51 protein-coding genes, 1 tRNA gene and 1 pseudogene (1 of these 53 only partly in view) are annotated in these 56,774 nt (G+C 71.4%); 27 read left to right on the forward strand and 26 right to left on the reverse strand.

Going from position 1 to position 56,774, the window contains the following annotated elements; genetic code table 11:
* Positions 1-230, forward strand: partial view of a transglycosylase domain-containing protein gene (locus ACZ6JY_RS04540; protein WP_469192181.1) — the 3' end only. It extends 2,065 nt beyond the left edge of the window; only the last 230 of its 2,295 coding nucleotides appear in the window; its start codon lies off the left edge, out of view; it ends in the stop codon at positions 228-230.
* A gap of 150 nt (positions 231-380) precedes the next feature.
* On the opposite strand, the gene ACZ6JY_RS04545 is transcribed toward ACZ6JY_RS04540, so the two are convergent.
* Complete coding sequence (locus tag ACZ6JY_RS04545) at positions 381-845, reverse strand: GatB/YqeY domain-containing protein (protein WP_447038268.1); 465 nt, start codon at positions 843-845, stop codon at positions 381-383.
* Positions 846-1,186: 341 nt separating this feature from the next.
* Here ACZ6JY_RS04545 and ACZ6JY_RS04550 point away from each other — a divergent pair, with 341 nt between their 5' ends.
* A complete protein-coding gene (locus ACZ6JY_RS04550; RefSeq protein WP_469192183.1) occupies positions 1,187-2,113 on the forward strand; it encodes a metallophosphoesterase in 927 nt (308 codons plus the stop codon).
* 208 nt (positions 2,114-2,321) lie between these two features.
* Positions 2,322-2,395: transfer RNA gene (locus ACZ6JY_RS04555), tRNA-Pro, on the forward strand.
* Positions 2,396-2,501: 106 nt separating this feature from the next.
* Here the strand turns inward: ACZ6JY_RS04555 and ACZ6JY_RS04560 are convergent.
* Entirely contained in the window at positions 2,502-3,215 is a 714-nt protein-coding gene (locus tag ACZ6JY_RS04560; protein ID WP_469192185.1) for a hypothetical protein, read from the reverse strand.
* Positions 3,216-3,832: 617 nt separating this feature from the next.
* Positions 3,833-4,408: pseudogene (locus tag ACZ6JY_RS04565) on the reverse strand (helix-turn-helix domain-containing protein); the annotation flags it as partial.
* 103 nt (positions 4,409-4,511) lie between these two features.
* Between ACZ6JY_RS04565 and ACZ6JY_RS04570 the strand changes: the two are divergent.
* Complete coding sequence (locus ACZ6JY_RS04570) at positions 4,512-5,141, forward strand: class I SAM-dependent methyltransferase (RefSeq protein WP_469192187.1); 630 nt, start codon at positions 4,512-4,514, stop codon at positions 5,139-5,141.
* Positions 5,142-5,260: 119 nt separating this feature from the next.
* Here ACZ6JY_RS04570 and ACZ6JY_RS04575 read toward each other — a convergent pair whose 3' ends face one another.
* Positions 5,261-6,856, reverse strand: a complete 1,596-nt coding sequence (locus ACZ6JY_RS04575) for a tyrosine-type recombinase/integrase (protein ID WP_469192189.1) — start codon at positions 6,854-6,856, stop codon at positions 5,261-5,263.
* A gap of 639 nt (positions 6,857-7,495) precedes the next feature.
* On the opposite strand from ACZ6JY_RS04575, the gene ACZ6JY_RS04580 reads away from it, so the two are divergent.
* The 5 genes from ACZ6JY_RS04580 to ACZ6JY_RS04600 all read left to right on the forward strand — a co-directional run bounded on the left by ACZ6JY_RS04580 (position 7,496) and on the right by ACZ6JY_RS04600 (position 16,507).
* Entirely contained in the window at positions 7,496-8,506 is a 1,011-nt protein-coding gene (locus ACZ6JY_RS04580; RefSeq protein ID WP_469192191.1) for a hypothetical protein, read from the forward strand.
* A 1,001-nt stretch (positions 8,507-9,507) separates the two neighbouring features.
* The gene (locus tag ACZ6JY_RS04585; RefSeq protein WP_469192193.1) at positions 9,508-13,512 is read left to right on the forward strand and encodes an nSTAND1 domain-containing NTPase; all 4,005 of its coding nucleotides are present in this window, start codon (positions 9,508-9,510) and stop codon (positions 13,510-13,512) included.
* Positions 13,513-13,954: 442 nt separating this feature from the next.
* On the forward strand, positions 13,955-14,743 hold the full coding sequence (locus tag ACZ6JY_RS04590; protein ID WP_469192195.1) for a GntR family transcriptional regulator: 789 nt from the start codon (positions 13,955-13,957) through the stop codon (positions 14,741-14,743).
* 3 nt (positions 14,744-14,746) lie between these two features.
* Positions 14,747-15,508, forward strand: a complete 762-nt coding sequence (locus ACZ6JY_RS04595; RefSeq protein WP_469192197.1) for a glycosyltransferase family 2 protein — start codon at positions 14,747-14,749, stop codon at positions 15,506-15,508.
* Between the two features lie 66 nt (positions 15,509-15,574).
* Complete coding sequence (locus tag ACZ6JY_RS04600; protein WP_469192199.1) at positions 15,575-16,507, forward strand: FkbM family methyltransferase; 933 nt, start codon at positions 15,575-15,577, stop codon at positions 16,505-16,507.
* A gap of 23 nt (positions 16,508-16,530) precedes the next feature.
* Here ACZ6JY_RS04600 and ACZ6JY_RS04605 read toward each other — a convergent pair whose 3' ends face one another.
* Entirely contained in the window at positions 16,531-17,751 is a 1,221-nt protein-coding gene (locus ACZ6JY_RS04605; RefSeq protein ID WP_469192201.1) for an amidohydrolase family protein, read from the reverse strand.
* A gap of 173 nt (positions 17,752-17,924) precedes the next feature.
* On the opposite strand from ACZ6JY_RS04605, the gene ACZ6JY_RS04610 reads away from it, so the two are divergent.
* Positions 17,925-18,497, forward strand: a complete 573-nt coding sequence (locus ACZ6JY_RS04610) for a hypothetical protein (RefSeq protein ID WP_469192203.1) — start codon at positions 17,925-17,927, stop codon at positions 18,495-18,497.
* A gap of 70 nt (positions 18,498-18,567) precedes the next feature.
* Positions 18,568-18,690 carry a hypothetical protein gene (locus tag ACZ6JY_RS04615; protein WP_469192204.1) on the forward strand — a complete coding sequence of 41 codons (123 nt, stop codon included), beginning with the start codon at positions 18,568-18,570 and terminating at the stop codon, positions 18,688-18,690.
* 40 nt (positions 18,691-18,730) lie between these two features.
* On the opposite strand, the gene ACZ6JY_RS04620 is transcribed toward ACZ6JY_RS04615, so the two are convergent.
* Both ACZ6JY_RS04620 and ACZ6JY_RS04625 read right to left on the reverse strand, forming a co-directional pair.
* Entirely contained in the window at positions 18,731-19,630 is a 900-nt protein-coding gene (locus ACZ6JY_RS04620) for a DUF2382 domain-containing protein (protein WP_469192206.1), read from the reverse strand.
* 248 nt (positions 19,631-19,878) lie between these two features.
* Entirely contained in the window at positions 19,879-21,093 is a 1,215-nt protein-coding gene (locus ACZ6JY_RS04625) for an FAD-dependent monooxygenase (protein WP_469192208.1), read from the reverse strand.
* Positions 21,094-21,290: 197 nt separating this feature from the next.
* On the opposite strand from ACZ6JY_RS04625, the gene ACZ6JY_RS04630 reads away from it, so the two are divergent.
* Positions 21,291-21,506, forward strand: a complete 216-nt coding sequence (locus ACZ6JY_RS04630; protein ID WP_469192210.1) for a hypothetical protein — start codon at positions 21,291-21,293, stop codon at positions 21,504-21,506.
* A 107-nt stretch (positions 21,507-21,613) separates the two neighbouring features.
* Positions 21,614-21,880: a chaplin gene (locus ACZ6JY_RS04635; RefSeq protein WP_469192212.1), complete on the forward strand. Its 267-nt coding sequence runs from the start codon at positions 21,614-21,616 to the stop codon at positions 21,878-21,880.
* 108 nt (positions 21,881-21,988) lie between these two features.
* On the opposite strand, the gene ACZ6JY_RS04640 is transcribed toward ACZ6JY_RS04635, so the two are convergent.
* The 4 genes from ACZ6JY_RS04640 to ACZ6JY_RS04655 all read right to left on the reverse strand — a co-directional run bounded on the left by ACZ6JY_RS04640 (position 21,989) and on the right by ACZ6JY_RS04655 (position 24,429).
* Positions 21,989-22,711: a vitamin K epoxide reductase family protein gene (locus tag ACZ6JY_RS04640; protein ID WP_469192214.1), complete on the reverse strand. Its 723-nt coding sequence runs from the start codon at positions 22,709-22,711 to the stop codon at positions 21,989-21,991.
* Between the two features lie 144 nt (positions 22,712-22,855).
* Positions 22,856-23,134 (reverse strand): hypothetical protein, encoded by a 279-nt coding sequence (locus ACZ6JY_RS04645; RefSeq protein ID WP_469192216.1) that lies wholly within the window; start codon positions 23,132-23,134, stop codon positions 22,856-22,858.
* A gap of 145 nt (positions 23,135-23,279) precedes the next feature.
* A complete protein-coding gene (locus ACZ6JY_RS04650; protein ID WP_469192218.1) occupies positions 23,280-23,870 on the reverse strand; it encodes a hypothetical protein in 591 nt (196 codons plus the stop codon).
* Positions 23,871-24,189: 319 nt separating this feature from the next.
* On the reverse strand, positions 24,190-24,429 hold the full coding sequence (locus tag ACZ6JY_RS04655; protein ID WP_469192220.1) for a chaplin: 240 nt from the start codon (positions 24,427-24,429) through the stop codon (positions 24,190-24,192).
* Positions 24,430-24,815: 386 nt separating this feature from the next.
* Between ACZ6JY_RS04655 and ACZ6JY_RS04660 the strand changes: the two genes are divergently transcribed.
* From ACZ6JY_RS04660 to ACZ6JY_RS04695, 8 genes are read left to right on the forward strand one after another with little or no spacing between them, the layout of a single operon-like run.
* A complete protein-coding gene (locus tag ACZ6JY_RS04660) occupies positions 24,816-25,973 on the forward strand; it encodes a glycosyltransferase (RefSeq protein WP_469192222.1) in 1,158 nt (385 codons plus the stop codon).
* Entirely contained in the window at positions 25,970-27,466 is a 1,497-nt protein-coding gene (locus tag ACZ6JY_RS04665) for an exopolysaccharide biosynthesis polyprenyl glycosylphosphotransferase (protein ID WP_469192223.1), read from the forward strand. The genes ACZ6JY_RS04660 and ACZ6JY_RS04665 overlap by 4 nt, the downstream gene beginning before the upstream one ends.
* A 5-nt stretch (positions 27,467-27,471) precedes the next feature.
* The gene (locus tag ACZ6JY_RS04670; protein WP_469192225.1) at positions 27,472-28,842 is read left to right on the forward strand and encodes an O-antigen ligase family protein; all 1,371 of its coding nucleotides are present in this window, start codon (positions 27,472-27,474) and stop codon (positions 28,840-28,842) included.
* Entirely contained in the window at positions 28,839-30,593 is a 1,755-nt protein-coding gene (murJ, locus tag ACZ6JY_RS04675) for a murein biosynthesis integral membrane protein MurJ (protein WP_469192227.1), read from the forward strand. Before ACZ6JY_RS04670 ends, murJ begins: the two co-directional genes overlap by 4 nt.
* Positions 30,583-31,371 carry a polysaccharide deacetylase family protein gene (locus tag ACZ6JY_RS04680; RefSeq protein ID WP_469192229.1) on the forward strand — a complete coding sequence of 263 codons (789 nt, stop codon included), beginning with the start codon at positions 30,583-30,585 and terminating at the stop codon, positions 31,369-31,371. Before murJ ends, ACZ6JY_RS04680 begins: the two co-directional genes overlap by 11 nt.
* Entirely contained in the window at positions 31,368-32,513 is a 1,146-nt protein-coding gene (locus tag ACZ6JY_RS04685) for a glycosyltransferase (RefSeq protein ID WP_469192231.1), read from the forward strand. The genes ACZ6JY_RS04680 and ACZ6JY_RS04685 overlap by 4 nt, the downstream gene beginning before the upstream one ends.
* Complete coding sequence (locus tag ACZ6JY_RS04690; protein WP_469192233.1) at positions 32,510-33,181, forward strand: YveK family protein; 672 nt, start codon at positions 32,510-32,512, stop codon at positions 33,179-33,181. Before ACZ6JY_RS04685 ends, ACZ6JY_RS04690 begins: the two co-directional genes overlap by 4 nt.
* Positions 33,178-34,281, forward strand: coding sequence for a GNAT family N-acetyltransferase (locus ACZ6JY_RS04695; RefSeq protein WP_469192235.1), 1,104 nt, complete (start codon positions 33,178-33,180; stop codon positions 34,279-34,281). The genes ACZ6JY_RS04690 and ACZ6JY_RS04695 overlap by 4 nt, the downstream gene beginning before the upstream one ends.
* On the opposite strand, the gene ACZ6JY_RS04700 is transcribed toward ACZ6JY_RS04695, so the two are convergent.
* Entirely contained in the window at positions 34,275-35,552 is a 1,278-nt protein-coding gene (locus tag ACZ6JY_RS04700; protein WP_469192237.1) for a glycoside hydrolase family 26 protein, read from the reverse strand. The two genes, ACZ6JY_RS04695 and ACZ6JY_RS04700, sit on opposite strands and share 7 nt — an antisense overlap.
* A gap of 129 nt (positions 35,553-35,681) precedes the next feature.
* Here ACZ6JY_RS04700 and ACZ6JY_RS04705 point away from each other — a divergent pair, with 129 nt between their 5' ends.
* Together ACZ6JY_RS04705 and ACZ6JY_RS04710 are read left to right on the forward strand one after the other, a co-directional pair.
* Complete coding sequence (locus ACZ6JY_RS04705; protein ID WP_469192238.1) at positions 35,682-37,043, forward strand: carboxylate--amine ligase; 1,362 nt, start codon at positions 35,682-35,684, stop codon at positions 37,041-37,043.
* A gap of 1 nt (position 37,044) precedes the next feature.
* A complete protein-coding gene (locus ACZ6JY_RS04710) occupies positions 37,045-38,307 on the forward strand; it encodes an FAD-dependent oxidoreductase (RefSeq protein WP_469192993.1) in 1,263 nt (420 codons plus the stop codon).
* 188 nt (positions 38,308-38,495) lie between these two features.
* On the opposite strand, the gene ACZ6JY_RS04715 is transcribed toward ACZ6JY_RS04710, so the two are convergent.
* From ACZ6JY_RS04715 to ACZ6JY_RS04725, 3 genes are all read right to left on the reverse strand, one after another.
* On the reverse strand, positions 38,496-39,329 hold the full coding sequence (locus ACZ6JY_RS04715) for a chaplin (RefSeq protein WP_469192240.1): 834 nt from the start codon (positions 39,327-39,329) through the stop codon (positions 38,496-38,498).
* A 475-nt stretch (positions 39,330-39,804) separates the two neighbouring features.
* Positions 39,805-40,095: a hypothetical protein gene (locus tag ACZ6JY_RS04720; RefSeq protein ID WP_469192242.1), complete on the reverse strand. Its 291-nt coding sequence runs from the start codon at positions 40,093-40,095 to the stop codon at positions 39,805-39,807.
* A 213-nt stretch (positions 40,096-40,308) separates the two neighbouring features.
* Complete coding sequence (locus tag ACZ6JY_RS04725; protein ID WP_469192244.1) at positions 40,309-40,551, reverse strand: hypothetical protein; 243 nt, start codon at positions 40,549-40,551, stop codon at positions 40,309-40,311.
* A 583-nt stretch (positions 40,552-41,134) separates the two neighbouring features.
* On the opposite strand from ACZ6JY_RS04725, the gene ACZ6JY_RS04730 reads away from it, so the two are divergent.
* Positions 41,135-41,668 carry a GNAT family N-acetyltransferase gene (locus ACZ6JY_RS04730; protein WP_469192246.1) on the forward strand — a complete coding sequence of 178 codons (534 nt, stop codon included), beginning with the start codon at positions 41,135-41,137 and terminating at the stop codon, positions 41,666-41,668.
* A gap of 38 nt (positions 41,669-41,706) precedes the next feature.
* Here the strand turns inward: ACZ6JY_RS04730 and ACZ6JY_RS04735 are convergent, their stop codons facing one another.
* Complete coding sequence (locus tag ACZ6JY_RS04735; RefSeq protein ID WP_469192248.1) at positions 41,707-42,531, reverse strand: class I SAM-dependent methyltransferase; 825 nt, start codon at positions 42,529-42,531, stop codon at positions 41,707-41,709.
* Positions 42,532-42,601: 70 nt separating this feature from the next.
* Between ACZ6JY_RS04735 and ACZ6JY_RS04740 the strand changes: the two genes are divergently transcribed.
* Positions 42,602-44,434, forward strand: coding sequence for a S9 family peptidase (locus ACZ6JY_RS04740; RefSeq protein ID WP_469192250.1), 1,833 nt, complete (start codon positions 42,602-42,604; stop codon positions 44,432-44,434).
* A gap of 71 nt (positions 44,435-44,505) precedes the next feature.
* Positions 44,506-45,282 carry an SURF1 family protein gene (locus tag ACZ6JY_RS04745; protein ID WP_469192252.1) on the forward strand — a complete coding sequence of 259 codons (777 nt, stop codon included), beginning with the start codon at positions 44,506-44,508 and terminating at the stop codon, positions 45,280-45,282.
* A gap of 43 nt (positions 45,283-45,325) precedes the next feature.
* Here ACZ6JY_RS04745 and ACZ6JY_RS04750 read toward each other — a convergent pair whose 3' ends face one another.
* From ACZ6JY_RS04750 to ACZ6JY_RS04780, 7 genes are all read right to left on the reverse strand, one after another.
* Complete coding sequence (locus ACZ6JY_RS04750) at positions 45,326-46,546, reverse strand: hypothetical protein (RefSeq protein ID WP_469192254.1); 1,221 nt, start codon at positions 46,544-46,546, stop codon at positions 45,326-45,328.
* Positions 46,543-47,118, reverse strand: coding sequence for a SigE family RNA polymerase sigma factor (locus tag ACZ6JY_RS04755; RefSeq protein ID WP_469192256.1), 576 nt, complete (start codon positions 47,116-47,118; stop codon positions 46,543-46,545). The genes ACZ6JY_RS04750 and ACZ6JY_RS04755 overlap by 4 nt, the downstream gene beginning before the upstream one ends.
* A gap of 388 nt (positions 47,119-47,506) precedes the next feature.
* The gene (locus tag ACZ6JY_RS04760) at positions 47,507-48,565 is read right to left on the reverse strand and encodes an aspartate-semialdehyde dehydrogenase (RefSeq protein ID WP_469192258.1); all 1,059 of its coding nucleotides are present in this window, start codon (positions 48,563-48,565) and stop codon (positions 47,507-47,509) included.
* The gene (locus ACZ6JY_RS04765) at positions 48,562-49,833 is read right to left on the reverse strand and encodes an aspartate kinase (protein WP_469192259.1); all 1,272 of its coding nucleotides are present in this window, start codon (positions 49,831-49,833) and stop codon (positions 48,562-48,564) included. Before ACZ6JY_RS04765 ends, ACZ6JY_RS04760 begins: the two co-directional genes overlap by 4 nt.
* A gap of 215 nt (positions 49,834-50,048) precedes the next feature.
* Positions 50,049-50,708, reverse strand: a complete 660-nt coding sequence (locus ACZ6JY_RS04770) for a DUF5063 domain-containing protein (protein WP_469192261.1) — start codon at positions 50,706-50,708, stop codon at positions 50,049-50,051.
* Positions 50,701-51,300 carry a recombination mediator RecR gene (gene recR / locus ACZ6JY_RS04775; RefSeq protein ID WP_125514107.1) on the reverse strand — a complete coding sequence of 200 codons (600 nt, stop codon included), beginning with the start codon at positions 51,298-51,300 and terminating at the stop codon, positions 50,701-50,703. Before recR ends, ACZ6JY_RS04770 begins: the two co-directional genes overlap by 8 nt.
* 77 nt (positions 51,301-51,377) lie before the next feature.
* Positions 51,378-51,719, reverse strand: coding sequence for a YbaB/EbfC family nucleoid-associated protein (locus tag ACZ6JY_RS04780; protein ID WP_469192995.1), 342 nt, complete (start codon positions 51,717-51,719; stop codon positions 51,378-51,380).
* 287 nt (positions 51,720-52,006) lie between these two features.
* On the opposite strand from ACZ6JY_RS04780, the gene ACZ6JY_RS04785 reads away from it, so the two are divergent.
* The gene (locus ACZ6JY_RS04785) at positions 52,007-52,768 is read left to right on the forward strand and encodes an SLATT domain-containing protein (protein ID WP_469192262.1); all 762 of its coding nucleotides are present in this window, start codon (positions 52,007-52,009) and stop codon (positions 52,766-52,768) included.
* A gap of 37 nt (positions 52,769-52,805) precedes the next feature.
* Here ACZ6JY_RS04785 and ACZ6JY_RS04790 read toward each other — a convergent pair whose 3' ends face one another.
* The 3 genes from ACZ6JY_RS04790 to ACZ6JY_RS04800 form a co-directional block, all read right to left on the reverse strand.
* Entirely contained in the window at positions 52,806-53,456 is a 651-nt protein-coding gene (locus tag ACZ6JY_RS04790; RefSeq protein WP_469192264.1) for a hypothetical protein, read from the reverse strand.
* Positions 53,457-53,580: 124 nt separating this feature from the next.
* Entirely contained in the window at positions 53,581-55,986 is a 2,406-nt protein-coding gene (locus ACZ6JY_RS04795; RefSeq protein ID WP_469192265.1) for a dolichyl-phosphate beta-glucosyltransferase, read from the reverse strand.
* The gene (locus ACZ6JY_RS04800) at positions 55,983-56,681 is read right to left on the reverse strand and encodes a GntR family transcriptional regulator (RefSeq protein WP_469192267.1); all 699 of its coding nucleotides are present in this window, start codon (positions 56,679-56,681) and stop codon (positions 55,983-55,985) included. The genes ACZ6JY_RS04795 and ACZ6JY_RS04800 overlap by 4 nt, the downstream gene beginning before the upstream one ends.
* Between the last annotated feature and the right edge of the window lie 93 nt (positions 56,682-56,774).

The raw sequence follows: 56,774 nt of genomic DNA on the forward strand, positions 1-56,774 counted from the left end.
GCAAGGGTCGCGACCGCGATCGTGGCCGTGACCGTGACAGGGACCGCGATCAGGGCGGCGACGACGCCAAGCCGGGCGACGATGACGACGGTGACCACGGCGGCGACGGCGGCCTCGGGGACGACTGGCCGGACGTCACCATTCCGCCGGACGCCATCGGCGGCCTGGGCAACGGGGGCGGGAACGGCAATAGCAACGGTGGCGGAGGCGGGGGCGGCTGGCGGCGGTAGCCCCGCTGCGGCCACGCGAACGCCTCTTGTACGTGACTGAGGGCGCCCCCTGGTTTTGGGGGCGCCCTCAGCGCTGTGCGTACTGTCCGTGGTTGTGTGGTGGTGTGTGACGGTTTGTGGCGGTGTGTTGTGCCCGGGTGCGCCGCCCCGTCAGCCCGCGAGGAGCTTCTTGACCGCGGCGGCGACGCGGCCGCCCTCGGCGAGGCCCGCGACCTTCGGGTTCACGATCTTCATGACCTGGCCCATGGCGCGCGGGCCCTCGGCACCGGCGGCCTTGGCCTCTTCCACGGCCTGGGCGACGATCGCGTGCAGCTCGTCGTCGGTGAGCGGCTTCGGGAGGTACTCGGCGAGGATCTCGCCCTCCGCCTGCTCGCGCGCCGCCTGCTCGGCACGGCCGCCCTGCCCGAACGCCTCGGCGGCCTCGCGGCGCTTCTTGGCCTCGCGGGCGATCACCTTCTGCACCTCGTCGTCGGAGAGCTCGCGCGCGGTCTTGCCGGAGACCTCCTCCTTGGTGATGGCGGAGAGGGTCAGCCGGAGCGTCGAGGAGCGCAGCTCGTCACGCCCCCGGATCGCGGCGGTGAGGTCTTCCTGCAGCTTCGACTTGAGCGTGGTCATGGGTCGATTGTGGCAGGTGCGGAAGGTTCCCGGCCCCTCGATTTCGCCGGGGGCGCCTTGGCGGGGGCAGGGGTTGGGGGTGGATGCGCTCGCCCCGGGGGCGGGAGTTGGGGTCTGATGCGGTCGCCCCGCGGGGCGGGGGTTCGGTCGGGATGCCTGCCCCGCGGGAGCGGAGGTCTGGGGTCTGGGGTCGAGGGTCTGGGGTCGCGGGTCTGGGGTCGGGGCTGGATGTCCTCGCCTTGGGGGCGGTGGCTGGGGGTGGAATGTCTGCCCGGCGGGACGGCCGTTGGGGGTGGATGCCCTCGGCGTCGTGGGCCTGCGGGGTCTGACACGATGGAGGGATGCGCGCGCGATACGCAGTACCCCTGGGCATCACGGCGACGGCTGCGGCCGGTCTCGCCTACTCGGTGGGCTTCGAGGCCCGTTCCTTCCGGCTGAGGCGGGTCACGGTGCCCGTACTGCCGTCGGGGATGCGGCCTCTGCGGGTCCTCCAGGTCTCCGACATCCACATGGTGTCCGGGCAGCGCAAGAAGCAGCGGTGGCTCCGCTCACTGGCGGGGCTGCGCCCCGACTTCGTGATCAACACGGGCGACAACCTCTCCGACCCCGAGGGCGTACCGGAGACGCTGGACGCGCTCGGCCCGCTGATGGGGTTCCCCGGGGCGTACGTCTTCGGCTCGAACGACTACTACGGGCCGAAGCCCCGTAACCCCGCCCGCTACCTCCTCGAGAAGGTCCAGGGCAAGCACGGCCTGAACGGGAACGCGCCCGCGGTCGGCGTCATCCACAACCCGTGGGAGGGCCTGCGCGACGGTTTCGACGCCGCGGGCTGGGTGAACCTCACGAACACGCGGGGCTCGCTGAAGATCGACGGCTACGAGATCGCCTTCACGGGCCTGGACGACCCGCACATCAAAAGGGACCGCTACGCGCGCGTGGCGGGCGGTCCGGAGGCCGGCGCCGACTTCTCGATGGGCATCGTGCACGCCCCGTACCTGCGCTCCCTGGACGCCTTCACGGCGGACGGCTATCCGCTGATCCTGGCCGGCCACACCCATGGCGGACAGGTCTGCATCCCCTTCTACGGGGCCCTGGTCACCAACTGTGACCTGGACACGGACCGGGTGAAGGGCCTCTCGACGCACGAGGCCGAGGGCCACACGTCCTATCTCCACGTCTCGGCAGGCTGCGGAGCCAACCGCTACACCCCCATGCGCTTCGCCTGCCCCCCGGAGGCGACTTTGCTCACGCTGGTACCGCGGGGCTGAGCGCCGGCTCGGGGGGGCCGTGAGTTCTGGGCTCTGGGCTCTGGACAGCCTGGCCGGTCGCCTCTCTGCCTCCCCCGGGGCCCAGGCAGAGCCGAAGAGCCACCTCTCCCCTGGCCCGCGAAAACCGGATTTCGTCTCCGGCCGCTGGTCCGCTAGAGTTGTCGATGTCGCCGCGGCCGCAGCAGTGCGGACAGTGGAGCAACGACATCGGGGTGTAGCGCAGCTTGGCAGCGCGCTTCGTTCGGGACGAAGAGGTCGTGGGTTCAAATCCCGCCACCCCGACAGTGAAGTACCAGGTCAGGGGTCTGATCCGCTTAGCGGGTCGGGCCCCTTCTGGGTTTCTGGGGCACTCGGTGGAGCCATTTGGGAGCCGGACCCAAAAGAGGGATCAGTCCCCCTGCACAGCTCCACCGAGGGAACCGCCGTCACGTGTCACTGCTCGGCTCCTGCGCCTAGGCGTCGTCATCCCAGCACCAGCAATCCTTCGGATCGCCAAGCGCATGCGGAACATCGACGCCCCCCAAGGCACGGCGTGATCACGAAGGAAGTCCTCGGCCGCACTCATGGCTATCCACCGGACGGTATACACCTCCTCCGCCTCCCGGTGTGTTCCATCGTCGCCGTGAGCAGTCCAGCCCCAAGCACACCGGTCTGGAAGGTATGTAATCTCGGTAACCCCGCCGTACCTTTCCACCGTGATCTTCTCTGGTTGCCCCGAGCCGTCGTCGACCGCGCCGGGCCACTTCTTACGCGCTGCCTGCTTGGAGATCCCCCAGGCAGACCCCAGATGGCCATAGGAAGCGCCCATTCCCCCGCCCATCAGCGCAGCCTCTGCGGCAAGCGCCTCAGCGGCTTCATGCACCCACCGCAGGGCATGCAGGTAGGCGAGCTGCCAGTCTGCGAACAACTCCGCCATAGCAGAGGGTTCGTGTCCGTTGACCAGGCATTCCTGACCACGCGCCGAGATCCGACCCGCGATCTTGCAGGCAAGCTCCCTCAACTGGTCCTGCATCCAGGCTGCTTCGGCAGCATGAGGCGGACGCCACGGATCCGCCATGGCGTCCGAATCGAACCAGAACTCGTCATCGCTCACTGAACGCATGGGGACAACCGTAGTTGTCACAGCATGCCCGGTGAGGACAACCGTGATTGTCGCAAAGGGCCCGTCGCAGAGCGGACTTCGAAAGTTTGATGTGCTCGGCTACTCGACTCGAAGCCACAGAGAGGAGAACAGAACTGCAGGTCACGCCCGCATGACCTGGCCTAGAGAAAGTGACCAGCCATGACAGCAAGGCCGGAAAGCGGGCGGATTGACTTGCGGTGCTAAGTAGCAGCTGCTCGAAGGTGGGCGCGCTCGAATCACCGGGCAACCCACTTGCTTACGGTCGATATGCGCCGTAGGCCCGAAGAATCGGAGAGGCCATGGCCAAGCACCTCAACTCTCACGTGGTTCCTGACGCTCAAGCGGTCTACCAGTCAGAGCCGCCCTCACGCACGCCGGCCTTCGAGCTTCGTTGCGGCCCCTTGCACGTGACACTTGATCGCGCACCGCTCAAGTTGCTGGCACTCGGGAGCACAATGACGGCCGTTGCCATGGGAGCAGCGAACTGGTTGCGCTGAAAGCCGGTCAGGGAGTGCTTCGCTTACGGAGCACTCCCTGACCGGGTTCTCGTCGCTCGGGGCAATTGAGAGTCCCGAGCGACGAGCCCTCGTTTCCTACTAGCGTGCGCGCAGTAGATCATCCAGCACACGCACCGGTGACGTCGGGCGCCTCGCGAGGCGAGCGTCGAGTGCCATCTCCCACTGCTCGGTGAGACCGAGCATGAGGCGCTTGCGCATGCCCAGTGTGACGTGGGCATAGCGCGCCGAGACCGAGCCGTCGATGTGGCCCATGCGCTCGTCCATGAGGACCTTCTCAGTGCCGAGGTCCTCCATCATCGTGCGGTGAGTGTGGCGTAGGCCGTGGGGTGTGAGGCCCTTGGCGATCGGGAGCCAGCAGGCGTCTGCCCACTGACTCGCGCCGCGCCCGCGTGCCGGGATACCGGGCCACGGCTCACCGAGGATCGGCACCGGTCGGGCCTCCTGCGGTGCCTTCTTCGGGTACCAGCCGGAGACCGCCGGGGTGAACAGCCAGGTGCCGAAGCCGTTCCTGCGCCAGTGGGCCGCGTGCTCAGTGGTCGTGCCGCCCCGCACGAAACCGAGGTCGGCGATCGCCTGCTCGACGCGGACGCGGGTGTCCTCCCGCACGCAGTCGGGGTGGTTGAGGACGTTGGACACCGTCCCCGTGGACACTTCTCCGAACTACCGGGGCGTCCCGTGATCCGGCGACGGGACGATCAGTCCCGAGAGGAAGGGCCGGAGAACGGCTGCGAACGGCGCGGGTGTTAGTTTCCTGCCCGTGTTAAAACACCAGGATGAGACCAGGGCGGCCTACGACGGGGTCGTCGAGCTCTATGCGTCGATGTTCACTAGTCGGTTGGAGACGCAGCCGTTCGCGCGGAACATGATCGGCACCTTCGCCGAGCTCGTGCGCGATTCGGGGAACCTGCGGGTAGCCGACGTCGGGTGCGGACCCGGTCATCTGACAGCCATGCTGCACGACTTGGGGCTGGACGCCTTCGGGCTCGACCTCTCCCCGGCCATGGTCGACCACGCTCGGCGGGCCGAGCCGGCGCTGCGGTTCGACGAAGCGCGCATGGAGGCCTTGCCGGTCGAGGACGGCGCGCTCGGCGGGGTGCTGGCCCACTACTCGATGATCCATACCCCACCTGGAGAATTGCCCGCACTGCTCGCTGAGCAGGCGCGTGTCCTGGCACCAGGGGGTCTGCTCCTGGTGTCCTTCTTCGGGACGGAGGGGCCGGAACCGGTCCGCTTCGACCACAAGGTGGCGCCCGCTTATAGCTGGCCGGCGGAGCAGTTTGCCGAGTTGCTGGCCGGTGCCGGCCTTGTCACGGTGGCTCGGTTGCTCCACGACCCAGCGTCCGAGCGTGGCTTCCTCGACACCCACTTTCTGGCCCGCCGCCCGTAGAGCGTGCCCGTGGCCTGGGTCGGGGTGGTGTAGATCATCCGCGTGGATGAAGCTCGTCCGCGCCGCCGCGTTCTGTGCCGACGTCCACTGAGCATCGCCAGAGGTGACGACCGTCCTGGTCACGAAGGCTCCGGCGGTGTGGCCACGGTAGTGGTGTGAGCAACGATCTCCCGGAAGGTGGGAATTCCCAGGTCAACGGACTCCTGCTGCTGGGAGACCTGTACGTCGAGCTGGCTGGGTTTCTCCTCGGCGCCAGCCAGGCTGATCTGGAGACCTTCGACCTCGCCGAGCCAGCCTTCCGTCTCGGCTTCGGTGACTCGGGCGATCAAGTTGTCGCGGATCTCGGCAAGCCGTGCCCGTTGGGCCGGGTCAGGTCGGAGGAGTGAGCATCTGACACAAGCGTGTTCATGAATGCATGGGGTCCCGAAGGCGCGTGCGCAGGTACCGATGGACACCTTCCGTTTCTCGAAGTGGGCGAGGAAGGCGTCCCACTCCTCGTTCGTCGGGGTCCGGTATTCCTCGCTGGGACGAAGTGATCGACGGCGGGCGATGAACGCGCGGTGGGCTTCGATGGCGTCCGCCGGGTAGATGGCGTTGTAGCCCATCATGGTGTTGATGTCGGAGTGACCTGCGAGGACCTGCGCGATGTGGGGCGGCAGGCCGCTGCGGATTGCGTCGGTGATGAAGATTCTTCGGAAGTCGTGCGGAGCGAAGTCGAGGGGCTGGCCCACGGAGTCGGTGAGCCCGGTCCGTTTCAGGACCTCGTTGAGACCGTCGCGGATCATTTGTCGGGACACTGGCGTGCGCTGGCCTCCGTATGTCCACTGGAACAGCAGCGGCATCGGCGGGTTCCAGATCTTCTCCGCGACGTCGTAGTTGGGCAGCATCGGGATCGCGCCTGTTCGAGGGTCACGGACGCGGGCGATGATCGTGCTGAGGACGTCGGCCAATTCCGGGCTGACGAGGAGAAGCCGTTCTTCGTCTGTTTTCGAGGGAGCGACCTGGAGCAGAGGCACTATGTCACCGCTGGTGGGCAGCTTGTACTGGATCAAGGCGTGATGGCTGGCCTCCAGCATCTCCTCGATCCGGACGCCGGTGTGCTGCAGGAATTCGATCGTGGCCCAGGCCCAGAAGGCCCGTTCCTCGAGCAGTCCCAGATGGATGCGTCGGCCGGACTCGTCGTAGGCCCGGAACGGAGTCGACGAGTCCTTCTTCTGGCGCGTGTAGGTTCTGCCTCTGAACGTGAACTGGCCGCCGAGTGGGGCGGCCTGCAGGGCGTCCATCCCCTCACGGGCCTCTGTCCAGTTCGCCTTAGCGGCGCGGACGACGGTGGACAGCGCGGGCAGTCGTTCGCGGGTGCGCTGGTCCATCTTGGCCTTGCGGCGTTTCTCGTGCTTGGAGGTGCTGGCGTCGGCGGCGCTGACCGGGCAGGGAGCAACCCACGGGCCCCAGCGTTCTGGTTCTTCGACGGCCCAGTGGGCCAGGTCGAGGTAGAGGGCTCGAACTCCGATCATGAGGTTGCCGTAGTTGGCCCGCTCCGTCACCGCCTCATGGACTGTGCCATCCGGCAGCCGACGGCGTGTGACCTTCGTCCGGCTGACCTGCTTCCATGCGCTCACGACTTCAGGCGGCAGCCGGAGTGTGTCGATGCCGGGCTGGATGCGCTCAATCTGCAGCCAGAAGTTCCTCACAAGCGTCCGGGACGCGTCCTCCAAGGACGTGCACCGCGCAAGACCATCGGGGCCACGCTTCTGACCAGGGCAAACGTCATCGGCGCTGGCTAGATCAGTAACCGACCCTCATTCGGGACGAAGAGGTCGTGGGTTCAAATCCCGCCACCCCGACAGCTGAAATAGCAGGTCAAGGGCCTGATCCGCATTGCGGGTCAGGCCCTTTCTGTGTCTGCGGTGATCGTTTGGGAGGAATTCGGGAGACGGCCTTGGTCGAGATCTCCCAGGAGATACTCGTCCAGCAGGAACAACACACGTCTCGGCTGCGCTGACCCGCATCTGCGCGTTCGCGAACGGCCAATCGCAAGTCGATCACAGAGGGCGTTCCGGGACGCAGCCCCGAGCGGCCGATCGCAGCAGTGGATGGGCCCAGGCGGGGCGCACGAACGGATGCCGTCATGCCCCAGGCCGCCCGAGAGTGAAAGCCTGCGTTCGCATCCCGTCCGGCGCTATGCTTCCACCAGGCGACCACGCTCGCTGTTACGTCGGACCTGGGTTCCTCCCGCAAGTCACCCGGGGTTGAGGGCGCAAAGTGCCATCGGGCACGCGTGATGCAGAACTGTTCGTTCCTCCTATGGGGCGCAGTGGGCGGGAGCACTGGCACGTGCCCATCAGGAGCCGGACATGACGCTCGACAAGAACATCACCAAACTCGCCCACCGGATCCGGCGCGGGACCGAAATCCCCTTCCAGCAGGCATGGTTGACCGCCGCAGGTCAGTTCGGCGCACTCCCCGTCCACACCATGGCTCCCCAGGAGCGGATCCCGCTCCGTGCCGAATACACCGGGGAAAGTGACGCCGCCGCCCGATCCGCGATCGCCCATGACACCCATGGATTGGGCCTGGACCACTGCTCGGACGATCAGCGTGCCTTCAGGGCTCTACTGGCGCTCGCGCTCTTCAATGGCAACGTGTACACGGGGCCGACGGCCAGATGGAACTACGCGGTAGTCGCCGCGTACGACCCCGTGATGTCGCCCCGCCGCGACCAGTTGGTGATGGTGGCGGAACGTGCCCCTGAGAACGTGGCCACGCGGCTGTTGCCTCTCAAGGTCGATGGCTCACGTGGCATTCCGGGGCTACGACACGAAGTGAGCTACACGTGCCACGGGCAGCAGTCTTTCTGCCTGCGCCATCTGCCCACCGGTGCAATGCTGACGATCACCGGTGATCCGAACGCATGCCGACGTGGCAGCAAGCGCAGCTTCGTTCCCCGACACCGCTACCCCACGATCGACCACGAAGTCACCGCGCACGAGCGCCGCGCACTGGCCGCGGTCCCCCCGATGTCGCACGACGCCACGACCCTGCTGGCTGGCCTCGTCCCGCGCTACAACCTGGTTGACCGGCGAGGAGGTTGGGCGACCAGTCTGTCCTGGGACCCTCTGGAGCGGCCCGGCTCCGAGCACAGGAGGGAACCTGATGTGAGGATGGACGGCGCCGTGCGCCGGCTCTGGGGCTCCGGGGATTCGTGGGCCCTCCGCTGGAATGGATTTCCGGAGCCCCACGACCTGGCTATCGCTCTGATCCATCGGGAAGTCGGGATCAAGGGCGCCAGGTTGACTCTCCATGGCGACGCCTTCCGCGTCACATTGGGCACCGCCTCGCTTGAGCTGTCCGACGAGAAGGGCTGATTCGTGCCATTTCTCGCCGAACACCCAGAGTCCGTGACCGTGGTGGTGACCGCTGTCGTCCTCGGAGTGCTCCGCCTCACGTTCCCGAGGGACTCGCGGCATCGCCTGGAGCTGTGGAAGGCGATCCTCGAGCATCGGCGCCAGCGATGGCAGGTGACAGAGAGCCGCCGTGCGACCGCAAAGCGTAGAGAACCCGCTCAACCGGAACAGGCAGTAGACGCACCAGAACTCGGCACCACGCCGACAGCAGATTCCTGATCGGTCCGTTGATCACCAAGCGCGCAGAGCCGTCCTCACCTCCGAGACGCTCGTCCTCGCCGGTGGCGCTGGAGCTCTCGGGGCAGCGGCGTCGTGTGCAGGACCGTGAGCGTCTGGGTGCTGCGCGTGAGCGCGACGTACGGCTGGTCCCGTCGTCGGTGCCGACGAGCCGAGCCGCACGGGCCGCGGCCTCTGCCAGCAGGCCCCGCGGGTTCGTCGGAACGAGTCGAACCGCGTCGCTCGACCGCCCCGGACACCACGCACGCGCCGCGTCGTATCGGTACCGGTCCCTCCCCTGTGGGGACCGGTACCGAACGACGCGGACGGTGTCGATCCGCGTCGCGTCGGCGTATCGGCGCGGATCGAAGTAGGGTCAGATCTGCGGCCAATGCGGCATTTATCCGTCTGTGACCGGCTATGGCTGACTATTGCTAGTGATGGCTAGTGATGGCTAGTTATCGCTGGCTATACAGATCTGAAAGTTCATGCGGCGAGTTCGTCGCCGCCCGGTGGCGACTCCGGCGGAAATCAGCCGAGAATCCGCAGCGTCACGATGCACCTTTCCGAGCGCCAAGCCGGTGGCCTGCCCTGACGCTGCGCGGTTGGTCCGCTACTGCGACACGATCCTGCCACTCACGGCTGCCCGCGGGCAGGTTCCGGTGTTGTCCGGACCACTTATCCGCAGGTCAGCCGTATAAAGTGAGTTTTCCGGTCCGGATGGGCGCACGCAGCGGAAGTAAGGGGTGGAGGCTTTGAGTCCCGACTCAGGGGCACGCACAGCCTTCGCGGAACGCCTTGCTCTGCTGTACAGGGAAGCCGGCAACCCTCCCCTCCAGCGCGTGGCCGAGGCGGTCGTCCGGCTGCAGAGGGTCGACGAACGCGGGCGGCCCGTACGGGTGTCGGCGCAGCGGATCAGCGACTGGCGGCGGGCCAAGAACGTGCCCGCCCAGTTCGCCGCCCTCGCGGCGGTGCTCCAGGTCCTGGTCCCCGAGGCCCGGCGCGAGCGGCCCACGCCGGTATCCGCCGGCCTGTACGACATGGCCCAGTGGCAGCGCCTGTGGGAGCGCGCGGTGGCCGACCCGGTGAGTGGCCGCGCCGCGGCGTCCGCGGAAGAGGAGAAGCAGCCTCCGGCCGAGGCCGCCGACGCCCCCGCCGTGTGCCCGTACCGAGGGCTCGCCTCGTACCGTCCGCAGGACGCCCGGTGGTTCTTCGGCCGGCGGCGGAGCACGGACGCCCTCATCGACCAGCTCCACACGGCGGAGAAGACCGGCGGCCTGGTCATGCTCGTGGGCGCCTCCGGGGCCGGGAAGTCGTCCCTCCTCAACGCCGGGCTCGTGCCCGAGCTGCGGAACGGAGCGCTCGGCGACGAGGAGACCCGGGCGGGCCTGGTGCTTCAGCTCGTACCCGGGGCCGATCCCCTCGCGGAGCTGACCCGCCACGTTCCCGAGCTGGCGCAGGTCGCCTCCGCCGCGGAGGGACCGGCGGTGGAGCCCGACTCCCCGGCCTTCGCGCCCGCGGTGCGGGAGTCCGTCGCGGCGTGGGCGCTGCGGGAGACGGCGTCGGCGGCCCGTCCCGTCGTCATCGTGGACCAGTTCGAGGAGGTGTTCACCCTCTGCTCCGACGAGGCGGAGAAGCGCACCTTCATCCAGCTCCTGCACGCCGCGTGCTCGCCCCCGGCCGACGGTGAACCCGCTCCCGCGCTCGTGGTCCTCGGCATACGCGCCGACTTCTACGAGGAGTGCCTGCGCTACCCCGAACTGGCCGACGCGCTCCAGCACCGGCACATGGTGCTGGGTCCGCTGACCGCCACGGAGCTGCGCGACGCGGTGACAGGACCGGCCAAGGCCGTCGGGCTCGAACTCGAACCGGGCCTTGCCGAGCTGATCGTCCGGGAAGTGAGTACGGACAGCCCCCGCGGCGCCCACGACGCGGGAGTGCTGCCGCTCCTCTCCCACGCCCTGCTGGCCACCTGGCAGCGGCGGAAGACGGGGCGGCTCACGCTGGCCGGCTACCGCGCGGCGGGCGGCATCCAGGGCGCGGTGGCGGCGACCGCCGAGCGCGCCTGGTCCCGGCTCGACCCGGCGGCCCGCACGGCCGCGAGGCTGCTGCTGCTCAGGCTGGTACGCCTCGGCGAGGACACCCAGGCCACGCGCAGAAGAGGGACGCGGCGCCAACTGGCGGAGGAGTCGACGGACCCCGACAAGACGGAGGAGTCCCTCGAAGCGCTGGTCCGCGCCCGCCTGGTGACGCTCGACGCGGAGACCGTGGAGATCACGCACGAAGCGCTGCTCCACGCCTGGCCGCGGCTGCGCGACTGGATCGACGAGGACAGAAGCGATCACCTGCTGCGGCAGCGCCTTGAGGAGGACGGCAAGGCCTGGGAGGAGTCCGACCGCGATACGGCACTGCTCTACCGGGGTTCCCGTCTGGAGCAGGCCCGCGTCTGGGCGAAGTCCGCCGGTGACTCCTTCCTGACCCGGTGCGCCGTGGAGTTCCTGGCCGCCTCGGCCAAGCTGCGCCGGCGTACGGTCTGGATCGCCCGCGGCGCGGTGGCGGCCCTGGTCGTCCTGGCGATGGTGGCCGTCATCTCGGCGGCGGTCGCCTGGCGGCAGCGGGACGACGCCGTGTTCCAGCAGGTGGTCGCCGAGGCCGACCGCGCCCAGAACACGGACCCGTCGCTGTCCGCCCAGCTCGACCTCGTGGCCCACGAGATGCGGCCGGACGACGAGGCCACGCGGAACCGGCTGATCTCGATCGTGAACGCACCGCTGGCCACGCCGCTGCTCGGCCACTCGGGAGCCGTCTACCTCACCTCTTTCAGCCCGAACGGGCGGGTCCTGGCCACGGCCAGCTACGACCGCACCGTCCGGCTGTGGGACGTGCGCGACCCCTCGCGCCCCAAACCGCTGGGCAAACCGCTCACCGGCCCCAAGAGCTGGGTCAGCAGCTCGGTCTTCAGCCCGGACGGCAAGACCCTCGCCAGCGCTTCGGACGACGGCACGATCCGGCTGTGGGACGTACGCGATCCCCGCCATCCGCGGCTGCTGGGCAAACCCCTGTCCGGCCGCGGCGGCGCCATCTACCTGGTCGCCTTCAGCCCGGACGGGAAAACCCTGGCCACGGCCAACGACGACCACACCGTCCGGCTGTGGAACGTGAAGGACCCGGGCCGGCCGAAGGCGCTCGCCACGCTGACCGGCCACACCGCCGCCGTGCGGTCCGTGGCCATCAGCCCCGACGGGCGGACACTGGCCGCCGGTGGTGACGACGGCGGGATCAGGCTGTGGAAGATGACCGACCCGCGCCGTCCGGAGCCACTCGGCAAGGCGCTGACCGGCCACAGCAGTACGGTGCACTCCGTGGCGTTCAGCCCTGACGGCCGCACGCTCGCCAGCGGCGGCTCGGACGACACCATCCGGCTCTGGAACATGGCCGACCCGCGCCGCCCGAAGCCGCTCGGCGCGCCGCTCACCGGGCACGCGGGACCGATCTGGTCCGTGGCGTTCAACCCCGACGGTGCCATGCTCGCGGCCGCCAGCGCGGACAGCACGGCGAGCCTGTGGAACGTCAGCGATCCGGCACACCCGTCCCAGGTCGGCGAGAACCTCTCGGGCAGCAGCGGAGAGATGTACGCCCTCGGTTTCAGCCCCGACGGGCGCACGCTCGCCACCGGGACCGGCGACAGCAAGGCCCGGCTGTGGTCGATTCCGACGTCGGACATGATCGGCCGCACCGGGACGTTCCGCCCCGACGGGCACGTGCTCGCCACCGCCGCGCGCGACGACAAGGTGCGGCTGTGGAACGTGCGGCGGCCTGGCCGGCCCACGGCCCTGGGCGAGCCGTTCGAGCCCGGGGAGGGGGAGGTACGCGCGATGACGTTCTCCCCCGACGGCAACACGCTCGCGGTCCTGACGGGGAACAACACGGTGCGGCTGTGGAACGTCACCGACCCGGCCCGCCCCGTCGCCCACGGGGCGCCCATCGCCCTGCGCACGCGCTTCGCGGCAGCGCTGGCCTTCAGCCCGGACGGGCGCACGCTGGCGACTCCGCAGACCGACCGCACCATCCAGCTGTGGAACGTCGGCGCCCCCTCTCGTCCCCGCCCCCTCGGCAAGCCGCTCACCGGCCACAAGGGCTACGTCAACTCCCTCGCCTTCGGGAGGGACGGGCGCGACCTCGTCAGCGGCAGCTCGGACGGCACCATCCGGCTGTGGAACGTGACCGTCCCGCGTCATGCCACCGCGCTCGGCGCACCTCTCACGGGCCATCTGGGCCCCGTCAACACGCTCGCCTACAGCCCGGACGGCCGCACCCTGGCCAGCGGCAGCGACGACGGCACGGTCCGGTTCTGGAACCTGACCGACCCGCACAAGGCGATCCGGCTGGGGCCCACCCTCACCGGCCACACCGACGCGGTCGTGTCGCTGACGTTCAGCCGGGACGGCGACACCCTGGCCAGTGGCGGCAACGACAACACGGTGCGGCTCTGGGACGTCGCCGACCCGGCCGAGGCCGCGGCCATCGGGCAGTCGATGAGCCCCAACGCCAAGACCGGCAGCTTCCTGTCGTTCAGTCCGCGGAGCGACATGCTCGGAGTGTCGAGCGGGACCGACACGGTCCGGTTGTGGAACCTGGACACGGACGACGCCATTCGCCGCGTCTGCTCGACCACCCAGGGCGTTCTGACACCCGAGAAATGGCGTGAGTATCTCCCCCGCCTCTCGTACGACCCTCCGTGCGACGACTAGCCGAGTAACAGGGCCGCGGCTCGGCCAATGCGATGTTCTTGAACATCCGACGAGAAGCCGCGGCACGTGATCCCGATCACAACGCGGCATTTTGGATGGGCAGTTGACTCCCGCCGCGCGAGCGGCCTTGTTACTGTTGGCATAGCCCGATCGCTGGTGCATCCCCCGTCGCCAGCGGTCGGGCATTTTCGTGATCTCGCACGTCCGGACGGTTCCTCGAACCTCCGAATTGAGGTGATCCGAATACCTCTGGCCATCTGGTTGGTAGGGCCATGCTCCACGGGGATAGATCTCGGTAACGCGAATCGGAAACTCAGCGCATTACGGCTGTGGGCACCTGTTCTCCACCCGGCCGAACGAGTGGCGGAACGCTCTTCCAGTCGTCAGGACCTCTTGAGGAGTCATATCCTCAAAGCGCGGACTGCGACGGGACGGTGCACGGATGGCGAAGGCCTACGAGGAGATCGCGGACGAGCTCCGCGCGCGGATTCGCGCGGGCCGGCTGAAGCCGGGTGACCGCCTGCCGTCGGAGGCGGACCTCGTCCGCAGCTCCGGGCGCAGCGGACCGACCGTCCAGCAGGCCCTTCGCATGCTCCAGGCGGAAGGGCTGATCGAGAAGCAGCACGGCCGCGGGACGTTCGTACGCCGACCACGCGTGATGGTGCGGCGCACGAACACGCGGTACCAGTGGGAGAAGGACCGTGCCCGCGCGCCCGAGCGGCAGCGTCTGGAGACGGGCGCGACCGAGCACGACACCGGCCTGGAGGCCGACGACCTCGTCTTTCACGCGGCGTACCGGGAGATCGCGGCGCCCGAGGGGATCGCGTCGGCCATGGGCGTCGCCGAAGGAACCGTGCTCGTCGAGCGGACCTACCGGACCCGGTACAGCGCCGAGCGCAATCCGTTCAACCTCGTCACCTCGTACCTGGTCCGCGACCTCGTCGAGAAGAACCCCGACCTCCTGGACGAGACGAACGAACCCTGGCCCGGCGGGACATGGAACCAGTTGTTCACGGTGGGCATCGAGATCGACCGCCTGGTGGAGCGGGTGACGGCCCGGCCCCCGACGGTGGAGGAGGCGGCGGAGCTCGGCCTGGCGCCCGGCACGTCGGTCCTGGTCCTGCGCAAGACCACGTACGACACGGACGACCGCGTCGTCGAGCTGTCCGACATCACGGTGCCCGGCGACCGCACGGAGCTGCTCTTCACGACCCGCCTGGAGAGGTGGTGAGCCGTGCGCCGGCGCATCACCGTCGTCACGGCCGTCCACGCGCCGTCGGCGCGCTTCCTGGCCGACGCGCATGAGTCCCTGTGCGGGCAGGAACTGCCCGACGGGTGGGAGTGGCACTGGCTGATCCAGGAGGACGGGACGACCGACCAGGTCGCGCCGCACGTCCCCGACGACGACCGGATCGCGTTCCGGCAGGGCCGCCCGGGAGGACCCGGGGTCGCGCGGACCATCGCCATGGCCCGCGCGGACGGCGCGTACGTCAAGGTCCTGGACGCCGACGACCAGCTCGCGCCCGGCGCGCTCGCCCGTGATCTCGCGGCCCTGGAAGCCGATCCCACCATCGGCTGGGCGACGTCACGGGCGCTCGACCTGCTGCCCGACGGCTCCACCGTCGGCTTCCCCGGTGACCCCGGGCACGGGCCGATCGAGCGCGGTGCGGTGCTGGACCACTGGGCGTCCCACGGCTACCTCGCCCAGGTCCATCCGGCGACGCTCTTCGTCCGCCGCGACCTGCTCGTGGCCCTGGGCGGCTGGATGGCCCTCCCGGCCTCCGAGGACACGGGCCTCCTGCTCGCCCTGAACTCGACGGCCCGCGGCTGGTTCTCCTCCGAGGTCGGCCTGCTGTACCGCAAGTGGGAAGGCCAGGTCACCGGCCAGGCCGCGCACGTCGACACCGCCGAGCGCGAGGCCCGCATGGCCGTGGTCGAGGCCAGGGCGCGAGCGCTGGCCCGCTTCCAGTGGCGCTACCCCCTCGGCACCGACTGACCGGGCCTCGGGGTCGGCCCCGTCGGATCTTGCCGCGGCCGTGGCGGGGCTCGTACGGTCACGGCTATGCCTCCCGCTTCGCTCCGCCGCACGTCAGAGCTTCTGGCCACCCTCGGCCGTGGATATGTACGCAACGCGCCCGGGTCACTGCTCAAGGGGCCGCTCGCGGCCCGGTGGCTCAACACGTACCTGCGCGACCATCCCCGCCGGCGGGTGGTCGAAGCCCGCTTCGGCGCCCGCTTCGCCTGCGACTCACGCGATCTCATCCAGCGGTTCATCAGCCTCTACGGCGTGTGGGAGCCGCACATGACGCGGTGGCTCCAGAGCCGGCTCGGGCCCGGGGACACGTTCATCGACGTGGGCGCCAACATCGGCTATTTCGCGGTCCTGGGCTCCCGCCTCGTCGGCGGCACGGGGCACGTCGTGGCCATCGAGGCCTCCCCCGACTTCCACGGCCGCCTGCTGCGGCACGTCGAACTCAACGGCTGCGACAACGTCCGGGCGGTCAACGCGGCGGTCTCCGACACCGACAAGACGCTGACGTTCGTGCTCGCCAGCTCGAACAACATGGGGGCGAACTCGATCGTCCCGTACGACGGTCCTGCCGAGTCGAGATTCGACATGGCGGCCCGGCCGCTGCCCGACATCCTGGACGAGGAAGAACTCACCCGGGCGCGCGTCATCAAGATCGACGTCGAGGGCGCCGAGGGCGGTGTCATCAGGGGCCTCGCTCCTGCCCTGGGGCGGCTCCGGCCGGACGTGGAGATCGCCGTGGAGGTGACCCCGGAGCGGATGGCCGCCCTCGGCGACTCGATCGACGAGCTGCTTTCGACCATGGCCGAGCAGGGCTTTCACACCTACCGCCTGCCCACCGACTACCGGCCGGAGAACTACCCCCATGCCCTGCGCCGGCCGGAGCCGCCGGTGCGGTGGCGCGGCCCGGTCGTCGGCGAGAGCGAACTGGTCTTCTCCCGCGTCGACGCAGAGACCCTGCGCTGACGGCCGCCGCGACCGGCGGCGGCCTACGGGTTCCGGTCGAACGGAAGGTCCAGCATCCGGATCGCGTTCCCGCGCAGCAGCTTGTACGCCACCTCCGCGGGGAGGTGGCCCACGTGGTCCTCGGCCACGGCCTTCGTGTGCGGCCAGGTGGAGTCGACGTGCGGATAGTCGGTCTCGAAGGTGGCGTTGTCGACGCCGACGGTCTCGATGGAGGCGATGCCGTGCTTGTCCCGGAAGAAGCAGCAGAAGATCTGCCGGTAGTAGTACGTCGACGGGGGCTCCGGGATCAGGTCCTTGACCCCGCCCCAGGCCCGGTGCTCCTCCCATACGTCGTCGGCGCGCTCCAGGGCGTACGGGATCCACCCCATCTGGCCCTCGCTGTAGGCGAGTTTGAGGCGGGGGAACTTGACCAGGACCCCGGAGAAGAGGAAGTCCATCATCGACGCCATCGCGTTGTTGAAGCTCAGGGAGGCCTGAACGGCCGGGGGCGCGTCGGGTGAGGCGGCCGGCATCTGCGAGGAGGAGCCGATGTGCATGTTCACGACCGTGCCGGTCTCCTCGCACGCCGCGAAGAACGGGTCCCAGTAGCCGGAGTGGATCGACGGCAGTCCGAGGTGCGTGGGGATCTCGCTGAAGGTCACGGCCCGCACGCCGCGAGCGGCGTTGCGCCTGATCTCGGCGACGGCTAGGCCGATGTCCCACAGCGGGATGAGGCAGAGCGGGATCAGCCTTCCGCCGCTGTCGCCGCACCACTCCTCCACCATCCAGTCGTTGTACGCCCGGACGCAGGCGAGTCCGACCTCCTTGTCCTTGGCCTCGGAGAACGTCTGCCCGCAGAAGCGCGGGAACGTCGGGAAGCAGAGCGAGGCCTCGACGTGGTTGATGTCCATGTCCGCCAGGCGGGCCTTCGGGTCCCAGCAGCCGCGGCGCATCTGCTCGCGCGTGATGCCGTCGAGCGTCATCTCGTCCCGCGAGAAGCCGACGGCGGCGATGATGCGCTTGTACGGGAAGATCTCGCCCTCGTACTCCCACCAGTCGGTGACCTGGCCCTGCGGGTCGGTCGTGAACTTGTACTTGCCGCCGATGTACTCCAGCTCTCCGATGCCCGCGGTGAACGGCTTCGGCCCCCGGTCGCGGTACTTGCCCGGGAGCCACTTCTCGAAGAGGTGCGCGGGCTCGATCACGTGGTCGTCCACGCTGATGACGCGAGGGAGTTCCTTGGCCACGACCTCGGTGTTCTCCACTGCTGTGCCCCCTACTGCCCGCCGGTTTCCCGTTCCCGTACCTGACGACCCATCAGATTCAGATTATGGGCTCACCCTGGTGACGGCAACAGCGCACGCGTGTCTGGTCTGTTGCGCCCCGGCGTGCCACCCTGCCCGGCACGTCCGTTCCCCACCGAACAGCGGAGAGGCCCATGAGTGAGAGGTCCATCAGCGAACGCGACCGTGGGGCGCGCGAGCCGGCGGCGGCCGTCCTCAGGCGAGGCCACGCCGCACGGGCCGAGAGCGCGGCGGCCCGGGCGGCGGCCATCAGCCACTCCATCGAGCGCGGCGGCGGAGAGCGGCGAGGCGGCGCACCCGCCGACGAGAACACCGCCTGGAAGGCCGCTCACGCCGCACGGGTGGCGGCCCAGGCGCTCGCCGTGCTCTCCGAGGCCCCGCCCGACCCGGCCGCGGATGCCCGCTGCGCGAGAAACGCCGCCGCCTCCGCCGCGCAGGCCTCCCAGATGGCGCAGCTCGCCGACGGCGACGCCGAGCCGTCCCACGCCGCGTGCCGGGCCGCGCTCCGAGCCTCCGCGGCGGCAGCGGCGGCAGCCGGAGCCAGGGCCCTCGGGGCGGACCAGGAGCTGAACTCCCTGGCGGACGCGGCGGAGAAGGCCGCCGTCGCGGCGGCCGAGCGGGCCGGATGGATCAAGCCCGGCGCCGATGTCCCCTCCGTACCGGCAGGCGTACGGAGCCCCGAGTTGATGTCGATGCTGCACTTCTGAGCCGAGCCGTCAGTGGTGGTGCCGCCCCTCGGGAGCCGCCACGTCGACGAGTACCTCCGCCCACACCGTCTTGCCCAAGCTCACCGACGACCAGGGCGAGCACGACGCGATGGGCGGTTCTCTGACGCTGCTGACGCTGCCGGACGGCTGCGTACGGACCTATGGTGCGACAGGGGCCCCCACCGGGTGGTGAGGGCCCTTGGGCGTCGCGGCGGGGGGCCGCTGGAGCGGGGTCAGTGGCTCGGGCCCTGCTTGCGGTCGCGCCAGTCGTCGGTGCCCTTCGCGCCCCGGCGGTCGCCCTTCATGCCGCGGCGGCCGCCCTTCGTGTCGTCGTCGAACTCGATCTGCTCCTTGCGGACGGTGCCGGAGACCTCCTGCGTCTCCGTCACCCGCTCGGTCTCCAGATGCACGCGCTCGACCGGCACGGACTCCTTGCTCACCACCGCGTGCTCGGCGTGGAGGGTCACTTCCGTCTCCGCCTCGCCGATGTTGGCGCGCGAGCGGTCGCCCTCGCGGATCGGCTCGCGTACGACACGGACCTCCTCGTGGGAGAGCGGCACGGACGTCGTGACGTCCTCGTTGACCACCGTCTTGCGGAGGTGGGCGTGGCCGACCTCTTCCTCCTCGGTGCCCACCCGCAGCCGCTCCTCGGAGCGGATCATGTCCTGGTCCTTGGTGTCGTCACGCTCCGTGCCACGCATCGCGTACTCGCGGCCGCCGGCGGCTCCCGCCATCGGGCGCCCGCCCGTCGACATGCCGGCGGCCGTGCCCGTGCCCATGCCCGTGCCCGTGCCGGTGGTGGCCCTGCCGGGCCGGGTCAGGCCGTAGTGGGCGTACAGCTCGTGCTCCTGGCCGGGGTCGAGGTGCTCGTCGGCCTCGACCCGCGGCGCCTCCTTCACCGCCTCCTTGGTGCAGGAGACATGCAGGGCGTCCTGCTGAAGGCGCGCCCCGGACAGCGGCACGAAGCTCTCCTTCATGCCGAAGAGGCCCGTCTTGACGGTCACCCACTCGGGGCGGCCGCTGCGGTCGTCGAGGTAGACCCGTTCGACGCTGCCCACCTTCTCGCCGGTCCGGTCATAAGCTGTCAGGCCCTTGAGTGCGTCAGGGTTGGTGAAGGCCTCGCCCTGCGTCATGGGTGATCACTCCCTTGGAGCATGCGACGGGCGAAAACCAATCCGCCACGGGACGACGCACGCCTCAGGTCCATCGCGCGCCCCCGGAGCCCGCCCCGCAAGGCGAGGAGTCACGGAGCGTACGGGGAGCACCCCGTCAGGCCGCGCCACCCCGGCAACCGGGCCGATCGGACCGGTCACATCCGCCCCGGCCCGAGGGGGCCATTCGGGTGAACGCATGGCATTTGCACTCAACGGACCCCGGGGAGTCAGGACTGCGGCCTGCGGCCCTGAAGAGCGCGCGCCACGCGCGGGCCGAGCCGCTGCTTCAGCCAGCGCAGGGAGTTGAGGCGGCCGACCGTCTGGTCCAGGTGGTAGTAGATCTGAGGCGGCACATAGGGCAGCAGCGGCGAGTGGCGCTGGCCGAGGAGCGCGAACATCTGCTCCGGCCGCATGCCGATGTAGCGGGGCAGGTTCTCGTACCACTGGGCGCTGTGCCGGGCCGCGCTCTGCACCGCGAGCAGGGAGTGCCTGCGTCGGCGCTCGTAGCGCGCGAGGGCCTCGGGTAGCTCCCGCGGGCCCACGCCCCTGAGCTCCCCCGCCAGGCACACGGCGTCGCGGAGCGCCAGCGTGGTGCCTGCGCCGATGGAGTAGTGCGTGGTGTGGGCGGCGTCGCCGATCAGGGTGAGGTTGCCGTGGGACCAGGTGGCGTTGGTGACCGTCGGGAAGGCCTGCCACTGCGCGTGGCCCTCGATGTCGTCGCGCCCGAGCAGTCCGTGGCCGTCCAGCGGCTCGGCGAACAGTTTCTCCAGGAGGCGCAGGGCGTCGGTGTGGGCGAGCCGGTCGAAGCCGAGGCCCGTCCAGGTGGCCGCCGAGCACTCCACCACGCAGGTGCTGTGCCCGCCGCTGTACCCGTACGCGTAACACCAGATCCAGCCGTGTTCCGTCTCCACGAAGGCGAAGGTGAAGGCCTTGAACACGCGGGTCGTCCCGAGCCAGATGAAGCGGTTGGCGCCGGTGGTCACCCGCGTGCCGAAGTGCTCCGCCTGGGCCGTGCGGAGCCTGCTGTGCGCGCCGTCGCCCGCGACGATCAGGTCCGCGTCGGGCAGGTCGCCGCGGCCGCCGATCTCCCTGCCGAACTCCAGGCGTACGCCGAGGGAGCGGGCCCGGTCCGCGAGGACCGCCCGCATCTGGTGGCGCCCGATGGCGTGGCCCAGGTCGCCGTCGTGGGCGGTGGTCCGCTCGCCGACGTGGGCGAAGCCGCCGCGCCAGCTCACGCACCGCTCGGCGATGGCCGCGGCCGACACGGGATCGTGCGCCCGCAGCTCCTCCAGGAGGTCGGGCCAGAAGGTCACGCCCCAGCCATGGCTGGTGCCCTCGGCGTGCCGCTCATGGACGGTGATCTCGTGGGCCGGGTCCTGGAGCTTCGCCAGGACGGCCAGGTACAGGGACGCGGGGCCGCCGCCGACACAATCGATCTTCACAGGGGCTCCTGTCACCGGGGGATGCGAAACGGTGACAAAACGTAACCACCTGGGGCGGCTCCGTCGCCGAAGCCGGGGCCGGTGTCGCCGCACGTCACCCCACCGCACCTCACCGAGCGTGGCCGTCATGCGATCTTGGGTGACTTCTGTGCACCATCAATCTGTCTCGGGTTACGACGATCACGAGGAGACCGGACGTGCCGGCTCAGCTCACCAGGCCGCTCCTGACCTTGGCCCTGGCCCTGATCCTCCTGCTGGGAATCGTGTCCGCGGCGGCCACGCCCACCGGGCCCGCCCCGGCGGCGACCACCACTTCCGAGAGCGGGCAGTCCGTGCGGGACGCCTCCGTCGTGGACACCCCCGACTGCGACTGGCGGTACGGCAGCTCCTGCGTCGTCGGCGGCCGGGTGTGACCCCACCCGGTGTGGCGGCGTCACCGTGACTTCGGGTTGACGTCCGGCGTTAGCAGACGTGCGGTTGCGTGTAGGCAGCCGCTTTTGCCAAGTCAAAGGAGAACGTGATGTCTCGCATCGCGAAGGTCACCGCCGCCACCCTCGGTTCCGGTGCCGTCGTGCTCGGTGGCGCAGGCATGGCCATGGCGGACGCGGGCGCGCACGGCGCTGCCACCGATTCCCCCGGCGCGGTCTCGGGCAACGTGGTCCAGGTCCCCGTCCACGTCCCGGTGAACGTCTGCGGCAACACCGTCGACATCGTCGGCCTGCTGAACCCCGCCTTCGGCAACGAATGCGTGAACGCCGACCAGCACGGCCACGGCCACGGCCACTGAGCGCCCGGGGCCGCCACGCGTGGCCCCCCGGCCCCCGGTGAACGGTCCACCGGGGGCTTCGTGCTGTTCCGGGTCAGTCCCCCCGTACCGGTAGGGACACCGGCGCGCTCAGCTCGTCCAGAACTCCCACCAGCGTGTGAGGACGAGCATGCCGATGACGCCCATGTGCAGGGCGGGCAGGACCCAGGCGAATTCCGAGACGAAGGTCCGCAGCCCCTGGGACGAGGGAAGGAAACCGCGCCGTACGTTGTGCGCCGTCACGTACCAGAACATGAGGATGGTGGCGGCCCAGGCCAGGCAGCACCACAGGCAGAGCGCGTTGATGCGGTAGAGCGACTGGAACTGGAGCCAGGTGCAGAAGCCGACCCCGAAGAGCATGCCCGCCTGGAGCGTCAGCCAGTACCAGCGGGGGAAGCGGGCGCCCGCCAGCACACTCGCGCCCACGCCGATCACGATGGCGTAGGCGACGAGGCCGAGAAGCGGGTTGGGGAACCCGAGGACCGATGCCTGCTCGCTCTTCATGACACTGCCGCAGGCCACGACCGGGTTGAGGCTGCACCCCGGCCGGAAGTCCGGGTCCTGGAGCAGCGTGAACTTGTCGAGCGTGATGACCCACGCCGCGAGCAGTCCGGCCGCCCCGGTGACCACGAGGAGCGCGCCGAACCACCGGCCGGGCTCCTCGGAGGGCGGCACGGTGGCCGCGCCGCGCGCGCCGCCCGCGGCCTGTGCCGGTACCCGGCGCGGCAGGTCCGCGGCGCGCGGCGGGGGCGCGGCCGGAGTTCCGGGATCGGCTGCTCCAAGGGGGCGCTGTCCGCCGGGAGTTGGGATCATGCGGCGAACCGTACAGACGCCGGGGGGCGCCACCGGCTCCGTTGTCACCCATGTGGCGGAGCCCCGGGCGGCCATCACACGATGGGGTCACCCGGGTGGGCCACGAGGCGGTGCCGGGTCGAACTGGTCTTCCCGCGGGCCGCTCTACTTGCCTGCGGGAAGACCGCCGAGGAGCTTGCCGGGTCCGCCGCCGGAGGCCAGGCCCTTGGTGACGCCCTTGACCGCGTTGACCGTCGACTCGTTGTGCTCGGCGTCGAGCATGTTCGTGCCCACCGGCGTGGCGTGGTCCAGGCCCTCGCTGACGATCTCGTCGAGTCCGGCAAGCGGGCCGGCGGACGCCGGGGCGGCGGCGAACGCGGGCGCGGCGGAACCGGCGACGGCGAGTGAACCGGCAAGGACGGCGGCAGCCTTCATGGCCTTCATCTTGTTCCTCTCTTTGGCAACGCGTGTCGCCCGTCGGGTCGTGACACTTCACCGGACCAACGAGCACGGGCCGGTACGGAAACCCCTGGGCCGGGAAACTTCCGCGGAGCCACGCGTGTGAAGGCTGCCTGCCGTCCTCCTCGGCTCAGGTCGCGGGCGTCAGCTGCGGTCCCGCGGCCGGGGCGAGCGGGGCGGCCGGAGCTGCCGGGGCGGCCGGCTGGGCGGCGCCGGCGAGGCCGTTGGTCAGCCCCTGGAGCAGCCCCGTGACGAGCGTGGGCGCCTGGGTGAGCACGCCCTTGACGTCGCCGGACGTGGTGGCCTTGAGCAGGCTGTCGATCGTCTGCGTCAGGGCGGGGAGGCTGCCCGCCGGGGGCTCGGGGGCCCTGGCGGCGGAGCCCTTGGCCGGGAGGGCGTGCGGCTTGGCGGCGGCCTTGCGGACCTCCGCCCGCACGGCGTCGGCGTGCTTGTCGGCCTGCGCCGCGGAGAGCTTGTAGTTCTTGGCCTCGAGCACCGCCACCAGCAGGTCGGCGGCGGGAGTGATGACACCGCCGGCGTCATGCAGCCGCTTCGCCTCGGCCAGCATGGTCTCCGGCGTCTGGACGGGTGCGCGGGGCGCGGTCCTGGTCTCCTCGCGGGGAGCGTTGTCTGCGGAGGCGAGCGCGGGGCCGGCCGTGCCGAGAAGCAGCGTCGCGCACAGGGTGGTGGTCGCGATACGCCGTACGGGCAGAGCGCGCATAGGTCACAGCCTTTCGGTGATACGTCGGATCTTCTGATCACCGTGCGAGCGGCGCGCGCACGCCGCAACCGAGGGGCTCACCCGGACCGGTGACCTGCCGGGCCCGAAGCGGCATCGGCGCAGGTGGGGACGGTATGTGACGGATGGTCGGATGCCCGTCCGGCGGCCCACCATTCGGGGCACCGCACAACCGGCCCGCCCCGGCCCCCCATCCGGGGAGGGCCCGCCCCGAGGCCCTCGTGCGCGAGAACGGCAGCCCTCGTGACGCGAGAACGGCCGCCCCCGCTCGTGCGGGGACGGCCGTTCTTCGGACGACGCGTCAGTTGTTGACGCACTTGTTGCCGAACGCCGGGTTCAGCAGACCGCCGATGTTGACCGTGTTGCCGCACACGTTCACCGGGATGTGGATCGGCGCCTGCACGACGTTGCCGGAGAGCGCGCCGGGGGAGTTGGTGGCGGTGCCCTTCGCGCCGGCGTCGGCGACGGCGGCACCCGCGGAACCGGCCACGGCGGCTGCGGCGGCGGCGGAGAAGGCGAGGGCCTTGGTGGTACGGGACATGGGGTGCTGCTCCTTGGCGAGGGTGAGACGTACGGGCGGGATGCCCGTATACGGAGGATCAACTGCCGATCGGTACGACGAGTTGTGCGCCCAGACGAGTGATGTGGGATGTGCGTCCTGATGACGGCGAGGACGCAGGTTGACGCGGCGGCGGGCGGGCCGGGGCGCCCGCCGGATGCGCGTGTCGTCGCCATCGACCCCGCCTCACCACGCCCTTCACCGATCCGACACACGTGCCGGGATCGGCGGAGGTGCTCCTCCATCGAGCTACAGTTGCGCTTCCCTTTGGGGCATTTCAGTCATATACGTCAGATCCCCGTATTCACTGCAAATACCCCATCTCCGCTGTGGTTCAGAGCTCTTCACGTCGGAAGGCCAACGCCGTCATGCGTCACTCCCCGGGCTCGCGGATCCTGCACGTCAGCCAGCCCGTCGAGGGCGGCGTGGCCCAAGTGGTCACCGACCTGGCCCGCGCCCAGGCCGCGGCCGGCACCGACGTCCACGTGGCCTGTCCGGACGAGGGCCCGCTGGCCCGGGTCTGGGACACCGCCGACGGCGGTGTGCGCGGCCACCCGTGGACGGCCTCACGCTCCCCGGGCCCGCAACTGGCCGCCGAGGTCCGCGACCTGGCCCGCGTCATCGCCGCCGTACGGCCGGCGCTCGTGCACGCCCACAGCGCCAAGGCGGGCCTCGCCGCACGCATCGCCCTGCGGGGGCGCGTCCCGACCGTCTTCCAGCCGCACGCCTGGTCCTTCGAGGCGGTCGGCGGCGTCACGGCGCCGCTGAGCCGCTGCTGGGAGCGGCGTGCCGCCCGCTGGACGGACCGCGTCATCTGCGTCAGCGAGGCCGAGTGGATCACCGGCCGCCGGGCCGGCGTCACGGGGTCGTACTCCGTGATCCCCAACGGCGTGGACGTCGGCCGCTTCACCCCCGGCCGCCGGGCGGACGCCCGCGACCGGCTGCTGCCCGACTCCTTCGCGCGGGCCCCCCTCGTGGTGTGCGTGGGCCGGCTGTGCCGGCAGAAGGGGCAGGACATCCTGCTCCGCGCCTGGGCCGCCGTCACCGGAGCGATGCCCGCCGCCCGACTCGTCCTCGTCGGGGACGGGCCCGACGCGGCCGGTCTGCGGGAGCTCGCGGACGGGACCGTGCTGTTCGCGGGGGCGACGGACGACGCCGCCGGCTGGTACCGGGCGGCCGACGTGGTCGTCCTGCCCTCCCGCTGGGAGGGCATGGCCCTGGCCCCGCTGGAGGCCATGGCCTGTGGCCGCCCCGTGGTGGTCACCGACGTGAACGGGGCCAGGGAGAGCCTGCCCCCAGCCGACCGCGCACACGCCCTCGTACCGCCCATGGACCCGGCGGCGCTGGCCCGGGCCCTGCTCGCCCTGTTGCGGGACGGCTCGCTGCGGGCCGCGCTCGGGCGGCGGGGCCGCCGTCATGTCCTCGATCACCACGACGCCCGGCGGACCGCGTCGGCGGTCGACCTGGTCTACCGCGAGCTGCTGGGCCCGGCGCCCACCAAGTACAGGGAGTTCACGACCACGTGAGTGCCGAACGAACCGTCGCCTCGTCCTCAGGACAACCCCGTCAGGAACAGCACGCACCGGCCGCGCCCGTCGTCGTGGCGCCCCGCGGCGCCCACGGCCCGCGCGCCGGGACTCCGGCCGGGCGGCCCTCGCGCGGCCGGCGCACGGCGGCGGCCCTGGTCACCGTCGACGCCGCCGCCGCGCTGCTCGGCATGCTCCTGCTCGACGAGCCCCGGCAGCACGCCGTGCTCGCGCCCCTGCTCGTCGTCGGCGTCCTCGCCCTGAACGCGCGGGGCCGCCTGTACGAGTACACCGCCCTGCCCGCCACGCTCGACGAGGTGCCCTCGCTCTGCGGACGCGTCGCGCTCGGCTGGTCCCTCACCGCGGCGCTCGCGCCCGCCCTGCCCGTGAACCTGCCGCCGCTCACCCTGCGCACGCTGCTCTTCGTGGCCGCCGCGCAGTGCCTGATCGGCGTCTGCGGACGCGCCCTGGTCCACCGGCACCTGCGCGCCCGCGCCCTGCGAAGACCACGGCCCGTCCTGGTGCTCGGACCCGGCGGACAGGCCCAGGCCGTGGCCGCCGCCCTGCTGCGCCGGCCCCGCTGCGGGATGCGGCCCGTCGGCGTCGTGGACGAGGCCGCGGAGCAGCGGCCCGCCGAGGAGGACGGCACCGAGCCGCCCGCCTCGCCCGGACTTCCGGTGCTCCGCACGGAGGACGAACTCCACCGGGCCGTCATCCAGAACGACGTCCGCGCCGTCCTGCTGCTCGCGGGCCAGGGCCCCGGGCTCGCCGACCGGCTGCCCGCCCTGCGCGGCCTCGGCTGCGACCTGTGGGAGATCGACCCGCGCGGGCCCGGCCTTGCCCCGCCGCGGGAGAGCGCACGGCACTGCGTGGCGGGGTTCCACTGCCGCCCGCTGCCGCTCGCCCAGGAGCGCGGGACGGGCTTGTGCAAGCGGCTCCTGGACTTCGCGGTCTCCGGCGTCCTGCTGCTCGCCGCCGCGCCCGCGCTCCTCGCCTGCGCGCTGATCCTGCGGACCACGGAGGGGCCCGGCGTCATCTTCCGGCAGGAACGCGTCGGCAAGGACGGGCGGCTGTTCACCCTCCTGAAGTTCCGCACCCACCGGCCCGCCGACCCGCAGGAGGCGGCCACGCGGTGGAGCGTCGCGGACGAGCACCGGATGAGCGCGTTCTGCCGCTTCCTGCGCAGCACCTCCCTCGACGAGCTGCCGCAGCTGTGGAACGTGCTGCGCGGCGACATGAGCCTGGTCGGGCCGCGCCCCGAACGCCCCTTCTTCGTCGCGCAGTTCAGCCAGACCTACCCGCACTACGCGCACCGGCACCGGATGCCGACCGGCATCACCGGGCTCGCCCAGATCCACGGTCTGCGCGGGGACACCTCCATCGAGGACCGGTGCCGCTTCGACAACGCCTACATCGACGGCTGGTCCTTCTGGCAGGACCTCTGCATCCTGCTGCGCACCGTCGGCTGCCTCGTGCGCCGCACGGGGAGCTGAGGACCGTGACCCACGCCCCGTCCCCGTCCCTCCCCCGGGCCCGGCCGCTCGACGCCGCCCTGCGCGGGCTGCGGCGCGACGCCACGGTCCTGCCGGTGGTGCTCCTCGTCGCGCTGCTCGCGCTGCCGTTGCCCGCGGGCGGCGAGCCTGCCGGAGGCGGCGGCACGGGCACCGTGGCCGACGCGGTCTCCGCCCTGGTGGTCGCCGCCTGCGTCGTCCACCTCGTCCGCACCGGGCGGCGCCCGCTGAGCAGGACCGCCGCCGTGCTCCTCGGGCTGCCGGTCGTCGGTGTCACCGTCGCCGCGTTCGGCGCCTCGTCGGCCGCTACCGGAGTCGCGGGGGCCGCGCGCTACCTCCAGATCTTCGTCCTCGTACCCGCGGCCGTGCTCATCCTGATCCGTGACGCGCGCCAGTTCCGGATCGTGGCCTGGGCGCTGGTGGGGCTCGCGCTCTGGCAGGGCGCGCTCGGCGTGCACCAGAACCTCACGGGCACCGGCGCCTCGTACGCGGGCGAGGACATCCGTGCCGTCGGGACCTTCGGCTCCACGGACGTCATGGGGATGGCCACGGTCGTCTCCTACGGGCTCGTCTGCTCCCTCGCGCTCGCCTTCCGCCCGTACGCGCCGCGCCAGCGGTCGGCGGCCGTGGCCTGCGCCGCCCTGCTGACCGTGCCGCTCGCCCTGTCGTTCAGCCGGGGGGCGTGGATCGCCACGGCGGCGGCCTGCACCGCGGTGCTGTTCCTCGCCGGGGCGCGCCGCGCGGGCCGCGTGCTGCTCGCCGGGGGCGCGGCGGCCGTGGTCCTGGTCGCCGGGCTCGGCCTCGGCTCGGCGCTGCTCCAGGAGCGGCTCAGCAGCATCACCCAGGTCACCGGGGCGCCCGACCAGTCGGTCACCGACCGGTACACGATGTGGGCGGCGTCGGCGGACATGTGGCGCGAGCATCCGGTGACCGGCGTGGGCCTCAAGGGCTTCCCCGACAACCGTGACGGCCACGCCTCGCTGGCGCTGTCCTCCGCGAGCGACACCGCGGGCGCGGGCAGCGACTTCGTCCGTCAGCCGCTGCTCTCCCCGCACAACATGTACCTGCTCGTACTGGGTGAGCAGGGCCTCCTCGGCCTGCTCGCGCTGGCCGGCGGCTGGCTCGCGCTCCTGGTCCGCGGCCTGCGCGGATGGCACGGCGAGCGAGGCGGGCGCGGCGGCGGCTCCGGCGGTCCTCGCCTCGACTGCGCGCTGCTGGCCTGCGGCCTGCTGATCTGGCAGCTCATCGACTTCCTCTACGCGGACATCGGCGGTCCCTCCACCGTCCTGACGGCGGTCGCGCTCGGCATGGTGGCGTGGTGGTCACTGGGCTCACGCCGAGAGGCGGCCCCCAAATGACCGCCGCACCACGAACAACACCACCTCCGCCCCCAGCGTCCACCAGGACCGAGACCCCGCCACCCACCACGGCCGGGACCGGACCGGAAACGGGAACGGGACCAGGGCCGGGACCGGGCAAGGCCGTCAGGCCGGTTGTCTGTTCCGCTTCCGTGGACGTCCCCGTGGCCGCCGGTAGGACCGGTGGGTCCTTTCTCGCCAAGGCCGCGTTGGTCACCGCCGCCCTGTCCGTGGCCGGGTCGTTGCTCGGGCTCGTGCGGGATCAGGCGCTCGCGCACTTCTTCGGTGCCGGTACGGACACGGACGCGTTCCTCGTGGCGTGGACCCTGCCCGAGCTGGCCGCCACGCTGCTCATCGAGGACGGGCTCGCCTTCTTCCTCGTACCGGCGTTCAGCCTCGCCCTCGCCCGCCGGGCGGCGGAACCGGACTCCGATCCCGTACGCGATCTCGTGCGGGCGTCGCTGCCGCGGATGTCCCTGTGGTTCGCGGGCGCCGCGCTGCTGCTCATCGCGGCGGCGCCCGCCGTGGTGGAGCTGCTCGCGCCGGGGCTGCCCGATCCCGGGCTCGCCGTGGACTGCACGCGGCTCACCGCCACCTGCGCGTTCACCTTCGGCCTCACCGGCTACTGCAGCGCGGCCCTGCGCGCGCACCAGCGGTTCGTGGCCCCCGCGACGGTGTACGTCGCCTACAACACCGCCATCATCGCCGCCCTGTTCCTGCTGGCCGCCCCCTTCGGCGTACGGGCCGCGGCGGCCGGGGTCGCGGTGGGCGGCGCGCTCATGGTGCTCGTACAGGCGCCCTCGCTCTGGCGGCAGCTGCGGCGGCGGACCGAGGACACGGCCAAGATTTCGGGCCCCGCCGAGGAGACGACGCTTCAGACCGCGCTCATCTGGACCGTCCTCTTCTTCGCGCTGTGCCGTCAGTCGCAGGTCCTCGTCGAGCGGTTCCTCGCGTCCTCGCTGCCCGCGGGCGCCATCTCGCACCTGAACTACGCGCAGAAGGTCGCGCAGATGCCCATGGTGCTGTCCCTCATGCTCTGCACCGTCACCTTCCCCGTCGTCGCCCGCGCGCTGGCGGCCGGCGAGACCGAGCGGGCCAGGGACCGCGTGGAGCGCGACGTCGTCCTCGCGGGCTGCATGGTGCTCCTGGGCGCGGCCACGGTCATCGCGAGCGCGCCCGCCCTCATCGAACTGCTCTTCCAGCGCGGCCACTTCACCGCGCGGGACACCGGCATCACGGCCTCCGTCATGCGCGTCTACGCCCTTGGCCTCCTCGGCCACACTATGGTCGGCGCGCTCGCCAGGGCGCACTTCTCCGTGGCGAGGAAGACGTGGGTCCCGCTCTACGCGATGTTCATCGGCCTGGTCACCACCGCGGGCATCGGTTTCCTGGCCGTCGGCACCTGGGGCGTCCACGGCATCGCCGCCGCCAACGCCACCGGCATCTGCGTCACCGCCCTGCTCCTGTTCCGCGGCCTCGGCCCGCGCACCGTGCCCGTCAGGACGCGGGCGGTGCTCGCGCAGCTCGCCCGGCTCACCCTGGCCGCCGCCTGCGCGACGGTGCTCGGCGCGCTCACCGAGGACGGGATCGGGCGGCCCGCCCTCGCCGTCCTGGCGAGCGGCGCGGTGGTCACCGTCTCCTTCGTACTCCTGGGGCTGCTCCTCAAGGCACAGCCCTGGCCGTCCGCACTCCGCTCAGTGACCCGTTCAGTGATCCGCTCAGTGACAGGAAAGCTGCGTCATGTCCGTTGACCTCACCCCGCCCGCCCCCTCGGACGCGGAGCCCTTCCTGCGGCTCCGGACACCCCGCACCCCGGCGTGGGTGGCGATGTACCACTCCGTGGCGGACCCCTCCGACGACCCGTACGAGATCACCGTGGCCCCCGACCGCCTCGACGCCCAGCTCCGCTGGATGCGGCGCCAGGGCCTGCGCGGCGTCTCGATGCGGCACCTCATGGAGGCGTGCGCCCGGGGCAGGCAGCACAACCTCGTCGGCCTCACCTTCGACGACGGCTACCGCGACTTCACCGACCACGCCCTCCCGCTGCTGCGCCGCCACGAGTGCACGGCCACCGTCTTCGTGCTGCCGGGCCGCCTCGCCGGGGAGAACGCCTGGGACCCGCTCGGCCCCCGCAAGCCGCTCCTGGACGCCGACGGCATCCGGCACGCCGCCGCCGAGGGCATGGAGATCGCCTCGCACGGCATGACCCACGTCGACCTGACCGCCGCCGACGACCGGACGCTGCGGCGCGAGACCGCCGGGAGCCGGGCGGCGCTCGCCGACGTGACGGGCGAGGAACCCGAGGGGTTCTGCTACCCGTACGGGCACGTGGACGAGCGGGTGCTCATGGCCGTCCACGACGCCGGGTACCGCTACGCCTGCGCCATCGCCCCCGGTCCGCTCGCCGGCCCCCTCGCGCTGCCCCGCGTACACATCGGCCAGAGCGACACGGCCTGGCGGCTGCGCCTGAAGCTGCGCACGAACCGGCTCAGGCACCGCGCGCTCGGCGCCTCGGCGGTGACGGCATGAAGGCCCTGCACATCATCACCGGGCTCGGCGTGGGCGGCGCGGAACAGCAACTGCGCCTGCTGCTGCGCCATCTGCCGACGGACTGCGACGTCGTCACGCTGACCAACGCGGGCACCGTCGCGCGCGGCATCGTCGCCGACGGCACCCGCGTCACCGACCTCGGCATGGCGGGCAACCGCGACGTCAAGGTGCTGCCCCGGCTGAGCGGACTCATCAAGTCCGGCGGGTACGACGTGGTCCACACGCACCTGTACCGGGCCTGCCTCTACGGACGCGTCGCGGCCCGCATGGCCGGGGTGCGCGCGGTGGTGGCCACGGAACACTCCCTGGGCGAGTCGCAGATGGAGGGCAGGCCGCTGACCCAGGGGGTCCGCGCGCTGTACCTCGCGGGGGAACGGCTCGGCCGGATGACCGTGGCCGTCTCCCCCGCCGTCGGGCGGCGCCTCAACAACTGGGGGGTGCCGCGCCAGCGCATCCAGGTGGTGCCGAACGGCATCGACGTGCGGCGCTTCCGCTTCGACCCGGCCGCCCGCGTCCTGGTCCGCAAGCGCTTCGGCCTCCCCGAGTCGGCGTTCGTCGTCGGGGGCGTGGGCCGGCTGACCGGCGGCAAGCGGTTCGACGTACTGCTGCGCGCGGTGGCCCAACTGCCGCGCGACGTCATCGTCCTGCTCGTGGGTACCGGGCCCGAGGAGCCGGAGCTGCGGGGCCTCGCCCAGCGGCTCGGCCTCGCCGACCGGGTGCGGTTCGCCGGTGAGGCGGGCCACGAGGACGGCACCGCCGCCGACGGCGTGCCCGACCTGCCCTCGCTGCTCGCCGCCATGGACGCGCTGGCCTCGCCGTCCCCCGAGGAGGCCTTCGGCCTCGCGCTCGTGGAGGGGCTCGCCAGTGGCCTGCCCGTCCTCTACTCGTCCTGCCCCGCCGTCGACGACCTGCCCGCGGACGTCGGGGCCGACGCCGCCCACTGCCCGAGCGATCCGGACGCCTTCGCCCTGGCCCTGCACGGCCTGCGCGGCGGCACCCCCTCACGCCGCCCGGTACCGGCCGCGGCACAGCACTACAGCATCACCCGCAGCGCCGACCAACTGATGCGTGTCTACACGTCGGTTGTCTCCGGCCCGACCCTGGAGGTGACCCCTCGATGAGCGACTCCCCGAACGAGCGCCCGCGGCCCGACGGCCTGCGCGCCCGTCTCGACCCCCTGCGCGCCCGCGCCGCCCGGCTGCCCCGCTGGTCCGCCCTGCCGGCCTGCGCGCTCCTCGGCCTCCTGGCCGGCACCGGCTACGGCGTGCTCCAGACGCCGCAGTACACGGCCACGAGTTACGTGGTCGCCGTGCCGCAGGGCAAGTCCGACCCGGCCACGGCCCTGGGCTTCGCCCAGGCGTACGGCCGGGTGGCGAAGCAGCTCGCCGTGACCGGTGACGCGCAGGTGGCGGCGGGCATGTCGCCCACGGAGCTCCAGGACAGCATCCAGGTGGCCACCTCGCCCGACGCGCCGATGATCGCGATCTCCGTGTCGGCCACGAAACCCGCGAACGCCGCCCTCACGGCCAACGCGGTGGCCCGCGCCCTCTCCACGGGCGCCAACCACTCCAAGGACAGCACCCAGGTCAAGCTGCTGCCGTTCTCCCGGGCCCTCGACCCGGCCGAGCCCTCCACGCTCACCACCGGGGTGACCGCCCTGGTCGGCGGCTGCGCGGGCGGCCTGCTCGGCGGCCTCGCCCTCCTCGTACGCCCGCGCGGACGCACCGAAGCGGCCCCCGGCGCCACCGTGCCGGGCCCCGCGTCCGCCCTGGCCAGGAGCGCCACGTGACGGCCGCGCGGGGCAGCGCCCTGACGACGCGGGTGTGCGCGGACGAGGCCGAGTTCGAGGCGCTCGCCGACGCCTGGCGGCGGCTGTACCGGTCCTGCTCGGCGGCCACGCCGTTCCAGAGCCACGCGTGGCTCTCCTCCTGGTGGCGGTCGTACGGGCGGCCGGGGCGGCTGCGGGTGGTGCTGGTCGGCGACGGTGACCGGCTGGTCGCCGCGGCCCCGCTGATGCGGGTGCGCGGCTCGGTCCTGAAGCCGCTCGGGGGCGCGATCTCCGACTTCACGGACGTGCTCCTGGACGACGCCCACCGCGAGGCGGGGGCGCGGGCGCTCGCGGCGGGCCTGCGCGGACTCGCCGGGACCGCGCTGATCGACTTCGGGGAGGTGCGGCCGGGCGCCTGCCTGGAGAGCGTGTACGGGCTCTGGGAGGGGCCGAAGCGGGCCCTGGCCGACTCGCCGTGCCTCGAACTCCCCGCGCTGCCCATGGACGAGCTGCTCAAGCGCCTGCCGACACCGCGGGCCCAGCGCACCCGCGCCAAGATCCGCAAACTGTCCGCGCTCGGCGTGGAGAGCCGTGTCGTGCCCGCCGACGAGGTGGAGACCTCCCTGCACACCCTGCTGCACCTGCACAAGCTCCAGTGGGAGGGCAGGAAGGTGACCTCCGAGCACCTCCAGCCGCGCTTCCGCGAGCACCTGCTGCGCTCGATGCGGCCGATGGTGGCGGCGGGCGAGGCCGTGGTGACCGAGTTCCGCCTCGACGGCGAGGTGCTGGCCGCCGATCTGACGCTGCTCTCCGGCAGGCTGGCCGGCGGCTATCTGTACGGCGCCCACCCCAGCCTCAGGGAGCGCAAGGTCGACGTGGCCACGATGCTCCTGGACGCGACCACCCGGCACACCGGCGGCGAACAGCGCCGCGCGCTGAGCCTGCTGCGCGGCAACGAACCGTACAAGCACCACTGGCGCCCCGACCCGGTCACCAACCAGCGCTTCCTCCTCGCCCGCAGGCGGACCGCCCCGCTCCTGTCCGCCGCGGTCGGATACGCGTCGGCCCGCGCGTGGGCGAAGCGGCGGCTGCGGGAGCGGCGGGCCCGGCAGGGTCAGTAGCGGCCCTTCTCCGTCCCCAGGTCGAACCGGAAGCAGAACCTGTTGCCCAGCCAGGGCCCGGCCCACTGGCCGGCGCGCGTCGGGGAACACGCGGGCGGCTTCGCCGGTCCGGCCGGCTCGACGAGGACTTCGAGCTCCTTGGAGAGAAGGTCCCGATAGACCGCTGAGGCACCGGGATTGGACGTGCACTGCCACACGCCGTGGGGGCAGTAGTCGGTGAGGGTGTTGTACAGCGGCTTCTTTTCTTTCATCCATCCCAGCATGCCGCGCATGTATTCTTCGTTGTCACCGTTGCGGAACAGTCCCCATTCGGGATACGAGATGGGCTTCTTGTGGGCCGCCGCGAAGTCGATGTGATCCTGGAGCCCATAGGGTTCCTTGACCTGTTCGTCGAACGACATTCCGCGCGGCTGGTCGTACGAATCCATGCCGATGATGTCGACGGACTCGTCGCCGGGATAGCACTGCGTCCACGGAATGGCGTCACGTCCTCTGTTGGGCGTGAAGTCGAACCGAAACTTCTGTCCATTCACCGACCGCATGGTGGTGACGATCCTGTTCCAGTACCTCTTCCAGGACTCCGGGTCCGGGCCGCACCGATGGGTGTAGGTCGTGCCGTTCATCTCCCAGCCGAGCACGATCACCGTCTCGGGCACGCCCAGGTCGACCAGGCGCTGGGCGAGCACCCGGAAGTGTTCGTCGAAGTGACCGGCGGCCCCCCTGCGCAGCAGCGCCGCGACCTCGGCGTCCCCGACGTTCTCCTCGTTCCGCTCCAGCATGGGCACGTTGAGCACGAAGAGCCTGTCGTCCTTCTTCTTGCGCCAATCCGCCCAGCCCTCCAGGAATTTCGGCGCGCCCGCGATGTTGCTCCAGCGGTCGCCCGGGAGGTAGGTGTGCCCGACCAGCAGTTCGACGCCGCCGAGCCACTTGCCCAGCTCCTCCATGCGCTCGACCCCGCTCGTCCCGTAGTCGAGATAGGCACCGAACGCGGGCGCCTTGTCCGGGCCGGGGGCGCCCTTCGGCGGCTCCAGGACCCAGGGCGGCGCGGCGACGGAAGCGGAGGCCGAGGGTGTGGGCGTGGGCGACGCCGGGGTCCCGCTCGGCGCAGGCACTGCCGGGGCCGCGCTCGACGAGGGGGAAGGGACGGGTGGCCCGGGGTCGCGCATGACGCCCGCCGTATGGGCCGGCGCGGCGGCGATGGCCACCGACGCGACCATTCCGCCGGCGATGAAGGAAAGCCGTTGTCTGCGTCGTGTGCACCGTGTGGCCATGACCGCTCCTCCTTCTTTCGGGCTCACATTCTGACCCCCCGTCATATGTATTCCTATTGCGCCAATAGGGCTTCTAACCCTGGATTACGCCACCTCGCCCACAAGGGCGATCGAGCAGGGAGGACGAAATTGCTTCCTCTGGACACACGGACCCCCGCGGTCCTTCTGCGGATCGACCGCAATCCCTTTCACCATGGGACGTTGGGTGCCGTACGTTCGCTGGGGCGCGCCGGGGTGGAGGTCCATCTGGTGGCCGACGACGACGAAAGCCCCGTACGGCACTCGCGACATCTGCACCGGATGCATCCGCCGCCCGCCCCCGGGGCGCCGCCCGCCGAGGTGGCGCGCGTCCTGCGGCGGGTCGCCCGGCACCTCCGCGAGCCCGCCGTGCTGATCCCCATGGACGACGCGGGCGCCCTCGCGGTCAGCGCCCTGCACGCGGAGTTGAGCGACTTCTACCTGCTGCCCCGCCCGGCGGGGAACACCGCCGAGCGCGTCGCGGACAAGGCCACCCTTGCGCAGGTGTGCGAACAGGCGGGCGTGGCGCACCCGCTCACCCTGACCCCGGAGTCGGCCGCCGAGGCCGTCCGCGCCGTGCGCAGGCTCGGACTCCCCGTCGTGGCCAAGTGGAGCCGGCCCTGGCTGCTCCCCCACGACGCGGGGCTGCGCAGCACCACCGTGATCGGCTCCCCGCAGGAGGCCGCGGCCCTGTTCGGGCGCCGCGGCGACGCGGGCAGCCCGCTGCTGCTCCAGGCGTTCGTGCCCGGGGCCGGGGACGCGGACTGGTTCGTCCAGGGCTGCGCCGGGCGCGACGGCGTCGTACGGGGCGGCGGTACGGGCCGCAAGCACCGCTCCTGGCCGCGCTCGGCGGGGCTCACGGTGAGCGGTGAGTGGATCGCGCACCCCGGACTGTGGGCGGCGGCGGCCCGGCTCGTCTCGGCCCTGGAGTACCGCGGGATCTTCGACCTCGACTTCCGCAGGGACGCCCGCACCGGCGACTTCCACCTCATCGACTTCAACCCGCGCGCCGGCGCGCAGTTCCGCCTCTTCGCCGACGGCACGGGCACGGACGTGGTGCGCGCCCTGCACCTGGGCCTCACCCACCGGCCGGTGCCCGCGCCGCGCCCCCTCGTCGGCCGCACCTTCCTGGTGGAGAACTACGCGCCGCTCACCGCCCTGCGCTCGCTCCCCCTGGCGGCCCTGCCGGAGCCGTCGCCGCCGGGTGAACTCGCCTGGCACTGCGGCGACGATCCCGCGCCAGGGGCGGCCATGCGCCGGCTGTGGCGCCGCCATGTGCTGCGGCGCCTGGCCGCGGGGCTGCGCCGCCGGACACGCGGCCTCCGGCAGGCCCTGACCACCGGGCGGCGGGGGCGCGCCCCCGCGCCGCCGCCTCCCGCCGCCGCGGCGGCCCTGCCCGGCCCCGCGGGGCCTGCCGACCCCACAGCCCTCCCTGGCACGACGAACAGAGAGCGAGCAGTCACCGATGCCTGACGTGCATGACCTGCTGATTGTCGGAGCGGGCCCCTACGGCCTGTCGATCGCCTCCCACGCGGCCGCCGCCGGCCTCGACGTACAGGTCTTCGGCAGGACCATGGCCTCGTGGCGGGACCACATGCCGCGCGGCATGTTCCTCAAGTCGGAGCCCTGGGCCTCCGACCTCTCCGACCCGGCGGGACGGTACGGCCTTGCCACCTACTGCGCCCGGCACGGCCTGCCCGCCGAGCACGGCCGCCCCCTGCCCGTCGAGCACTTCGCCTCCTACGGACGGTGGTTCGCCGAGCAGGCGGCACCGCCCGTCGACGAACGCCTCGTCACCTCCGTCGACACCGCCACGCACGGCTACGCGGCGCGGACCGGGGACGGCGAACTCCTGCGCGCCAGGGCCGTGGCCCTCGCGGTCGGCGTGATGCCGTTCACCGAAGTCCCCGCGGCCGTACGGGACCTGGGCCCCGAACACGTCTCGCACAGCAGCGACCACGCAGGCCTCGGGCGCTTCCGCGGCATGGACGTGACCGTGCTCGGCGCGGGCCAGGCGGCACTGGAGACGGCGGCGCTCCTGGCCGAACAGGGCACCCGGGTACGGATTCTCGCCCGCTCCCCCCGGGTCGCCTGGAACGGACCGCCCGCGCCCCGGCAGCGGCCCTTGCGGGAATCGCTGCGGGCCCCGCACACCGGTCTCGGCTGCGGGTGGCGCAACGCCTTCTACGCGCGGACCCCCGGCCTCGTGCGCCGCCTGCCCGAGGAGACCCGCTCCCGCGTCGCAGCCACCGCCCTCGGCCCGGCCGGCGCGTGGTGGGTCAGGGAGCGCGTCGAGTCCGGCGTCCCCCTGCGGACGGGCGTCCGGGTGGAGGCCGCCGAGCGCGTCGGCGGCCGGGTGCGGCTGCGGACCCGTAACCGCGAGGGCGCCGCGGGCCTGGTCGTGACGGACCACGTCATCGCGGCCACCGGCTTCCGGGCGACGACGGCCAGGCTCGACGTCCTGGCCCCCGGTCTCCGCGAGCGCCTGCTCTCGCTCCAGGACGGCTCGCCCTACGTCAGCGACCGCTTCGAGACGTCCTGCCCCGGCCTCTTCACGGCGGGCCTGACCACCGCGTCGAGCTTCGGCCCCGCCATGCGCTTCGTGTACGGGGCCTCCTTCACCGCGGCGGCCCTGGTGCGGGGCGTGCGACGCCACGTACGGCGCCGGCCGGGCGCCCTGCTGCCCGTACAGAGCCGTGCGGAGGCCCCGCGCCGGGCCGAGGTGTCCGCGCGCTGATCGGATCGGGTGGCACGCCGGGCGCGGCCAGGCGTGCCACGCGCGCGTGCCCGCGCCCGCCCCTAATCTCTGCTCAGGTGACGCGGAGACGGCACCCGGCCCGGCTCCCGTGTTCGCGATGGTCCACGGGAGCCGGGCTTCCAGCGCGAAGCGACTGAGCCCGGTGCCCGGGTCCTGTCGTCACATGCCTAGCGGCGGGACGACGCGGTGCGGCGCCGGTAGAGGACCACTCCGCCGAGCAGCAGCGCGGCGCTCGCGGCCGAGGCCCCGTAGAGCGCCTGGTCCGCGCCCGTCTCGGCCAGCTTCGCCCGCGTGTCGACCGGGTCGTCGGCGCGCGTCGTCTGCGGCTCGTGCTTCGGCGCCGGGGACATGTGCGTGGGCGTGGACGACGGCGGCACGATGAGCGGGACGGGGACGGGCCCGCCCCGGTGCTTGTCGCCGGGTCCGTGCGGCGCGTGGTCGTGCGGCGCCTCCTCCCCGTGCTTCTCGCCCGGCTCGTTCGCCGGGGCGTCGCAGCCGTTGCCGAAGACGGGCGAGAGCAGGGAGACGAAGCCCAGGTGGTTGCCGCAGGCCTGGACCGGGGCGTCGACCGGGGTCTGCACGGTGTTGCCGGACCCGGCGCCCGGGGAGTCGGACGCGTGGCCCTCGACGACGGCCTCGCTGGTGCCCGACGACCCCTCCTCGTGCACACGGGGTTCCTCGTGCCGGTCCTGCGGAGGCCGCGCGTGCGGCTCCGGCTCCGACTCGGGTTTCGTCTGGTGGTGCCCGCCGTGGTGCGGAGGCTGTTCGTGGTGCGGGTGGGACTCACGATGCCGGTGGTCCGACCCGTTGGCGCACTTGTTGCCGAAGGCGGGGTTGAGCCCTGCGGCGACGTTGACGGTGTTCCCGCAGGCGTTCACCGGTACGTCCAGGGGCGCCTGCACGGTGTTGCCCGCGAGGACGCCGGGTGAGTCCTGTGCCTTTCCTTTCGCCTCGGAGTCGGCGAACGCGGAGGTGCCGGACAGGGACAGAATGCTCGTCACGGCCGCGGCGGAAAGCATGCCTTTGCTGAGGGCCTGTCGCAATCTATTGATCTTTCTCTCAGTCATTCGCGCACTTGTCGACGGACACCGGGGCGCCCGTGCCTGCCCAACGAGTGAGAAGAGGAGAGGAAACCGGAGTGTTGACGGGCCATGGAAGTTCACCCGAATGCCACGCGGCGCTGAGCGCGCCCGCGCATTCCCTGTGAAGGAGAACGGGCTGCACGAGAAGGGGGAGGGGCTGCGTTGAAGGGGAACGCAATGCGCGAGAGCGGAATGCACGAGATCGGGCCGCCCGCCTGAAAGCGGACGGCCCGATCGGGCACTACGACGGTGCGGGAGACAGCTGGACACAGAGCTTGTTCAGCGAGTCCCGCACCAGGGAATGCACCCAGGTGTCGCTCCGGGCAGTCCCGGAGCGACACGAGACCATTTCAGTTCGCCCGGCCATGCACGGTGACAGGCGGGCAGACTATGGTCAGCGGCCGTGGTGGCCCTTGGGGAAGAGAACAGCCGCCTTGGAGCTGTCGTTGTCCTCGACGTGCACGATCTTGGTCTTCTCCTCCTCCGAGTTCTCGGAGCAGTCGATGTTGTTGTTGGCGGACGACAGGATCGGGATGTCGATGACCTCGACCACGTCGCAGCTGAGGATCTGGGTGTCGTTCTCGAACTTCGAGACGTCGTTGTCTGCGGCCTGGGCGGCTCCGGCGCCGGCGCCGACAACGGCCATCGCAGCGGCGGTAACGATGAGGGCCTTGCTGAGCTTCACGGTTTCTCCTATGAGGCGTGTGCTTTTTGTTCGTCTTTCCGCACCTTGCCGGAACGGAAAGTCCCTACCACTGGGCTATCACACGTCGTCACCCAGTACTAACACCGGCGCCACCGGCGTGCACCATTCGCGTCATCGGAATGGCGGTCGGACCTCCGGCGTCACCAACCAGTTGAACGAAGTGGCTTCCCGAAAGGTTTTGCTCCATTCGGGTCAGTGATACTGACGCGCCACATCCGTCATACGCTCGTAATTGGCGTACTGGTTCTCCGAGCAGTCAATATTATTGTTGGCCGAAGACGCGATCGGGATGTCCAGGACCTCAAGACTCAGGCAGGACAGGATCTGGGTCTTGTTCTGGAACTTCGCCTCGTCGTCCGCGTGGGCGCTACCCGCTCCCGCCATCAGGAGCGCTGCGGCCGACAGAGACAGAACGGCCAATTCTTTGCGACGCAAGATGGACCTCCGCTGTTGGTGCATTCAGTCGAATCGGGCAAGTGATACCGAGGCCGGGCTACTGAGTAGCTCGCCACAGATGTCAGCATCTGGAAAACGACGGTGAAACACGGAAGCCACTCCGCCGGAAGGGTGGTATTCACCCGATAGCCGTCTACTCAATACGCGAGTTCCGGTTCCAGGGGTCGCGCTCGACCAGCCTTCTCCACTCGGGATCGGGCCGGCCGGGAACGGTCCGGCCCTGCGCGAACCAGCTCCTGAGCAAGGAGTCGTAGATGGGGTCGGTGCGGCACTCCGGGGGTTGTCTGCTCGTCGGAACGGCACCCAGCCGCTGCCATGGTCGTGTGCGGTCAGCCATAGTTCCTCGCCGAGAGTGGGTGGTGCCTCCGCTGGAGGTCTCCGTCTTCGTTCCTGTCCAGGCGAGAAACGAAACGGTGCCATTGGGACGAAAGGGTGGTTTCCGCCCGCCACGTCCCGGACCGGGAACATGCCGCCCTCTACTCCTCGTCCTTCCGCCCTGTCACCATGCGGAGTCCAGGTGCGGGGGGAGACGCCCTCAGCGGGGCGGGGCGGGAGGCACACATTGGCTGAGGTGTTTCTGCGGCGGCTGAGCCGCTGGCAGGCCGAGCAGCAGCGCGAGGCCGTGGCCGATCTCCACGTGGAGGCCTATCGGAGGCTGGCCGACGCCCAGAGCCACGACCGCCAGGACTTCCTGCGGCGCTTCGAGCACGACGTCCAGCAGCCGGACTTCGACATGGTCGTCGCCGAGGCCGGGGGCCTGGTCGGCTGCCTCTACGGCTACCGGGCGGCCCGTACCGGCGAATGGTGGGAGGGCTTCCGCGGCATCCTGCCCGCCGAGATCCAGGAGCAGACCGCGTCGGGGCGGGTCTTCCTCCTGGGCGAGCTGATGGTGGGCCCCGCCCAGCGCAGGTCGGGCATCGCGACGCGGCTGCGGACACTGCTCATGACCCGGCACACGGCCGACGTCGTCGTCACCGTCATCCAACGGGGCGACGACCTGGGGCGGGAGGTGCTGCGGGCCTGGGACTGGGCGAAGCTCGGCGAGTTCGACCCCGGCCGCGAGGGGTGGCTGCGACCGCCGTCACCGCTGCCGTGACGAACCTTCCGGGTGAGCCCCGGGCCCAGCCCTGAACCTCAGGCCTTGGTCGCCTTCAGGGTGTACATGAGCGGGATGCGCGGCCGGTCCACGGGGAAGCGGTAGGCGCCCTCGCGCCGTTCGAGTGTGCCGAAGCGCGCGAAGAGGGTCGTGTCGCGCTCGCGCAGGAAGTCGACGCGCAGCCCCGCGGCGGCGAGCGCGGAGACCACGTCGCCGATCGGGTGCTGCCACTCGACGCTGCGGTTGTGGACGGTCGGCGTGCCGGCGTCCGCGTATCCGTCGGGCCGCTCCTCCACCCAGGCCTCGCGCGCGAAGTAGTCGTGCTCCACGCGCGTGCCCGTGGCGTCGTCGAGGATGTCGGTGAGCGGATGGAACTCCGCGAGGTAGAGGAAACCGCCGGGCGCGACCAGCGAGGCGGCCGTCTCCGCCCAGCGCCCGACGTCCGGCAGCCAGCCGAGCGCACCGACGCCGGTGTACACGATGTCGTACGAGGAGTCGGGCACCGCCTGCGCCGCGTCGTACACGTCGGCGGCGACGAAGGCGGCCTGCTCCGGCGTCAGCCCCAGCTCGGCGGCGAGGTCGCGGGCCGCCTCCACGGCCGGCTCGGAGAAGTCCAGGCCGACGACGCGCGCCGCCCCGTGCCGCGCCCAGGAGAGCGTGTCGAGGCCGATGTGGCACTGGAGGTGCAGCAGCGACTTCCCGCGTACGTCGCCGACCTCGGCGAGCTCGAAGTCGCGCAGGGGGTCCTCGCCCGCCCGGAAGGCGTCGAGGTCGTAGAAGTCGCCTGCCAGGTGGATGGGGACGCGCTCGTCCCAGCGCTTCCTGTTGGTGTCGCGCCAGTCCTCGGGCGTCGGGGAGTACATGCCGGAAAGTTATCCACAGGCTGGGGACCCTCGCCAGCGGATTGTGGGCGGCGGCAGGCAGTATGGGGGCATGAGCGAGACGGGTGCCGAGAAGGCCACGGGGACGCAAGCCATGCCGGACTGGGAGAAGCGGTTCAGGGCACCACGGGTGTCGCTGCCGGACTGGGCGGAGGACGCCCCGCAGCGCTCCCTGTTCGTGTCGAACGCGACGGGGACGTACGAGTTGTACGCATGGGACAGGGAGACCGGCACCCAGCGCCAGGTGACCGACCGGCCGAATGGTACGACGGACGGCGTCCTCTCGCCCGACGGCGAGTGGATCTGGTGGTTCAACGACAAGGATGGCGACGAGTTCGGCGTCTGGCTGCGCCAGCCCTTCGCCGGCGGCCCCGACGAGCCCGCGGTCCCCGGCCTCGACGCCTCGTACCCCGCGGGCCTCGCCCTCGGCAGGGACGGCGGGACGGTGGTCGTCGGCCGCTCCACGGACGAGGAGGGCTCGACGATCCACGTCGTGCGCCCCGGCGCCCCGGACGCGGGCCCGGTCGAGGTGTACCGGCACCGGGAGTCGGCGGGCGTGGGCGACCTCTCCCACGACGGCACCCTGATCGCCGTCGAGCACACGGAGCACGGCGACGCGATGCACTCCGCGCTGCGCGTGATCACGCCGGACGGCTCCACCGTCGCCGAGCTCGACGACACCGAGGGCGGCTCGGTCGAGCTGGGCCTGGAGGTCCTCGGCTTCGCGCCGGTCGACGGTGACACGCGGCTCCTCGTCGGGCACCAGCGGCGCGGCCGCTGGGAGCCGATGCTCTGGGACGTCGCCTCGGGCGAGGAGAATGACCTCGCGCTCGGTCTGCCGGGTGACGTGAGCGCCGAGTGGTATCCCGACGGCTCGGCGCTGCTGGTCGCGCACGGCTTCGAGGCCCGGGGCGAGCTGTTCCGCTACGACCTCGCCTCGCGGGAGCTGGTGCGCGTCGACACGCCCGCGGGCTCGGTCTCGGGCGCGACGGCCCGGCCCGACGGCACCGTGGAGTACATGTGGTCGTCGGCGGCCGAGCCGCCGGTCGTGCGCTCGACCTCCGGCGGTGTGGTCCTCGACCCTCCCGGCATGAAGGCCCCGAGGTCCGTCCCGGTGGAGGACGCGTGGGTGGAGGGGCCCGGCGGCCGCATCCACGCCCTCGTCCAGCGGCCCGCGGGCGCCACGGGCCCCCTGCCGACCGTCTTCGAGGTGCACGGCGGGCCCACCTGGCACGACAGCGACTCGTTCGCGGCGGGCCCGGCGGCCTGGGTCGACCACGGCTTCGCGGTGGTGCGGGTGAACTACCGCGGCTCGACGGGGTACGGCAGGGAGTGGACGGACGCCCTCAAGCACCGCGTGGGCCTCATCGAGCTGGAGGACATCGCGGCCGTCCGGGAGTGGGCGGTCGGCTCCGGCCTCGCCGACCCGGACCGCCTGGTCCTCGCGGGCGGCTCCTGGGGCGGCTATCTGACCCTGCTCGGCCTCGGCACCCAGCCCGACGCCTGGGCGGTGGGCCTGGCGGCCGTGCCCGTCGCGGACTACGTGACGGCGTACCACGACGAGATGGAGGCCCTGAAGGCCATGGACCGCACGCTCCTCGGCGGCACCCCGGAGGAGGTCCCCGAGCGCTTCGCGGCCTCGTCCCCGCTGACGTACGTGGACCAGGTCAAGGCCCCGGTCTACATCTCGGCGGGCGTCAACGACCCGCGCTGCCCGATCCGCCAGATCGACAACTACGTCGACCGTCTCGCCGCGCGGGGCTCGGTCCACGAGGTCTACCGCTATGACGCGGGCCACGGGTCACTGGTCGTGGACGAACGCATCAAACAGCTCTCCCTGGAGCTGGCCTTCGCCTCCCGCCACCTCAGCCCCCGGCCGGCCTGAGTCCGGCGGGCCTGAGTCCGGCGGGCCACCCCCACCGCCGGGCCGCCCTCCGGGCCCCGTACCGTGGGGGTGTGTACCGGTTTCTGCTGACGCCCCGCTGGTGGGGGATCAACGTCTTCGTCGTGCTGGCCATCCCCTTCTGCATCTTCATGGGATCCTGGCAGCTCGGCCGCTTCGAGGACCGCGTACAGGACCATGAGTCCGCCGAACGGCAAGCAGCGGCACGGGCCGAACCGGGCGCCGATGCCAAGGCCCGCCCCCTCGACTCGCTGCTGCCCGTCGACAAGAACACCTCGGGCGAGCAGGCCACGGCCACCGGCCGGTACGGCGAGCAACTCCTCGTCCCCGACCGGGAGTTGAACGACAAGCCCGGCTTCTACGTCCTCACCCTGCTCCGCACGGACAGCGGAAGGTCACTCCCGGTGGTCCGCGGCTGGCTCCCCGGCGAGGCGAGCGCCGCCAAGGCCCCCGCCGCGCCCAAGGGCGAGGTCACCGTGAAGGGCGCGCTACAGGCTTCCGAGAGCCCCGGCTCGAACGGCGTCAGCGCGGCCGGGGGCCTGCCCCAGGGGCAGCTCGGCGCGATCAGCTCGGCCTCGCTGGTCAACCTCGTACGCGACGACGTGTACGACGCGTGGGTCACCCTCGCCAAGGCGGACTCCGGGATGAAGCCGGTCCCCGCGACCGCCCCGAACGACACCGGCCTGGACCTGAAGGCCTTCCAGAACCTCGGCTACACCGGCGAGTGGTTCGTCTTCGCGGGCTTCGTCGTCTTCATGTGGTTCCGGCTGTTCCGGCGCGAGGCGGAGTTCGCCCGCGACGCCCGCCTCGGTCTGCCCACCGAGGCCTGACACCCGAGGTCTGAGAACCCGAGGCCTGACCAGCCCGAGGGGTTCAGGACGCGGGGAGGATTCCCGTGCGGTACACCGTTCCCGCGCACGCGTTGGGCACCGTCGCGCCCGCCGATGGCGCGCCCGCCTCCGTGGTCAGGGAGACCACGACGCTGCCGTCCTTCACGCCGCCGTCCGTGCGGCCCAGCTGAGGCTCCGTACCGTCGGGCGTGCCGCCCTCCGGGCTGCCGGTGCTGCTGCCGCCGCCGTCCTCGGAGGGCGTCGGGTTCGGCGAGGGCTCGCCGCCGCCGTCGGTGGGGCACGTGTCCGACGGCACCCAGGCGAACCGCACCTCGTACGCGGCGCCGGGCCGCAGCACCATCGGGCTCGCCTCCGTGGACGGGTCCGGCAGGTCGCTCGCCGCGTCGCCCGCCGTGTGGTCGACGACGGAGACCCGCGCGGGGTCGGCCGCGCCCTGCGCCGTCACGCCGACCGCGCCCGCGGACTCGACCGTGCAACTGCTGTCGGAGGTGTTGGTGACGCGGAAGCTGCCGTACACCGCGCTCTTGCCGTCTCCCGTGCCCGCGACACCGCTGGCGCCGAGCTGGGCGGCCGAGCAGGCGGGCGAGGTGGCGGCCTCGGAGGTGCCGGGGTCGGGCGAACCGGTGCCGCCGCTGCCCGCGCCTTCCTTGCCCTTGCCCTGCTTCTTGCCCTTCTTGCCCTTCTTCTCCTTGCCCTTGGACTTTTCGGGCTGCTTGCCCGAGCCCTTCTCGGTGCCTTCGGTGCTCTTGCTCTTGCCGGAGCCGCCCTGCGACTCCTGGCTGCTGCCCGCGATCGCGGGCCGGTCGTCCGCCTCGCCCCGGGAGTTGGTGACGTGCACCAGGGCGGGGACGGCGGTGCCGATGAACAGCGCGGCGGCGGCGAGGCCGACGACGGCCTGGCGCTTGCGGGCCCTGCGGGCCGGGACGGCCTGCCGCAGGTGGTCGAGGGAGCGCTCGCTCGGCTCGATCTCCTCGACGGCCTGCCGCATCATCCGCCGCAGGGCGAGCTCGTCGGAGTCCAGTGCCTCGTCCGGGGCGGGAGCAGCGGTGGTGGGGTCCGAGTCCGAGTCGGCGCCGCGTGCGGCGAGGAGCTTCTCCAGGGAACGGATCCGCTCGTCGGAGCCGTCACCCGGCGCACCCTCGGCGGCGGTCCCGTCGGATGTCTCTTCGGGGCCGTGATTCACGTTGCCGTTCCTGCCATGCCGCTCAGATCCGCCCTGCTCGTCCCGCTCGCGCTCGCTCATGCCGGCGCCTCCATGGCGACCCTCAGGGCCGCGATGCCACGCGAGCCGTACGCCTTCACCGAGCCGAGCGATATGCCCAGGGTCTCGGCGACCTGCGCCTCGGTCATGTCGGCGAAGTAACGCAGCACGAGGACCTCGCGCTGGCGCCGCTGAAGGCCCCGCATCGCCTTGATCAGCTCGTCGCGCTCCAGCAGGTCGTACGCGCCCTCCTCGGCGCTCGCCATGTCGGGCATCGGCTTGGAGAGCAGCTTCAGCCCGAGGATGCGCCGCCGCAGCGCGGACCGCGAGAGGTTCACGACGGTCTGCCGCAGATAGGCGAGCGTCTTCTCGGGGTCCCGCACCCGCTTGCGCGCGGAGTGGACCCTGATGAACGCCTCCTGCACCACGTCCTCGCAGGACGCCGTGTCGTCCAGGAGCAGCGCGGCGAGGCCGAGCAGCGACCTGTAGTGGGCGCGGTAGGTCTCGGTGAGGTGGTCGACTGTGGTGCCCGCGGTCACGCGCAAGTCATCGCCCTCGCGCTGCGCCGGGATGCGGGCGGGCCGCGCTGCGGGCATGGGCGCGATCACCGGCATGCCGCCGGCCGCGAGGGTACGACGAGGGGGACGCAGCGCCGCCGCGCCTCTCGCCTGTACCGCTGTGAAGTCGAGTACCTCTGCCACGCTTGTTGGACACGCTTCCCCCAGTCAGGGTTGTACGCATCCGGCATCGCGTTTGCGGCGAGTCGCGCGGGCATCGCTCGTGACGATGCATCAAATGCCCCCATGCGTACCAGCTCTTCCCCTATGCCCCATTTTTCTGCGGCGTTCACGACACACCTAGAAGGCGATCGCTAAAGACGCCCCCCGCCCCCTGCCGGTTGCATTGATCGCATGCGAATCTTCGAACGCCGGGATGGTCCAGTTCAAGGCGCCGCAACACGAAGTTGGACACAGAACTTACACAGATCCCACAAAGGTCCGCTCAGCGGGCCGTGAACTCCTTGGCCACCAGCTCCGCGAGCTGGGCGGTGTTCAGCGCCGCGCCCTTGCGCAGGTTGTCGCCGCACACGAAGAGTTCGAGTGCGGTCGGGTCGTCCAGGGAGCGCCGCACCCGGCCCACCCACGTCGGATCGGTCCCGACCACGTCGGCGGGGGTCGGGAACTCCCCCGCGGCAGGGTTGTCGAACAGCACGACGCCCGGCGCGGTGGCGAGGATCTCGCGCGCGCGGTCGACGGTGACCTCGTCCTCGAAGCGGGCGTGGACGGTCAGGGAGTGCGTGGTGACGACGGGAACGCGCACGCACGTGGCGGCGACGCGGAGCCCGGGCAGCCCGAGGATCTTCCGCGACTCGTCCCGTACCTTCATCTCCTCCGACGACCAGCCGTCCTCCCTCAGCGACCCGGCCCACGGCACGACGTTCAGCGCCACGGGCTCGGGGAAGGGGCCCGTGTCGTCACCGACGGCCCTGCGCACGTCTCCGGGGCTGGTGCCGAGCTCACTGCCCGCGACCAGCTCGATCTGCCGGCGCAGGGTCTCCACGCCGTCGCGCCCGGCCCCGCTCACGGCCTGGTACGAGGAGACGATCAGCTCGCGCAGCCCGAACTCGGCGTGCAGCGCGCCGACGGCCACGATCATCGAGAGCGTCGTGCAGTTGGGGTTGGCGACGATGCCGCGCGGCCGCACGCGCGCGGCGTGCGGATTGACCTCGGGCACCACGAGCGGCACGTCCGGGTCCATCCGGAAGGCCGCGGAGTTGTCGACCACGACCACGCCCTTGGACGCGGCGACCGGCGCCCACTGGGCGGCCACCTCGTCGGGTACGTCGAACATGGCGACGTCGACCCCGTCGAAGACCTCCTCCGCCAGGGCGTGGACCTCGACCTCCTCACCGCGCACGGTCAGCTTGCGGCCGGCCGAGCGCGGTGAGGCGACGAGTCTGATCTCGCCCCAGATGTCGGCGTGCTGCGACAGGATCTGGAGCATGACCGTGCCGACGGCCCCGGTCGCTCCGACGACCGCGAGCGTCGGCTTACGGCTCATCGGCCGGTGCCTCCATAGACCACGGCCTCGTCCGTGTCGGAGTCGAGCCCGAAGGCGGTGTGCACGGCGCGCACGGCTTCGTTCACGTCATCGGCGCGGGTGACGACCGAGATGCGGATCTCGGAGGTCGAGATGAGCTCGATGTTCACGCCCGTGTCGCTGAGCGCCTCGAAGAAGGTCGCCGTGACGCCGGGGTTGGTCTTCATGCCGGCGCCGACGAGCGAGATCTTGGCGATCTGGTCGTCGTAGCGCAGCGAGTCGAAGCCGATGGACGACCGGGTCTTCTCCAGGGCGTCGATGGCCTTGCGGCCCTCGGCCTTGGGGAGGGTGAAGGAGATGTCGGTCAGGCCCGTCGAGGCGGCCGACACGTTCTGCACGACCATGTCGATGTTGACCTCGGAGTCCGCGATGGCGCGGAAGATCGTGGCGGCCTCGCCCGGCTTGTCGGGCACACCGACGACCGTGACCTTGGCCTCGGAGGTGTCGTGCGCGACACCGGAGATGATGGCCTGCTCCACCGTGACGTCCCCTTGCGATTCGTTGCTGACCCAGGTGCCCTGAAGCCCGCTGAAGGACGAGCGCACATGGATCGGGATGTTGTAGCGACGGGCGTACTCCACGCAGCGGTGGAGCAGCACCTTGGACCCGGAGCTCGCGAGCTCCAGCATGTCCTCGAACGAGATCCAGTCGATCTTCCGGGCCTTCTTGACCACACGGGGGTCGGCGGTGAAGACACCGTCCACGTCCGTGTAGATCTCGCAGACCTCGGCGTCGAGGGCGGCGGCGAGGGCGACGGCCGTCGTGTCCGAACCACCACGTCCGAGGGTGGTGATGTTCTTCCCCTCCTGGCTGACGCCCTGGAACCCGGCGACGATGGCGATGTTGCCCTCGTCGATCGAGGTCCTGATGCGCCCGGGGGTGACATCGATGATCCGCGCCTTGTTGTGGACGGAGTCGGTGATGACGCCGGCCTGGCTACCGGTGAACGACTGGGCCTCGTGGCCCAGGTTTTTGATCGCCATGGCGAGCAGCGCCATGGAGATCCGCTCCCCGGCGGTCAGCAGCATGTCGAATTCGCGCCCGGCAGGGATCGGGGATACCTGCCCGGCAAGATCGATCAACTCATCCGTCGTGTCGCCCATCGCCGACACCACGACAACGACCTGATGGCCGTTCTTCTTGGCATCGACGATCCTCTTGGCGACCCGCTTGATGCCCTCGGCATCGGCTACGGAGGAGCCTCCGTACTTCTGCACGACAAGGCCCACGTGCGCTCCTCGCTCAATCCGTTGTGCGGTCGGCTCAGTCTAACGAGCGGCCGAAATTCGCCTGGCCCATATCAGAGGGTGAGATGTCCCGCCCACTCCCTGACCGGCCCGGCATACGTCCCGCTGATCGGGACATACGTCCCGGCCGCCCGGCTGGGCTCATGCCCGCTTCGGAGCACTGCACTCCGGAAAGTGGGACGCGTCACAGCATCCGGTCACTTGACCGTGCGCAGACCCAGGGGACCCGCGATCTCCTCGGCCATGACCTTGCCCGCCGCCTCTTCGAGGGTCTCCTCCGCGAGGTCCTCGTCCGTGTCCAGGCCGTCCAGGTCCTCCAGGGGCTGGTTCAGGCGGACGTGGGCCACCAGGGACTGGAGGGCCCGCAGGGCGCCCGAGGCGGTGGAGCCCCAGTTGGAGAAGTAGGAGAACTGCCACCACCACAGGGCCTCGGTGGTGCGGCCCGCCCGGTAGTGGGCCAGGCCGTGGGCGAGGTCGGCGACGACGTCCGCCAGGTCGTCCGAGATGCGGCAGGGGACCGGGGCCTTGCGGGGCTCGTACGGGTCGAAGACCTCGGAGTAGACGTCGATGGGGTCGAGGAGCGCCGCAAGGCGCTGGCGGAGGTCGTCGACGTCCTGCTCCGGGCCGATGTCCGGCTCGTACCGCTCGTCGGGGAGGATGTCCTCGTGCGCGCCCAGGCGGCCGCCGGCCAGGAGGAGCTGGGAGACCTCAAGGAGGAGGAAGGGGACCGCCGATTCCGGCTCGTCGCCCTTCGCGACCTCCCTGACCGAGACGATGAAGCTCGCGACCTGGTCGGAGATCTGGACCGCGAAGTCGTCCGGGTTGTCGGTCACTGTGTTCAGCGTGGCGTCAGACATCTAGGAGTCGTCTCCCCTCGAAGGCGCGGCCGAGGGTGACCTCGTCCGCGTATTCCAGATCTCCCCCGACAGGGAGGCCGCTGGCCAGGCGGGTGACCTTCAGGCCCATGGGCTTGATCATGCGTGCCAGATACGTCGCCGTCGCCTCGCCCTCCAGGTTCGGGTCCGTGGCAAGGATCAGCTCGGTGACCGTGCCGTCTGCCAGGCGCGCGAGGAGTTCCCGTATCCGCAGGTCGTCGGGGCCCACGCCCTCGATCGGGCTGATCGCGCCGCCCAGGACGTGGTACTTCCCCCGGAACTCGCGCGTACGCTCGATCGCCACGACGTCCTTCGGCTCCTCCACCACACAGATGACGGAGAGGTCGCGGCGCGGGTCGCGGCAGATGTTGCAGAGCTCTTCCTGCGCGACGTTCCCGCAGGTCGCGCAGAAGCGGACCTTGTCCTTCACCTCAAGGAGGGCGTGCGCGAGGCGCCGGACGTCCGTGGGCTCCGTCTGGAGGATGTGGAAGGCGATCCGCTGCGCGCTCTTGGGACCGACGCCGGGCAGCCTGCCCAACTCGTCGATGAGGTCCTGGACCACGCCTTCGTACAACGGAACGCCTCTCTGGGGATGCTGCCGGGTGCTGCTGCGTGCTGCCTGATACGTACGGTAGTTGGCCGGGTCGGTTCTTAGAAGGGAAGGCCCGGGATGCCGCCGCCGCCCAGGCCCTGCGCGAGCGGGCCCAGCTTCTGCTGCTGGAGCGCCTGCGCGTTCTCGTTGGCCGCCTGGACCGCCGCGACCACGAGGTCGGCCAGCGTCTCGGTGTCCTCCGGGTCGACCGCCTTGGGGTCGATCACCAGGCCGCGCAGCTCGCCGGAGCCGGTGACCGTCGCCTTGACGAGACCGCCGCCCGCCTGGCCCTCGACCTCCGTACGGCCGAGCTCCTCCTGCGCGGTCGCGAGGTCCTGCTGCATCTTCTGGGCCTGCTGGAGCAGCTGCTGCATGTTGGGCTGGCCACCACCGGGGATCACGATCAGCTCCTGGGTTCTCACGGTTCGATCAACGTCTGTCACAAGCGGGGTTTCCGCTTGAAACGAGCCTACGTGGTCAGAGAGGGCCACGCCCCAGCACTCTTTCGAGTGAGACGGGGCGTCTTCGTATACCTGATCAAGGCCCCCATCCGGGCGGAAAAGCCGGGAAGGCGTGCTGAGGGCCACCCATTGGGCGGTAGTACTGAGGCTCCGCAGCGACCTGTGCCGCAGCGCCGATCGTTACGCCGCCGCAGCGAACAGTCAGGGATCTCGTAGAGGAGTGCCGGGTGAGCCAGCCGGAGATGCATCCCGAGGGGGTGCCCCCCGAAGGGCAGGGCGGGCAGGGGCCTGGCACGGGCGCGGGGGCCGGTGCTCAGCGCATCGGGGATCTGACCGGCCGGGCGTTCCCCCTCGGCGACTGGGGCGAGCCCGCCGCGCGGCTCGACGAGCTGTACCGGTGGGTGGAGCGGGGCGCCCTCGACACCGCCGAGTGGTATCTCACCGACCGGGGGTGGAAGCGGCGGGGGGCCCGGCTGCTGCGGGGCGGGGCGGCGCTCGGCGCGGTGAGCGCGGGGGTGCTTCCGCTGCTCGACCTGGCCGGGGCCGTGGCCGGGGTGGCCACCTGGGGGTTCGTGTCGCTCCTCGGCGGGGCGGCCTGCGTGGGGTGCGACCGGTTCTTCGGGCTCACGTCCGGGTGGATGCGGGACGTCGCGACCGCGCAGGCCGTGCAGCGGCGGTTGCAGGCCCTTCAGTTCGACTGGGCGGCGGAGAGCGTCCGTGAGGTGCTCGGGCCCACGGAGGGGACCGCAGGCGAGGCCGCCGAGCGGTGTCTGCTGGTGCTGCGGAAGTTCTCCGAGGACGTGACCGAGCTCGTCCGGACGGAGACGTCGGACTGGATGGTGGAGTTCCGGGCGGGACCCGTGCCGCTGGTCATGCAGGCCACGGTCCCCGGGCCCGCCCGGGAGGCTCCCGTACCGCCGGGCCGGATTCCGTTGCCGCCGGGGGCCCGCCCGAACATGCCCCGGCAGCGGCCGCCGGAGCCCAGGTGACGCGGTCGCACGGGAGGGCGCCCCGCATGGTGCCTGTTCAGCTGTAGACGATCATTGAGCCCTGCGCCAGGCTCCGGGTCGTCGCCGCGTGCAGGCCCAGCCAGACGTGGCGTTCCCGGGCGAAGGGGTTCTCGTCCGGCGGAAGCGGGGCCGCCGGTTCCTCCAGGGACGTCGGGCCCGCGGGGGGCCGCGGGGCCAGCGGGGGGTTCGCGGGGTCTATGCCGATGGACGGGGCCACGAACTCCAGCTCGCGCAGGAGTGCCTGGGAGGAGCCGAGCGGGCCGCCGCCCGCCAGGAGCTCGTCGTTGGAGAGCGGGACCGGGAAGTCCACGGGGACGTACGCGCCCGCGTGGTCGTAGTGCCAGACCAGGTGCGACTGCTGGGCCGTGGCGTCGAACATCTCCAGGAGCTGTTCGTAGTCACCGCCCAGCGCGTCCACCGGCGTGACTTCAAGGCCGCAGATCTGGAGCAGGTACGCGCGGCGCAGGAAATGCAGCGCGTCGTAGTCGAAGCCGGCGACCGGCGCCACGTCGCCGGAGAGGCCCGGCATGTACGAGAAGACGGGGACGGACGGGTGACCGGCCTCGTGCAGTGCCTTGTCGTAGACGGCGAGCTCTTCCGCGAAGGGGTTGTCGGGGCTGTGGCACAACACGTCGACGAGCGGGACCAGCCACAGGTCGCAGGCCAAGTAGATCTCCTCGGTTCAAGAAGGAACAGGGGACGGGCGGTGCCGTGCGGTGCCTCGCGTGCATGCGTGCACGCACGCGTACGTGCGGGCGTGCGTCCAGGCAGCGTAGTCGGGCCCGGGGCCGCTAGCTGCCCTTGTGCAGATCCCATACCCAGGCACCGTCGACCCACCGCGCCCGGCTGCCGACGAGCCTCTCCACGGTGGTGCGCAGTTGGCCGTCGTGCCGCTGCGGGGCCAGGACGAGGACGCCCGCCTTCCAGAACCGCAGGTCCTCGCGGGCCGCCGCACGCCAGGCGGGGGTGATCTGCGCGATGCGGCCCTTGTCGGCCACGTCGCGCAGGAGGTTGGAGGTGTTGCGGGGCGAGGGACCGTAGATGCCGACGCGGTCCGGGCCCCAGGGGCCGTTGAAGTAGCCGCCGGGGAGACGGAAGCCCAGGTCCGCGGTGGTCTGCCAGTGCAGGCCCTCGGCGTCGCCGGGGTCGGGCACCGGGATCGGTACGAGTGTCTCGTCCTCGCCCAGGTACTTCCGCCAGGTGCCGTCCGCGATGAACGGCGGTACGTCGATCCGGTCCACGGCGTCCAGCGGTGCGGGCACGATCGGCAGCAGCGCGAGGGCCGCGGCGGCCCCGCCCGCGAACGCGCGGGGTCGTGAGCTCCAGGGCAGGCGGGCGAGGGCCAGCGCGAGGAGCATGCCGAGCGCGGGCGCGCACACCATCGCCACGCGCGACTCGATGACGGACTCGAAGAGCGGGCGGTCGGCGAGCGCCGCCCAGGGCCCCGGCAGCACGATGTCCGTCAGCGGAATGCGGAACTTCTGCCCCAGTGACAGGAGCGCCGCGCCCGCCACCGTGAACGCCAGCGCCTTGACCACCGCGCGGTCCCAGAGCCGTACGACGATCGCGAAGGCCAGCAGGAGCAGCGGCCAGCCGTAGAAGGCGTTGTGCTCGGTGGGGTTCATAGCCAGGCCTTCGACGCTCCGCTCGCTGCCCGCGAGGGAGCGCTCGGCGAAGGAGATGAACGCCAGCGGGCTGTTGCCCGCGTTGTCGCCGTGCAGCACGCTCTTGTAGCTCTGCGGCCCGAAGAACTGCCAGTACAGGGGGAAGGCGACCAGCGGGACCGCGACCGCGAGGGCGATGCCGAGGCCGCGGGCGAGCGGCCGCCAGGCGGTCCGTGCCACGTCCCGGTGGGCGATCGCGTACGCGGCGGCGAAGAGCAGCATGCCGAGCACGGCGAGCAGCAGGGGCTCCTCGCCCAGGAAGATCTGGTACGCCGTGAAGAGGCCGAGTACGACTCCGTCCCGTACGACACGGGTGCCCTCGCAGAGCCGCAGCGCCCTGTCGATGATCGGCGGGATCATGAACAGGACGATGAAGTTCGGGTGGGCGTTGCCGTGGCTGACCATCGGGGGCGCGAAGGCGGCGAGGAGCGCGCCGACGGCGGCGGCGCCCCGGTGCGCGACGAGCCGCTTCACGATGAGCCGGTACCAGGCGAACGCGGTGGCGGCCAGGCCGCCCGTCATCGCCACGTTCAGGGCGACCGCGGGGCCGAGGAGCCAGGTCAGGGGGGCCAGGGGGACGGAGAGGCCGAGCATGACCGTGTTGGCCATGAGGTTCACGCCGTCGGGGAAGTTCTGGAGGGTCGTGAAGAGGGGGTTGTTCAGGTGGCGGACGTTGTCGGCCGTCACCGCGAAGAACCACTCCCACTGGTTCTGGTCCTGGAGCGCGTCCGGGATGTAGCGGTGGGCGGGCGCCACCCAGCGCTCCGCGTAGAGGATGACCGCCAGGACCAGGAAGAGCAGGGCGGCGGCGATGTCCGCGCCGCGGACCGCGCGGGCCTTGAGGGCGGTCAGCTCGGCGAGGACCCGTACGTAGTCCAGCGGGCGGACCTTCGAGCCCTCCTGGTGGGACCAGCGCACCGGCACCTCGGCGACGGGCCAGCCGGCCCGGCGGAAGTACTCCAGTATCTCGACGTCGATGCCCCAGCCGCGCAGCCGGGACGCGGCGAACGCCTCGCGGGCGCGGTCGCCGTCGAAGAGCTTGAATCCGCACTGGGTGTCGCGGATGCCGGGTACGGCGACCGAGCGTATGAGGAAGTTGCCGGTCCGGCCGAGGAGCTCGCGCAGGCGGTGCTGGTGGGCGCCGATGCTCGCGCCGGGGCGCGCGCGGGAGCCGATCGCGGCCGTGTGGCCGTCGGCCAGCGCCTTGTCGAGGCGGTCGAGCTCCTCTATGGGCGCGGCGAGGTCCGCGTCGGTGACCAGGACGCGACGGCCGTACGAGGCGAGGACGCCCTCGCGCAGGGCGTGCCCCTTGCCGCGGTTGCGGTCGCTGGTCAGGAGATGGACCCGGGGGTCGGCGGCGGACGCCTCCGCGGCGATCTCCGCGGTGCGGTCGGTGGAGCCGTCGTCGACGACGATCAGTTCCCACTCGCCGCGGTACGTCTGGTCCAGGTGGTCCCGGATCGCGTCCAGGGTGGGGCCGAGCCGCTGTTCCTCGTTGTACGCGGGGACCACGACCGTCAGGTCGACGCTCATGCAGTGGCCAGCCGCTCGATGAGGGCGAGGGAGTGGGCGTTGTACTGCGCGACGATCTCGTGGGCGCCGCACGGGTCGTGGCGGGCCAGGGCGTCGACGAGTTCGCTGTGCCTCGACCAGAGGACGTCGCGCAGGTCGCCGCCGTCGCTCTCGCTCCAGCGGCGCAGGTGCGTGACCGCGCAGACCCAGGACTTCACGCGCATGCGGTGCAGGAACTCGGAGAGGTAGGGGTTGCCGAAGAGGGCGCTCAGCTCGCGCCAGAAGCGGAGGTCGTAGCCGATCAGGACGTTCAGGTCGCCCGCGCAGGCCGCGCGGGCCGCCTCTTCGCCGCGGCGGCGTACGGAGATCAGGGCGTCGCCCATGTCCTCGCGGGGCGGGCCGTTCTCCGCGAGGACGCGGAAGACACCGTCCGCGATGAGGCCGCGGGCCTCCAGCATGGCGCGGTAGTCGGCGAGGGTGTGCTCGTGGACGCGGTAGCCGCGGTGCTGGTCGGCGTCCAGGAGGCCCTGCGCCGTGAGGTTCACCAGGGCCTCGCGGACGGGGGTCGCGGAGACGCCGTACTGCTCCGCGATCTCCTTGACCGTGAACTCCTGGCCCGGCTCCAGGCGGCCGCCGAGCACCTCGTCGCGGAGGGCGTCGGCGATCTGCTGGCGCAGCGTGCTGCGGATGACGGCGGGGCCGTCGCTTCCGGGCATGGGTTGGGGCCTCCCCCTGGCGTGGTCGCCTGGCCGGTCGTGCCGACGTGGTCGTTTTCTGGCGCGCTCGGACAGCTTCGGATTGCTTTCGAG

The organism is Streptomyces sp. NPDC046335 (assembly GCF_055587985.1).

Bases quoted from the DNA above. Each gene is read 5' to 3' on its own strand.
- ACZ6JY_RS04545 (WP_447038268.1), bottom strand. From the start codon at position 845: ATGACCACGCTCAAGTCGAAGCTGCAGGAAGACCTCACCGCCGCGATC.
- ACZ6JY_RS04550 (WP_469192183.1), top strand. From the start codon at position 1,187: ATGCGCGCGCGATACGCAGTACCCCTGGGCATCACGGCGACGGCTGCG.
- ACZ6JY_RS04560 (WP_469192185.1), bottom strand. From the start codon at position 3,215: ATGCGTTCAGTGAGCGATGACGAGTTCTGGTTCGATTCGGACGCCATG.
- ACZ6JY_RS04580 (WP_469192191.1), top strand. From the start codon at position 7,496: ATGACGCTCGACAAGAACATCACCAAACTCGCCCACCGGATCCGGCGC.
- ACZ6JY_RS04590 (WP_469192195.1), top strand. From the start codon at position 13,955: ATGGCGAAGGCCTACGAGGAGATCGCGGACGAGCTCCGCGCGCGGATT.
- ACZ6JY_RS04600 (WP_469192199.1), top strand. From the start codon at position 15,575: ATGCCTCCCGCTTCGCTCCGCCGCACGTCAGAGCTTCTGGCCACCCTC.
- ACZ6JY_RS04610 (WP_469192203.1), top strand. From the start codon at position 17,925: ATGAGTGAGAGGTCCATCAGCGAACGCGACCGTGGGGCGCGCGAGCCG.
- ACZ6JY_RS04620 (WP_469192206.1), bottom strand. From the start codon at position 19,630: ATGACGCAGGGCGAGGCCTTCACCAACCCTGACGCACTCAAGGGCCTG.
- ACZ6JY_RS04635 (WP_469192212.1), top strand. From the start codon at position 21,614: ATGTCTCGCATCGCGAAGGTCACCGCCGCCACCCTCGGTTCCGGTGCC.
- ACZ6JY_RS04640 (WP_469192214.1), bottom strand. From the start codon at position 22,711: ATGATCCCAACTCCCGGCGGACAGCGCCCCCTTGGAGCAGCCGATCCC.
- ACZ6JY_RS04645 (WP_469192216.1), bottom strand. From the start codon at position 23,134: ATGAAGGCCATGAAGGCTGCCGCCGTCCTTGCCGGTTCACTCGCCGTC.
- ACZ6JY_RS04650 (WP_469192218.1), bottom strand. From the start codon at position 23,870: ATGCGCGCTCTGCCCGTACGGCGTATCGCGACCACCACCCTGTGCGCG.
- ACZ6JY_RS04655 (WP_469192220.1), bottom strand. From the start codon at position 24,429: ATGTCCCGTACCACCAAGGCCCTCGCCTTCTCCGCCGCCGCCGCAGCC.
- ACZ6JY_RS04660 (WP_469192222.1), top strand. From the start codon at position 24,816: ATGCGTCACTCCCCGGGCTCGCGGATCCTGCACGTCAGCCAGCCCGTC.
- murJ (WP_469192227.1), top strand. From the start codon at position 28,839: ATGACCGCCGCACCACGAACAACACCACCTCCGCCCCCAGCGTCCACC.
- ACZ6JY_RS04680 (WP_469192229.1), top strand. From the start codon at position 30,583: ATGTCCGTTGACCTCACCCCGCCCGCCCCCTCGGACGCGGAGCCCTTC.
- ACZ6JY_RS04685 (WP_469192231.1), top strand. From the start codon at position 31,368: ATGAAGGCCCTGCACATCATCACCGGGCTCGGCGTGGGCGGCGCGGAA.
- ACZ6JY_RS04690 (WP_469192233.1), top strand. From the start codon at position 32,510: ATGAGCGACTCCCCGAACGAGCGCCCGCGGCCCGACGGCCTGCGCGCC.
- ACZ6JY_RS04700 (WP_469192237.1), bottom strand. From the start codon at position 35,552: ATGGCCACACGGTGCACACGACGCAGACAACGGCTTTCCTTCATCGCC.
- ACZ6JY_RS04735 (WP_469192248.1), bottom strand. From the start codon at position 42,531: ATGTACTCCCCGACGCCCGAGGACTGGCGCGACACCAACAGGAAGCGC.
- ACZ6JY_RS04740 (WP_469192250.1), top strand. From the start codon at position 42,602: ATGAGCGAGACGGGTGCCGAGAAGGCCACGGGGACGCAAGCCATGCCG.
- ACZ6JY_RS04750 (WP_469192254.1), bottom strand. From the start codon at position 46,546: ATGAGCGAGCGCGAGCGGGACGAGCAGGGCGGATCTGAGCGGCATGGC.
- ACZ6JY_RS04755 (WP_469192256.1), bottom strand. From the start codon at position 47,118: ATGCCGGTGATCGCGCCCATGCCCGCAGCGCGGCCCGCCCGCATCCCG.
- ACZ6JY_RS04760 (WP_469192258.1), bottom strand. From the start codon at position 48,565: ATGAGCCGTAAGCCGACGCTCGCGGTCGTCGGAGCGACCGGGGCCGTC.
- ACZ6JY_RS04770 (WP_469192261.1), bottom strand. From the start codon at position 50,708: ATGTCTGACGCCACGCTGAACACAGTGACCGACAACCCGGACGACTTC.
- ACZ6JY_RS04795 (WP_469192265.1), bottom strand. From the start codon at position 55,986: ATGAGCGTCGACCTGACGGTCGTGGTCCCCGCGTACAACGAGGAACAG.
- ACZ6JY_RS04800 (WP_469192267.1), bottom strand. From the start codon at position 56,681: ATGCCCGGAAGCGACGGCCCCGCCGTCATCCGCAGCACGCTGCGCCAG.